Source organism: Polaromonas sp. P4_H1, from assembly GCF_056400945.1.
Genome location: NZ_JBFUKG010000003.1, coordinates 56,155 through 110,513, shown reverse-complemented (window position 1 = coordinate 110,513; position 54,359 = coordinate 56,155). Strand labels below are relative to the sequence as shown.

At 62.9% G+C, this 54,359-nt stretch carries 55 protein-coding genes and 2 pseudogenes (2 of these 57 only partly in view); 29 read left to right on the top strand and 28 right to left on the bottom strand.

Features of this window, described 5'->3' with window-relative positions; genetic code table 11:
- Window positions 1–616, bottom strand: the 5' portion of a protein-coding gene (locus tag AC1DS5_RS05935; RefSeq protein ID WP_477717332.1) for a MotA/TolQ/ExbB proton channel family protein. Its footprint begins 23 nt before the window's first position; 616 of the gene's 639 nt are visible here — the first part of the coding sequence; its start codon is at window positions 614–616; the stop codon falls past the left edge of the window.
- A 339-nt stretch (window positions 617–955) separates the two neighbouring features.
- Between AC1DS5_RS05935 and xseA the strand changes: the two genes are divergently transcribed.
- The gene (gene xseA / locus AC1DS5_RS05930) at window positions 956–2,266 is read left to right on the top strand and encodes an exodeoxyribonuclease VII large subunit (protein WP_477717331.1); all 1,311 of its coding nucleotides are present in this window, start codon (window positions 956–958) and stop codon (window positions 2,264–2,266) included.
- A 46-nt stretch (window positions 2,267–2,312) separates the two neighbouring features.
- Window positions 2,313–2,894, top strand: coding sequence for a superoxide dismutase (locus AC1DS5_RS05925; protein ID WP_477717330.1), 582 nt, complete (start codon window positions 2,313–2,315; stop codon window positions 2,892–2,894).
- Between the two features lie 116 nt (window positions 2,895–3,010).
- On the opposite strand, the gene AC1DS5_RS05920 is transcribed toward AC1DS5_RS05925, so the two are convergent.
- Together AC1DS5_RS05920 and AC1DS5_RS05915 are read right to left on the bottom strand one after the other, a co-directional pair.
- On the bottom strand, window positions 3,011–3,568 hold the full coding sequence (locus AC1DS5_RS05920; protein WP_477717329.1) for a DUF192 domain-containing protein: 558 nt from the start codon (window positions 3,566–3,568) through the stop codon (window positions 3,011–3,013).
- Window positions 3,569–3,588: 20 nt separating this feature from the next.
- Complete coding sequence (locus AC1DS5_RS05915) at window positions 3,589–3,924, bottom strand: cell envelope biogenesis protein TolA (RefSeq protein ID WP_477717328.1); 336 nt, start codon at window positions 3,922–3,924, stop codon at window positions 3,589–3,591.
- A gap of 211 nt (window positions 3,925–4,135) precedes the next feature.
- On the opposite strand from AC1DS5_RS05915, the gene icd reads away from it, so the two are divergent.
- The 4 genes from icd to sbcB all read left to right on the top strand — a co-directional run bounded on the left by icd (window position 4,136) and on the right by sbcB (window position 9,947).
- On the top strand, window positions 4,136–5,389 hold the full coding sequence (gene icd, locus AC1DS5_RS05910) for an NADP-dependent isocitrate dehydrogenase (protein ID WP_477717327.1): 1,254 nt from the start codon (window positions 4,136–4,138) through the stop codon (window positions 5,387–5,389).
- Window positions 5,390–5,549: 160 nt separating this feature from the next.
- Window positions 5,550–5,918, top strand: a complete 369-nt coding sequence (gene clpS, locus AC1DS5_RS05905) for an ATP-dependent Clp protease adapter ClpS (protein WP_477717326.1) — start codon at window positions 5,550–5,552, stop codon at window positions 5,916–5,918.
- Window positions 5,919–5,988: 70 nt separating this feature from the next.
- Window positions 5,989–8,325, top strand: a complete 2,337-nt coding sequence (clpA, locus tag AC1DS5_RS05900; RefSeq protein ID WP_477717325.1) for an ATP-dependent Clp protease ATP-binding subunit ClpA — start codon at window positions 5,989–5,991, stop codon at window positions 8,323–8,325.
- 179 nt (window positions 8,326–8,504) lie between these two features.
- Window positions 8,505–9,947 (top strand): exodeoxyribonuclease I, encoded by a 1,443-nt coding sequence (gene sbcB / locus AC1DS5_RS05895; protein ID WP_477717324.1) that lies wholly within the window; start codon window positions 8,505–8,507, stop codon window positions 9,945–9,947.
- 316 nt (window positions 9,948–10,263) lie between these two features.
- On the opposite strand, the gene AC1DS5_RS05890 is transcribed toward sbcB, so the two are convergent.
- The 8 genes from AC1DS5_RS05890 to AC1DS5_RS05855 all read right to left on the bottom strand — a co-directional run bounded on the left by AC1DS5_RS05890 (window position 10,264) and on the right by AC1DS5_RS05855 (window position 16,537).
- A complete protein-coding gene (locus tag AC1DS5_RS05890; protein ID WP_477717523.1) occupies window positions 10,264–10,887 on the bottom strand; it encodes a glutathione S-transferase in 624 nt (207 codons plus the stop codon).
- 83 nt (window positions 10,888–10,970) lie between these two features.
- Window positions 10,971–11,921, bottom strand: coding sequence for an oxygen-dependent tRNA uridine(34) hydroxylase TrhO (gene trhO / locus AC1DS5_RS05885; protein ID WP_477717323.1), 951 nt, complete (start codon window positions 11,919–11,921; stop codon window positions 10,971–10,973).
- 113 nt (window positions 11,922–12,034) lie between these two features.
- A complete protein-coding gene (locus AC1DS5_RS05880; RefSeq protein ID WP_477717322.1) occupies window positions 12,035–12,787 on the bottom strand; it encodes an ABC transporter ATP-binding protein in 753 nt (250 codons plus the stop codon).
- Window positions 12,777–13,535 carry an ABC transporter permease gene (locus AC1DS5_RS05875; protein ID WP_477717321.1) on the bottom strand — a complete coding sequence of 253 codons (759 nt, stop codon included), beginning with the start codon at window positions 13,533–13,535 and terminating at the stop codon, window positions 12,777–12,779. The genes AC1DS5_RS05880 and AC1DS5_RS05875 overlap by 11 nt, the downstream gene beginning before the upstream one ends.
- A 13-nt stretch (window positions 13,536–13,548) precedes the next feature.
- Window positions 13,549–14,007, bottom strand: a complete 459-nt coding sequence (locus AC1DS5_RS05870; RefSeq protein ID WP_477717320.1) for a cupredoxin domain-containing protein — start codon at window positions 14,005–14,007, stop codon at window positions 13,549–13,551.
- Window positions 14,008–14,009: 2 nt separating this feature from the next.
- Window positions 14,010–14,597: an SCO family protein gene (locus AC1DS5_RS05865; RefSeq protein WP_477717319.1), complete on the bottom strand. Its 588-nt coding sequence runs from the start codon at window positions 14,595–14,597 to the stop codon at window positions 14,010–14,012.
- A 14-nt stretch (window positions 14,598–14,611) separates the two neighbouring features.
- Window positions 14,612–15,619 (bottom strand): ABC transporter substrate-binding protein, encoded by a 1,008-nt coding sequence (locus tag AC1DS5_RS05860; protein ID WP_477717318.1) that lies wholly within the window; start codon window positions 15,617–15,619, stop codon window positions 14,612–14,614.
- Window positions 15,620–15,907: 288 nt separating this feature from the next.
- Complete coding sequence (locus AC1DS5_RS05855; protein WP_477717317.1) at window positions 15,908–16,537, bottom strand: NADPH-dependent F420 reductase; 630 nt, start codon at window positions 16,535–16,537, stop codon at window positions 15,908–15,910.
- A gap of 106 nt (window positions 16,538–16,643) precedes the next feature.
- Between AC1DS5_RS05855 and AC1DS5_RS05850 the strand changes: the two genes are divergently transcribed.
- The gene (locus tag AC1DS5_RS05850) at window positions 16,644–17,573 is read left to right on the top strand and encodes a LysR substrate-binding domain-containing protein (RefSeq protein WP_477717316.1); all 930 of its coding nucleotides are present in this window, start codon (window positions 16,644–16,646) and stop codon (window positions 17,571–17,573) included.
- Window positions 17,574–17,647: 74 nt separating this feature from the next.
- Window positions 17,648–18,568: a ketopantoate reductase family protein gene (locus AC1DS5_RS05845; protein ID WP_477717315.1), complete on the top strand. Its 921-nt coding sequence runs from the start codon at window positions 17,648–17,650 to the stop codon at window positions 18,566–18,568.
- Between the two features lie 123 nt (window positions 18,569–18,691).
- Here AC1DS5_RS05845 and AC1DS5_RS05840 read toward each other — a convergent pair whose 3' ends face one another.
- A complete protein-coding gene (locus tag AC1DS5_RS05840) occupies window positions 18,692–19,564 on the bottom strand; it encodes a LysR substrate-binding domain-containing protein (protein WP_477717522.1) in 873 nt (290 codons plus the stop codon).
- A gap of 131 nt (window positions 19,565–19,695) precedes the next feature.
- Between AC1DS5_RS05840 and AC1DS5_RS05835 the strand changes: the two genes are divergently transcribed.
- Genes AC1DS5_RS05835 through AC1DS5_RS05825 form a run of 3 tightly spaced genes read left to right on the top strand, consistent with a single transcriptional unit; the run spans window position 19,696 to window position 22,862 of the window.
- On the top strand, window positions 19,696–20,676 hold the full coding sequence (locus AC1DS5_RS05835; RefSeq protein ID WP_477717314.1) for a Bug family tripartite tricarboxylate transporter substrate binding protein: 981 nt from the start codon (window positions 19,696–19,698) through the stop codon (window positions 20,674–20,676).
- A gap of 6 nt (window positions 20,677–20,682) precedes the next feature.
- Entirely contained in the window at window positions 20,683–22,122 is a 1,440-nt protein-coding gene (locus AC1DS5_RS05830) for an N-acyl-D-amino-acid deacylase family protein (RefSeq protein WP_477717313.1), read from the top strand.
- Window positions 22,119–22,862 (top strand): aspartate/glutamate racemase family protein, encoded by a 744-nt coding sequence (locus tag AC1DS5_RS05825; RefSeq protein ID WP_477717312.1) that lies wholly within the window; start codon window positions 22,119–22,121, stop codon window positions 22,860–22,862. Before AC1DS5_RS05830 ends, AC1DS5_RS05825 begins: the two co-directional genes overlap by 4 nt.
- Before the next feature lie 37 nt (window positions 22,863–22,899).
- Here AC1DS5_RS05825 and AC1DS5_RS05820 read toward each other — a convergent pair whose 3' ends face one another.
- Window positions 22,900–23,373, bottom strand: a complete 474-nt coding sequence (locus tag AC1DS5_RS05820) for an EVE domain-containing protein (RefSeq protein WP_477717311.1) — start codon at window positions 23,371–23,373, stop codon at window positions 22,900–22,902.
- Between the two features lie 88 nt (window positions 23,374–23,461).
- Here AC1DS5_RS05820 and AC1DS5_RS05815 point away from each other — a divergent pair.
- Window positions 23,462–23,611: pseudogene (locus AC1DS5_RS05815) on the top strand (ketopantoate reductase family protein); the annotation flags it as partial.
- A 141-nt stretch (window positions 23,612–23,752) separates the two neighbouring features.
- On the opposite strand, the gene AC1DS5_RS05810 reads toward AC1DS5_RS05815, so the two are convergent.
- From AC1DS5_RS05810 to AC1DS5_RS05795, 4 genes are all read right to left on the bottom strand, one after another.
- Window positions 23,753–24,466, bottom strand: a complete 714-nt coding sequence (locus tag AC1DS5_RS05810) for a YebC/PmpR family DNA-binding transcriptional regulator (protein ID WP_011483840.1) — start codon at window positions 24,464–24,466, stop codon at window positions 23,753–23,755.
- Between the two features lie 147 nt (window positions 24,467–24,613).
- On the bottom strand, window positions 24,614–25,078 hold the full coding sequence (locus AC1DS5_RS05805; RefSeq protein WP_477717310.1) for an EVE domain-containing protein: 465 nt from the start codon (window positions 25,076–25,078) through the stop codon (window positions 24,614–24,616).
- Between the two features lie 115 nt (window positions 25,079–25,193).
- On the bottom strand, window positions 25,194–25,469 hold the full coding sequence (locus AC1DS5_RS05800) for a YkvA family protein (RefSeq protein WP_477717309.1): 276 nt from the start codon (window positions 25,467–25,469) through the stop codon (window positions 25,194–25,196).
- Window positions 25,470–25,632: 163 nt separating this feature from the next.
- Complete coding sequence (locus AC1DS5_RS05795) at window positions 25,633–27,099, bottom strand: RNB domain-containing ribonuclease (protein ID WP_477717308.1); 1,467 nt, start codon at window positions 27,097–27,099, stop codon at window positions 25,633–25,635.
- A gap of 254 nt (window positions 27,100–27,353) precedes the next feature.
- On the opposite strand from AC1DS5_RS05795, the gene AC1DS5_RS05790 reads away from it, so the two are divergent.
- Together AC1DS5_RS05790 and AC1DS5_RS05785 are read left to right on the top strand one after the other, a co-directional pair.
- Entirely contained in the window at window positions 27,354–27,812 is a 459-nt protein-coding gene (locus tag AC1DS5_RS05790) for a carboxymuconolactone decarboxylase family protein (RefSeq protein WP_477717307.1), read from the top strand.
- A 108-nt stretch (window positions 27,813–27,920) separates the two neighbouring features.
- Complete coding sequence (locus AC1DS5_RS05785) at window positions 27,921–28,325, top strand: cupin domain-containing protein (RefSeq protein WP_477717306.1); 405 nt, start codon at window positions 27,921–27,923, stop codon at window positions 28,323–28,325.
- 97 nt (window positions 28,326–28,422) lie between these two features.
- On the opposite strand, the gene AC1DS5_RS05780 is transcribed toward AC1DS5_RS05785, so the two are convergent.
- From AC1DS5_RS05780 to AC1DS5_RS05770, 3 genes are all read right to left on the bottom strand, one after another.
- On the bottom strand, window positions 28,423–29,403 hold the full coding sequence (locus AC1DS5_RS05780) for an NADPH:quinone reductase (RefSeq protein WP_477717305.1): 981 nt from the start codon (window positions 29,401–29,403) through the stop codon (window positions 28,423–28,425).
- 107 nt (window positions 29,404–29,510) lie between these two features.
- Entirely contained in the window at window positions 29,511–29,921 is a 411-nt protein-coding gene (locus AC1DS5_RS05775; RefSeq protein ID WP_477717304.1) for a ribonuclease catalytic domain-containing protein, read from the bottom strand.
- Window positions 29,922–30,072: 151 nt separating this feature from the next.
- A complete protein-coding gene (locus AC1DS5_RS05770; RefSeq protein ID WP_477717303.1) occupies window positions 30,073–31,245 on the bottom strand; it encodes a citrate synthase in 1,173 nt (390 codons plus the stop codon).
- Window positions 31,246–31,386: 141 nt separating this feature from the next.
- Here AC1DS5_RS05770 and AC1DS5_RS05765 point away from each other — a divergent pair, with 141 nt between their 5' ends.
- From AC1DS5_RS05765 to AC1DS5_RS05745, 5 genes are all read left to right on the top strand, one after another.
- A complete protein-coding gene (locus AC1DS5_RS05765; protein WP_477717302.1) occupies window positions 31,387–32,340 on the top strand; it encodes a 2-hydroxyacid dehydrogenase in 954 nt (317 codons plus the stop codon).
- Window positions 32,341–32,386: 46 nt separating this feature from the next.
- A complete protein-coding gene (locus AC1DS5_RS05760; protein ID WP_477717301.1) occupies window positions 32,387–33,373 on the top strand; it encodes a Bug family tripartite tricarboxylate transporter substrate binding protein in 987 nt (328 codons plus the stop codon).
- Window positions 33,374–33,378: 5 nt separating this feature from the next.
- Window positions 33,379–34,107 (top strand): fumarylacetoacetate hydrolase family protein, encoded by a 729-nt coding sequence (locus tag AC1DS5_RS05755; protein WP_477717300.1) that lies wholly within the window; start codon window positions 33,379–33,381, stop codon window positions 34,105–34,107.
- Window positions 34,104–34,868: an SDR family oxidoreductase gene (locus AC1DS5_RS05750; protein WP_477717299.1), complete on the top strand. Its 765-nt coding sequence runs from the start codon at window positions 34,104–34,106 to the stop codon at window positions 34,866–34,868. The genes AC1DS5_RS05755 and AC1DS5_RS05750 overlap by 4 nt, the downstream gene beginning before the upstream one ends.
- A 90-nt stretch (window positions 34,869–34,958) precedes the next feature.
- Window positions 34,959–35,933 (top strand): Bug family tripartite tricarboxylate transporter substrate binding protein, encoded by a 975-nt coding sequence (locus AC1DS5_RS05745; RefSeq protein WP_477717298.1) that lies wholly within the window; start codon window positions 34,959–34,961, stop codon window positions 35,931–35,933.
- Window positions 35,934–36,420: 487 nt separating this feature from the next.
- Here AC1DS5_RS05745 and AC1DS5_RS05740 read toward each other — a convergent pair.
- Window positions 36,421–36,834, bottom strand: a pseudogene (locus AC1DS5_RS05740) (amidohydrolase family protein); the annotation flags it as partial.
- 85 nt (window positions 36,835–36,919) lie between these two features.
- Between AC1DS5_RS05740 and AC1DS5_RS05735 the strand changes: the two are divergent.
- The 7 genes from AC1DS5_RS05735 to AC1DS5_RS05705 all read left to right on the top strand — a co-directional run bounded on the left by AC1DS5_RS05735 (window position 36,920) and on the right by AC1DS5_RS05705 (window position 42,825).
- The gene (locus tag AC1DS5_RS05735; RefSeq protein WP_477717297.1) at window positions 36,920–37,540 is read left to right on the top strand and encodes a glycine zipper 2TM domain-containing protein; all 621 of its coding nucleotides are present in this window, start codon (window positions 36,920–36,922) and stop codon (window positions 37,538–37,540) included.
- A 7-nt stretch (window positions 37,541–37,547) separates the two neighbouring features.
- On the top strand, window positions 37,548–37,784 hold the full coding sequence (locus AC1DS5_RS05730) for a PepSY domain-containing protein (protein WP_477717296.1): 237 nt from the start codon (window positions 37,548–37,550) through the stop codon (window positions 37,782–37,784).
- A gap of 186 nt (window positions 37,785–37,970) precedes the next feature.
- Window positions 37,971–38,642, top strand: a complete 672-nt coding sequence (locus AC1DS5_RS05725; RefSeq protein WP_477717295.1) for a response regulator transcription factor — start codon at window positions 37,971–37,973, stop codon at window positions 38,640–38,642.
- A complete protein-coding gene (locus AC1DS5_RS05720; RefSeq protein WP_477717294.1) occupies window positions 38,639–39,970 on the top strand; it encodes an ATP-binding protein in 1,332 nt (443 codons plus the stop codon). Before AC1DS5_RS05725 ends, AC1DS5_RS05720 begins: the two co-directional genes overlap by 4 nt.
- Window positions 39,971–40,236: 266 nt before the next feature.
- On the top strand, window positions 40,237–40,620 hold the full coding sequence (locus AC1DS5_RS05715; RefSeq protein WP_477717293.1) for a MerR family transcriptional regulator: 384 nt from the start codon (window positions 40,237–40,239) through the stop codon (window positions 40,618–40,620).
- 60 nt (window positions 40,621–40,680) lie between these two features.
- Window positions 40,681–41,676, top strand: a complete 996-nt coding sequence (locus tag AC1DS5_RS05710; RefSeq protein WP_477717292.1) for an aldo/keto reductase — start codon at window positions 40,681–40,683, stop codon at window positions 41,674–41,676.
- Between the two features lie 147 nt (window positions 41,677–41,823).
- Window positions 41,824–42,825 (top strand): nucleotidyltransferase family protein, encoded by a 1,002-nt coding sequence (locus AC1DS5_RS05705; RefSeq protein ID WP_477717291.1) that lies wholly within the window; start codon window positions 41,824–41,826, stop codon window positions 42,823–42,825.
- Here the strand turns inward: AC1DS5_RS05705 and AC1DS5_RS05700 are convergent.
- From AC1DS5_RS05700 to AC1DS5_RS05670, 7 genes are all read right to left on the bottom strand, one after another.
- Window positions 42,809–44,086 carry an amidohydrolase family protein gene (locus tag AC1DS5_RS05700; protein ID WP_477717290.1) on the bottom strand — a complete coding sequence of 426 codons (1,278 nt, stop codon included), beginning with the start codon at window positions 44,084–44,086 and terminating at the stop codon, window positions 42,809–42,811. The two genes, AC1DS5_RS05705 and AC1DS5_RS05700, sit on opposite strands and share 17 nt — an antisense overlap.
- A gap of 174 nt (window positions 44,087–44,260) precedes the next feature.
- The gene (locus AC1DS5_RS05695; protein WP_477717289.1) at window positions 44,261–45,409 is read right to left on the bottom strand and encodes a HupE/UreJ family protein; all 1,149 of its coding nucleotides are present in this window, start codon (window positions 45,407–45,409) and stop codon (window positions 44,261–44,263) included.
- Complete coding sequence (locus AC1DS5_RS05690) at window positions 45,406–46,614, bottom strand: hypothetical protein (RefSeq protein WP_477717288.1); 1,209 nt, start codon at window positions 46,612–46,614, stop codon at window positions 45,406–45,408. The genes AC1DS5_RS05695 and AC1DS5_RS05690 overlap by 4 nt, the downstream gene beginning before the upstream one ends.
- Window positions 46,615–46,673: 59 nt before the next feature.
- The gene (gene upp / locus AC1DS5_RS05685) at window positions 46,674–47,315 is read right to left on the bottom strand and encodes a uracil phosphoribosyltransferase (protein WP_477717287.1); all 642 of its coding nucleotides are present in this window, start codon (window positions 47,313–47,315) and stop codon (window positions 46,674–46,676) included.
- Between the two features lie 37 nt (window positions 47,316–47,352).
- Entirely contained in the window at window positions 47,353–48,720 is a 1,368-nt protein-coding gene (locus AC1DS5_RS05680; protein WP_477717286.1) for a URC4/urg3 family protein, read from the bottom strand.
- Window positions 48,721–48,747: 27 nt separating this feature from the next.
- Window positions 48,748–50,112 carry a GTP cyclohydrolase II gene (locus AC1DS5_RS05675; RefSeq protein ID WP_477717285.1) on the bottom strand — a complete coding sequence of 455 codons (1,365 nt, stop codon included), beginning with the start codon at window positions 50,110–50,112 and terminating at the stop codon, window positions 48,748–48,750.
- A 379-nt stretch (window positions 50,113–50,491) separates the two neighbouring features.
- The gene (locus AC1DS5_RS05670; RefSeq protein WP_477717284.1) at window positions 50,492–52,009 is read right to left on the bottom strand and encodes a helicase HerA-like domain-containing protein; all 1,518 of its coding nucleotides are present in this window, start codon (window positions 52,007–52,009) and stop codon (window positions 50,492–50,494) included.
- Between the two features lie 131 nt (window positions 52,010–52,140).
- Here AC1DS5_RS05670 and AC1DS5_RS05665 point away from each other — a divergent pair, with 131 nt between their 5' ends.
- The 3 genes in view from AC1DS5_RS05665 to purD are tightly spaced (at most 2 nt apart) and all read left to right on the top strand, a layout consistent with a single transcriptional unit that may run on beyond the window.
- A complete protein-coding gene (locus AC1DS5_RS05665; RefSeq protein ID WP_477717283.1) occupies window positions 52,141–52,872 on the top strand; it encodes a YebC/PmpR family DNA-binding transcriptional regulator in 732 nt (243 codons plus the stop codon).
- A 2-nt stretch (window positions 52,873–52,874) separates the two neighbouring features.
- On the top strand, window positions 52,875–53,165 hold the full coding sequence (locus AC1DS5_RS05660; RefSeq protein WP_477717282.1) for a hypothetical protein: 291 nt from the start codon (window positions 52,875–52,877) through the stop codon (window positions 53,163–53,165).
- Window positions 53,162–54,359, top strand: partial view of a phosphoribosylamine--glycine ligase gene (purD, locus tag AC1DS5_RS05655; protein WP_477717281.1) — the 5' portion only. The gene runs 95 nt beyond the window's last position; the window shows 1,198 of its 1,293 coding nt (coding positions 1–1,198); its start codon is at window positions 53,162–53,164; its stop codon lies off the right edge, out of view. The genes AC1DS5_RS05660 and purD overlap by 4 nt, the downstream gene beginning before the upstream one ends.

The window sequence follows — 54,359 nt, the reverse complement described above, 5'->3', positions numbered from 1 at the left end:
GGCGTACGAAGCGCTCTGCAGCCAGTTCCATGGTGAGCAGGTAGCCGTCAACCTGGGCCCGGAAATAGCGCCAGAAAATCAGGGACGGTATGGCCACCATCAACCCAAATGCGGTGTTGTAAAGGGCGATGGAGATGCCTTGCGCCATCTGTACCGGGTTGGCCCCGCCAGAACTGCTGACGCTGCCGGCGCTGGCCTGGGCGCCGAAAATCTCGATCATGCCGATGACGGTGCCCAGCAGCCCCAGCAAGGGCGCCGCAGAGGCAATGGTGGCCAGGGCGGCCAGGTACCGCTCCAGCTTGTGGGCTGCCTGGCGACCGGCTCCCTCCAGGATGGAGCGCAAATCGTCCTCGCTGATCCGTGGATTGGCATTCAAGGCACGAAACCCGCTGGCCAACACTTCGCCAAGAACCGAGTTTTGTTCCAGCTGCGACACCACATCGGGTGCGGGAATGGCGGAACGGGAGACTGTGATGGCTTCGTCAAGCAGTCTGGGCGGTGCCACTTTGGGGGTTTTAAGGCTGGTAAAACGCTCAATGACCAGCGCAAGTGCCAAGACGGAGCAGGCAACCAAGGGCCAGATCGGCCAGCCTGCGGCTTGTATGATCGAAAACAATGCACATCTCCAAGCAAGTAATTTGTCTGGATTATGGCCTACCAAAATCAGGCCGCAGGTTTTACGTGCGGTCTGCGGGCCTGTTTCAAAAATGGTGTTCCTGTAAGACTTAACTCACAGAACATGTGGATAACTTTGTGAGCAAGTGGGCGCCATGGGGTTCGCGAGCCGCGCCAAATCGTGCTTGTGACAAAACGATGAAAATTTGAGCAGAATTAAGTTATTCAAAATCAATGAGTTACACGAATTCATCGCGATGTCCGAGTGCAGTTGCCGCTTTTCTCCGCGCCAGGCCGTGCGCTGTGGAGTATTGCCCCCGCATTTTCAAGGGGTTTGGCCATGTTTGAGGTGTCGCCCCGTCCTGAAAAACCGCCCGTCACCGGGCGCGAGCCCGGCATGCGGGTGTGGCCGGTGGGCTCGTTGTTGCGGGCCATTGCGGACAGTCTGGAGGCCCGCTTCAATCCGGTGGCCGTGCAAGGCGAAATCAGCGGCTTTTCGCGCGCGGCCAGCGGGCACTGCTATTTTTCCCTGAAGGACGAACAGGGGCAGGTTCGCTGCGCCATGTTTCGCCGCGCCGCCAGCTTGCTGGACTTTTCGCCGCGCGACGGCCAACTGGTCGAGCTACGGGGCCGACTCGGTGTATATGAGCCGCGGGGCGAGTTGCAACTGGTCGTCGAATCCATGCGGCAGGCGGGGCAGGGCAACCTGTTTGAGCAGTTCCTGGCGCTCAAGGAAAAACTCGAAACAGAGGGCCTTTTTGACGCGGGCCGCAAGCGGGCGTTGCCGCTGCTGCCCCGCGCCATTGGGGTAGTCACCTCTCTGGGCGCCGCGGCCCTGCATGATGTGGTGAGCGCTTTGCAGCGCCGCGCCCCCCACATACCGGTGGTGATCTATCCGGCCAGTGTGCAGGGCGGGCAGGCCGCAGGGGAGTTGCGCGAAGCGCTGCTCAAGGCCTACCGGCGTGACGAGGTGGATGTGCTGCTGCTGGTTCGCGGAGGCGGGGCCATGGAAGATTTGTGGGCCTTTAACGACGAACAACTCGCACGCACGATAGTGAGCTCGCCGGTGCCGGTGATCAGCGGTGTGGGGCACGAGACGGACTTCACCATCGCCGATTTTTGTGCCGATGTCAGGGCTCCCACCCCGACTGCGGCTGCGGAGTTGTGCGCGCAGCCGCAAACTGTCTGGCTCGACACCCTGGGCCTTGTACTGAAGCGTTTGCAACGCGGGGTGGATCGGCACATGCAGTCGCATGCCCAGCGTCTGGACTGGGCTGCGGCCCGTGTCAGCCGGCCCTCTCATCTGGTGACCCGCCAGCAGGCTCTTCTGGCCGGGCTCGCGCAAAACCTGCGGCACGCCATGCGGTCCGCCCTGATGCGCGAAACGCTACAGGTCCAGGCGTTGGACACGGAGCTACCCAGGGAAATCGGGGCAAGTTTGCAACGCAGCCGGGAACGGATTGAGCGTGCACAATTGCGACTCGAATTGCTGGATCCGAAACTGGTGCTGCAGCGCGGCTATGCCTGGCTGGCGGACATGCAGGGTCACCCTGTCACTCGCGCAAAGGCAACGTATGCGGGGCAGCCTCTTCGCGCTACCCTTGCGGATGGCGAGGTCGATTTGACCGTATCTGCACCTCGACTTATTTAGTTTTTACAATGACCCGGACAAGTTTTTAACCACCACGAGGAAAATCATGGAACATAAGCTCCCCCCGCTCCCCTACGCGCTTGACGCACTTGCCCCGTATTACAGCCAGGAGGCTTTTGAGTATCACCACGGCAAGCACCACAACGCTTATGTGGTGAACCTCAACAACCTGCAAAAAGGCACTGAGTTTGAATCGATGACGCTGGAAGAGATCATCAAAAAATCCAGCGGCGGCGTGTACAACAACGCGGCTCAAATCTGGAACCACACCTTTTTCTGGAACTGCATGAAGCCCGCGGGCGGCGGCGAGCCCAGTGGCGCACTGGCAGCAGCCATCAATGCCAAGTTCGGCTCTTATGCTGCGTTCAAGGAAGCATTCGTCAAATCGGCCGTCGGCAATTTTGGTTCCGGCTGGACCTGGCTGGTGAAGAAAGCCGATGGTTCGGTAGACATCGTCAATACCGGCCCGGCAGGCACGCCGCTGACAACCGCTGACAAGGCGCTGCTGACGGTGGACGTCTGGGAACATGCCTATTACATCGACTACCGTAACCTGCGTCCCAAGTTCGTGGAAACCTTCCTGTCCAACATGGTGAACTGGGGCTTTGCGGAAGCCAACTTCGCCTGACGCGGAGAAGGAGGAAAAGGACTTCGGTCCTTGCATGAAAAAAGCCGACCTCGCGTCGGCTTTTTTGTTTTTTTAAATGAGGCGGCCTCAGCCTGCCGTTCTCAGCCTGCGGTTGTTCAGCGCCTGGCCTCAAAAAGTGTGCCATTCAGGCGGGCGCCGGCCTTGATGCCCTTTTTGGCGAACCAGCCCTTGTTCATCTCAAGCACATAGCGCACCGGCTGTACCGAGCAATGCGATTCAGTCGTCTGGGGCTTCATGTCTGCAAGGTTCACGATGGTGCCATCGTCGGCCACAAACGCGGCGGTCAGTGGCAGCAGTGTGTTTTTCATCCAGAAACACTGCTGGGAGGGCTGTTCAAAGATAAAGAGCATGCCTTCGTGCTGGGGCATCGCCGTACGGAACATGAGTCCGATTTGTCGTTGTTGTGGAGTCGACGCAACCTGGGCGTCTATCTGGTGCATGCCGGCTCCCAGCGTTACCCGTGGGAGGTCGGTTTGGGGGGCATCCTGGGCGAACACACCGCCTGAGGTCACGAGGGCGCAGCTTATCAGTGCCTGGGTCACACTTCGGGCGACCTTGCGCGCGGCAAGTTTTATAAACATGGGTTCATGATAAGTTGAGTTGGCTGGCAGCATAAACGACGCCCATGAAAAATGCCCGCACAGGGCGGGCATTTTGACCGAAGTCCCAGGAATTACTTCTTGGCTTCAGAAGCTTTGGCAGCAGGCTTTTCTGCTTTCTTGGCGGCAGCGGCTGCAGCTTTTTCTTCTTTAGCTTTCTTGGCTGCAGCAGCTTTTTCGGCTTTGGCAGCTTTAGCGGCAGCGGCTTTTTCGGCTTTGGCAGCTTTAGCGGCAGCGGCTTTGTCTTCCTTGGCAGCTGGGGTTGCAGGGGTGGCTGCGGTTGCAGGCGTAGCTGGCGATGCGGCGGTAGCTGGCTTGGAGGCGGCAGCCATAGGAGCGCCGGCGTGGCTGGCGGCGAAAGCGCCAGTAGCGAACAGGGCGGAAATCAGTACAGCGAGGAGTTTGTTCATTTGGAGTTTCCTGAAATAACGTTATTGGAAGAATGCCCCCGAAAAAACTCGTGGACTGTACCGTAACGAAAACGCTTTCCCGCCGGTTGACACGCAGCCCGCATAAATTTCGGAATATTGTTTTGCGGCTAGAATTTAGGGGTTTTTACCTAACTGCTGAAAGCGGCGTTTCTTGTTGACGCCATCAGCGCTCACCGGAGACTTCTTAAACATGTACCAGCACATCAAGGTGCCCGCCCAAGGCCAGAAAATCACCGTCAATGCCGACAATTCACTGAATGTGCCTGACGAGCCGGTCATTCCGTTCATCGAGGGCGACGGCACCGGCGCAGACATTACGCCGGTCATGCTGAAAGTGGTCGACGCAGCCGTGGCCAAAGCCTACGGCGGCAAGAAGAAAATCCACTGGATGGAAGTGTTTGCGGGCGAAAAGTCCACCAAGGTGTATGGCCCCGACGTCTGGTTGCCGGAAGAAACGCTGCACGCCGTGCGCGACTACGTGGTGTCCATCAAGGGCCCGCTGACGACCCCCGTGGGTGGCGGTATCCGCAGCCTGAACGTAGCGTTGCGCCAGGAACTGGACCTGTATGTCTGTCTGCGCCCCATCCAGTATTTTGCCGGTGTGCCTTCCCCCGTGAAAGAGCCACAAAAGACCAACATGGTCATCTTCCGTGAAAACTCGGAAGACATCTACGCCGGTATCGAATTCGAATCGGGCAGCGACAAGGCCAAAAAACTCATCAAATTCCTGCAGGATGAACTGGGCGTCAAGAAGATCCGCTTCCCCAACACCTCCGGCATCGGCATCAAGCCGGTCTCCAGCGAAGGTACCGAGCGCCTGGTGCGCAAGGCCATCCAGTACGCGATTGACAATGACAAACCCAGCGTGACCATCGTTCACAAGGGCAACATCATGAAATTCACTGAAGGCGGTTTCCGCGACTGGGCCTACGCCCTGGCGCAAAAGGAATTCGGTGCCGAACTGATCGACGGCGGCCCATGGTGCAAGTTCAAGAACCCGAAAACGGGCAAGGACATCGTCGTCAAGGACAGCATTGCCGACGCCTTCCTGCAGCAGATCCTGTTGCGTCCGGCCGAGTACAGCGTGATTGCCACGCTGAACCTGAACGGCGACTATGTGTCCGACGCACTGGCCGCCCAGGTCGGCGGCATCGGCATTGCCCCGGGCGCCAACCTGAGCGACACCGTTGCCATGTTCGAAGCCACCCACGGTACCGCGCCGAAATATGCCGGCAAGGACTATGTGAACCCCGGCTCCGAGATCCTGTCCGCAGAGATGATGCTGCGCCACATGGGCTGGACCGAGGCCGCTGACCTGATCATCAGCTCGATGGAAAAGTCGATTGAATCCAAGAAAGTCACCTACGACTTTGCCCGCCTGATGGAGGGCGCGACCCAGGTCAGCTGCTCCGGTTTCGGCCAGGTGATGATCGACCACATGTAAAGCCAGCCAGGCTTGCCCCTGCAAACCGCCCGGGAGCGATTCCGAGGCGGTTTTTTCATGGGCGCAGAATAGTCAAATATGTCACGCTTGAATGTCGCGTTCCCGCCACCAATTTCCCCATTGGGCGCACTGGACTATATCGGTCGCTAGAATGAATTCCATGGCCAGCAAATCTCCCAAATCCCCGGCGCAGCCGCCGGCACCTGTCGTCAGACCCGATGATGTCAATGGCGGGGATTCGGTCGTTCTGGAGCGCCGCCCCCAAAAGACCAAACCGCCCCAGATGTACCAGGTGGTTCTTCTCAATGACGATTACACCCCGATGGAGTTTGTCGTGGTGATCATCCAGGAGTTTTTCAACAAGGACCGTGAAACTGCCACGCAGATCATGTTGAAGATCCATCTGGACGGCAAAGGCGTGTGCGGCGTGTTTTCCAAAGACGTGGCCGCCACCAAAGTCGACCAGGTGACCGAAGCAGCCCGAAAAAACGGGCACCCGCTGCAATGTATTAGCGAGCCCATTGAATAATGACAAATCCGGCCAATATTCCATTCAGAAGTCAGTGAAGTAAAACGTCAGCAAGCCGAAAGGAAAATCAATGATTGCCCAGGAACTAGAAGTCAGCTTGCACATGGCCTTTGTCGAAGCGCGGCAGCAACGTCACGAGTTCATCACGGTTGAACACCTGCTGCTTGCCTTGCTGGACAACCCCAGTGCCGCTGAAGTGCTGCGCGCCTGTTCAGCCAATGTGGATGATCTGCGCAAGTCGCTTGCCAATTTCATCAAGGACAACACGCCGCAGGTGGCAGGCACCGACGACGTGGACACGCAACCCACGCTGGGTTTCCAGCGTGTGATCCAGCGCGCCATCATGCATGTGCAGTCCACCGGCAACGGTAAAAAGGAAGTCACCGGTGCCAATGTGCTGGTCGCCATTTTTGGCGAAAAGGATTCCCACGCGGTGTACTACCTGCACCAGCAGGGCGTGACGCGCCTGGACGTGGTGAATTTCATCGCCCATGGCATCAAGAAGAGCGATCCGCCCGAACCCGCCAAGAGCGGCGAAAGCGCTGCCGAGAATGAGGAAGGCAGCGAAAAGAACGAGAAGGCTTCTCCGCTGGAGCAGTTCACGCAGAACCTGAACCAGCTCGCCAAGGATGGCAAGATCGATCCCCTGATCGGTCGCCAGTACGAGGTCGAGCGGGTGATCCAGATTCTCTGCCGCCGCCGCAAAAACAACCCGCTGCTGGTCGGTGAGGCCGGCGTAGGCAAGACTGCCATTGCCGAGGGTCTCGCCTGGCGCATCACGCAAAAAGACGTGCCGGAAATCCTGGCCGAGGCGAACGTGTACTCGCTCGACATGGGTGCCTTGCTGGCCGGCACCAAATACCGCGGTGACTTTGAACAGCGCCTCAAAGGCGTGCTGAAAGCGCTGAAGGACAAGCCCAACGGCATCCTGTTCATTGACGAAATCCACACCCTGATCGGTGCCGGTGCGGCCTCGGGCGGTACGCTGGACGCGTCCAACCTGCTCAAGCCTGCGCTGAGTTCCGGCCAGCTCAAGTGCATTGGCGCGACCACCTTCACGGAATACCGCGGTATTTTCGAGAAGGATGCGGCCCTGTCACGGCGCTTCCAGAAAGTGGATATCGTCGAGCCCACGGTGCAGGAAACGGTCGAGATTCTCAAGGGTCTCAAATCGCGCTTTGAAGAGCACCACAGCGTCAAATACGCCGTGGCCGCACTGCAGGCCGCGGCCGAGCTGAGCGCCAAGTACATCAATGACCGCCATCTGCCCGACAAGGCGATTGACGTCATTGACGAGGCGGGCGCCGCCCAGCGCATCCTGCCGGCCAACAAGCGCAAGAAAACCATCACCAAGACCGAGGTCGAGGAAATCGTGGCGAAGATTGCCCGCATTCCGCCCGCCAACGTCTCCAATGATGACCGCGGCAAGCTCAAGACCCTGGAACGCGACCTCAAAAGCGTGGTGTTCGGCCAGGACAAGGCGCTGGACGTGCTCGCGTCGTCTGTCAAGATGGCGCGTTCCGGCCTGGGCAAGGACGACAAGCCGATTGGCTGCTTCCTGTTCTCCGGCCCCACGGGTGTCGGCAAGACGGAGGCCGCCAAGCAGCTGGCCTACATCATGGGCATTGAGCTGATCCGCTTCGACATGTCGGAGTATATGGAGCGCCATGCCGTGAGCCGCCTGATCGGCGCGCCTCCGGGCTATGTCGGTTTTGACCAGGGCGGTTTGCTGACCGAGGCCATCACCAAGAAGCCGCATGCGGTGCTGCTGCTCGACGAAATCGAGAAGGCGCACCCCGACATCTTCAATGTGCTGCTGCAGGTGATGGACCACGGCACGCTGACGGACAACAACGGGCGCAAGGCCGATTTCCGCAATGTGATCATTGTCATGACCACCAACGCCGGTGCCGAGACGATGAACAAGGCGACCATCGGCTTCACCAACCCGCGTGAGGCGGGCGACGAGATGGCGGACATCAAACGCCTGTTCACGCCCGAGTTCCGCAACCGCCTCGATGCGGTGGTGAGCTTCAAGGCGCTGGACGAAGTCGTCATCCTGCGCGTGGTCGACAAGTTCCTGCTCCAGCTGGAGACCCAACTGGCCGAGAAGAAAGTCGAAGTCACCTTCACCGACGGGCTGCGCAAGTACCTGGCCAAGAAGGGCTTTGATCCGCTCATGGGCGCTCGCCCGATGCAGCGCCTGATCCAGGACACGATTCGTCGTGCGCTGGCCGATGAGCTGCTGTTCGGGCGCCTGATTGACGGCGGCCGCCTCACCGTCGACATGCAGGTCACCACGGACGAGAAGGGCGTCGAGACCGGCGAGGTCCAGCTCGACATCCAGCCGCTGCTGAAGAAAGAGGGCAAAGCCAGGCCCGAGGCAGAGGCCGCAGAGACCAACTGACGACGCGACGACGCGGATTTTCAGCGTACCCCCAAAAGGCCGGTAGCATCATGCTATCGGCCTTTTTCATGGGCCTTTTTATGATCCTTTTCATGGCGCTATCAAAATAATAGCTACCCGCGACCAAGCTATCTGGGTCAGGGCTCAATTTCTCCTATAAATATTCCAAGCATCAATCCATGGCGCCGCACACCTTCCTCTGGCACGACTACGAAACCTTTGGTCTGAATACCCGGCGCGACCGGCCTTCGCAATTTGCCGGCATCCGGACGGACGCCGAACTGAACGAGGTGGGCGAGCCGCTCATGCTCTATTGCCAGCCCGCCAACGACTACCTGCCCGACCCGGCCTCCTGCCTGATCACCGGGATCACGCCTCAGCTGTGCCTGGAGCGCGGGATCCCAGAGCACGCGTTTGCCGCGCAGATCGAACAGGTGCTGGCCGAGCCCGGCACCATCGGCGTCGGCTACAACACCATTCGTTTTGACGACGAGGTGACGCGCTACCTGTTCTGGCGCAACCTGATTGATCCCTACGCGCGCGAGTGGCAAAACGACTGCGGCCGCTGGGATTTGCTGGACGTGGTGCGCATGGCCTATGCGCTTCGCCCCGAGGGCATTGTCTGGCCCGTCAAAGAGGACGGCAAACCCAGCTTCAAGCTGGAAGACCTGGCGCGCGCCAACGGCCTGCTGCACGAAGCCGCGCACGACGCGCTGTCGGACGTGCGCGCCACCATTGCCCTGGCCCGGCTGATTCGCACGGCCCAGCCCAAGCTGTTTGATTTTTGCCTGGGACTGCACAAAAAGGACCGGGTGGCCGCTGAACTGGGCCTGCCCGCCAGTCGGCAAAGCGCCATGCCGTTTCTGCATGTGTCGGGCATGTTCCCCCCGGAGCGCGGTTGCCTGGCCGTGATGTGGCCGCTGGCGACGCACCCAACCAATAAAAACGAGTTGCTCGCCTGGGATCTCGCGCATGACCCGAGCGAACTGCCGATGCTCGACGTGGCCACGCTGCGCCAGCGCCTGTTTACCCGGGCCGCTGACTTGCCTGAAGGCGTGCTGCGCCTGCCGCTGAAGTCGGTGCACCTCAACAAGTCGCCCATGGTGGTGCGCAAGCTGCAAACCCTGACACCCGAGATGGCGGCGAAGTGGGGTGTGGACATGGACGCGGCGCTGCGCAATGCCGAAAAAGCGGCCGGCCTGCCCGACATGAGCGCCATCTGGCCCGAGGTGTTTCAGCGCCCGAAAGAAGCCGCGCCCGACGTGGACGAAGACCTCTATGGCGGTTTTGTCGGCAATGCCGACCGGCGGCGGCTGAACCAGCTGCGCGCGCTGTCTCCTGCCGAGCTGGCCCACAGCCGCACCGGCTTTGACGACGACCGCCTGCAAGAGCTGCTGTTTCGCTACCGGGCCCGCAATTTTGCGGACACCCTGGCGCCGGAAGAAGCCGAGCGCTGGGAAGCGCATCGGGTGGCGCGCCTGCTGGAAGGCGAGGGCGGCGCGCGCAATGTGGATGCGCTGTTTGCCGAAATCGACACGCTGTCAGAAACGGCCGACGAGCGCGGCCAGGCGATTCTGGGTGCGCTGTATGACTACGCCGAGGCTATTGCGCCGGAGTTGTAGCCCAGGTTCGTTTGTCGCAATCGATGGCTGGATTCGGGTTCAGCCCTCACCCCAGCCCTCTCCCAGGGGGAGAGGGAGTAATTCGCACAACACCATACAACCAAGCCCTATAACCAACTTTTTGCAAGAGCTGCAAGGCTGCAAGAGTTGAAAGAGTGCCCCTTCTTGCTCCTTCTCCCTCTGGGAGAAGGTTGGGATGAGGGCCGTTCCCGCTTCGGTATTTGTCTTTTTCCCCAACCGGTGCCTTGTTTCTCTGGAGTCAAATAGACATATAGCCCAATGAATACCAAGGAATGAGGCTATTAAATTAATAGCATCACTCGGTCGCAGCCCGCCAGGGCGCATGTTTCTCCATCACGCCTTGATAGAGCGCACTCGCTTCAAACCCCGCTAGCCAGACCTGCAACCGCGGCCAGGGCTGCGCTGCAAACCATGCGGCATCGGTGTGCGCAAACTGCCGCACGAAAGGCAGCAGGGCCATGTCGGCCAGCCTGGCGGTGGGGCCAAACAACCAGCCTTTCCCGGGCATACCGGGCACACCGTGCAGCATTGTTTCCAGCTCACCCAGCCAGCGCCCAGCCGCGGCACGGTGAGCCTGTGCAAACCCTTGGGCGTCACCGGCTGACTCCTGCGGGTACCGGTTGGGGTATTTGTAGCGGTCCAGGTGCTGCTTGAATTCATCATCGTTCTGGCTGATCAGTGCCTGCATGTCCGCCATCGAACCGTGTTGCGGTACGAGCCAACCCTCCGGGTCGTTTTGCCCCAGCGCCCACAGCATGATGTCCAGGCTTTGCTCGATCACCTGACCATCCGGCAGAACCAGCACCGGCACGGTGCCCTTGGGCGATGCGGCCAGCATTTCGGGCGGCTTGCTGCGCAGCACCACCTCGCGCAACTCGCAGCGCTGGCCACTCACGGCCAGCGCCAGCCGTGCGCGCATGGCGTAGGGGCAGCGGCGAAAGGAATACAAAACCGGCAGGGGGCGGTCTGCCGGGGCGGTTGAGGCGGGCGTCACGGCCGGGTTCAGGACTTGTCCTGCTGCCGCACGCCAATATGCGGCTGCTGGCGCGCCTCGGCCAGCTCGACCTGGCGCTGGCGCTCGCGGTAGCCCTGCTTTTGTTGCTCGGTTGTGGTCGCGTGGCAGCGCGCGCAGCTCACCCCCAGCTCGAACAGCGGGGAGGCCCGGTCTTCCTCGCTCAGCGGATCGCGGCAGGAGCGGCACAGCGTGTAGTGGCCCGCGTGAAGGCCGTGGCCTACCGAGACGCGTTCATCGAACACAAAACACTCGCCCTGCCAGTAGCTTTGGGCTTCAGGCACGGTCTCCAGGTATTTGAGGATGCCGCCTTCCAGGTGGTAAACCTCGTCAAATCCCCTGGAGCGCAGGAAGGCCGTGGATTTCTCGCAGCGGATGCCGCCGGTGCAGAACATGGCCACCTTGGGCTTTTTGCCGTCCACCGGGGCCAGGCGGCCGCCTTCGGCCATCTCGCGCTCCACCCAGCCCGGCAGTTCCGAAAAGCTGAGGGTGGCCGGGTTGATGGCGCCCTGGAAGGTGCCAATGGACACCTCGTAGTCGTTGCGCGTGTCAACCAGCACCACCTCGGGGTCGTCGAGCAGGTGGTTCCAGTCCGCGGGCTTGACGTACTGGCCGGCCATCAGGGCGGGGTGCACCTCCGGCACGCCCAGTGTGACGATCTCCCGCTTGAGCCGCACCTTCATCCGGTAAAACGGCATGTGGGCTGCCCAGGCTTCCTTGTGCTCCAGCGTGGCCAGGCGCGCATCCTGCCGCAAAAAAGCCAGCACGGCATGTACCCCCTTGGCCGGGCCGGCAATCGTGCCGTTGATGCCTTCTGCGGCCAGCAGCAGGGTGCCTTTGACACCATGGGACTCGCAGCAGGCGAGCAGGGGCGCCTGGAGCTCGGCAAAGTCGGGGAGCTCGACGAATTTGTAGAGGGCGGCAGTCAGGAATTCAGGCATGGGAGGTGAAATAAAGCTGCGCCTCACAGCGCTGCAGCTTCAATCGTAACGGGTTCGTGCCCTCCATTGGGGCGGTGGTGTTGTTGGCGAAGTGACTGCGAGCGCTTGAGCGTTCAGCTCACCCCAAGTTCACCCAAAATCTGCTCTTTCATCTGCTGCATTGCCGGACTGGACAGTTTGCGCGGGTGCGCAAACGGCACCTCGAAAGTCGCCTGGATGGTCGCCGGGCGCGGCGACAGCACCAGGATGCGGTCGGCCATGAACAAGGCCTCTTCCACGTCATGCGTGATGAGCAGCACGGTATGTCGCTCTTCCGACAGGATTCGCATCAGCTCGGTGCGCATGCGCAGGTTCATCAGCGCATCCAGCGCGGAGAAGGGCTCGTCCATGTACAAAATCTCGGGCTTGACCACCAGCGCACGCGCCAGCTCCACCCGCTTGAGCATGCCGCCCGAGAGTTCGTGCGGGTAGCTCTTTTCAAAGCCCTTGAGGCCCACCATGTCGGTGTAGTGGTCGGCCAGCGCGGCCTTGTCGCCATGGCCGTTGCCGTTGAGCCCGAACATCAGGTTTTGCTGCACCGTCAGCCACGGAAACACCGAGCCGTGCTGCGAGATCACAATGCCCTTGGGGCTGGGCCCGTTGCGCTGCGCGCCGTCGATGCTGATGCTGCCCGAATCCGCGTGCTCAAAGCCCGCGATGATTTTTATCAGGGTTGATTTGCCGCAGCCCGACGGCCCGACGATGGCCACAAACTCACCGTCGGCAACCGACAGGCTGACGCCATCGACGACGGGCAGCGCCGCCTTGCCCGGGGCAAAGCTCTTGCGGATGTCCCTGACTGAAATCTTGGCGTCTTTAACGTCCATAGCGCCACCTGATCGATTTGAGGCCTTCCAGGCGGCGCATCGTGCCGTCCAGCAAAAGTCCGATGACGCCAATGATGACCATGCTGGCGATCACCAGGTCGTAGCGGTTGCCTGCGTTGCGTGAGTCCATGATGAGGTAGCCCAGGCCGGAGCGCAGGGCGATCATTTCTGCCGCCACCACGACCAGCCACGCCACGCCCAGGCCAATGCGCATGCCAACGATGATTTCGGGCAACACGGCGGGAATGATGACCTGGCGGAACAGGGTGTAACGCGACACGCCAAAATTGTCGGCCGCCCGCAGATAGCGCTTTTCGATGGTGTGCACGCCGGCAGCGGTTTGCACAATCATCGGGAAGACCGACGCGATAAAAATCAGGAAAATCGGCGAGACATTACCCACGCCAAACCACAGGATGGCCAGCGGAATCCAGGCGATGGGTGATATGGGCCGCAGGATCTGGAAGATCGGGTTGAGCGTGCGGTAGGCGCCCTCCACACGGCCCATCCACAGCCCCATGGGCACGGCGACCAGGGTGGCGCTCAAAAAGCCGATGCCCACCCGAAACAGCGACGCGCTTATGTGCTCCCACAGCGTGCCGTCTGCGACCAGCTCCATGGTGCCGGTCACTACCTGCAGCGGCGTGGGGAAAATCACGCTCTCGGTCTGCAGCACGATCACCCACCAGCAGGCGATCAGCGCCACCAGCACGGCCAGCGGCGCGAGGATATTTTTTAGTTTTTCCACCCAAACCCTTCGCTTACAACAATTGGTTTCTTAGCGCCGCATACGCTGCGGCCGCACGCCACTGCAGGCGCTCCCAGGCGGTTTCCGGCTTGGGCACAACCACCACGCTCATCTGCCCGCTGGCATGCGCGGAGCAGGCAAACTGATAGTTTGACGCCACCTCAAACGGCAGGCGGAAACTCTGGCCGGGCATGATCAGCACCGGCCCGAATGCCTGCGGTACATCGTCCAAATTTTTCAGGAGCAGCACGTCGTTCAGGCCCAGCGTGAGGCGGACTTCGGACGGAAGAATCGCGAGCTTGTCGCCGGCCATCCGGCGCGCCCAGGTGCCCTTGGGGATTTCGAACAATTCGACCCTGGACATGGCGGAGACGGGGGCAAGCGCGGCCCATCCGAATGCGCCCAGCGTGCAGGCGGCAAGCATCAACAGCAGCAGCCAGACGCGGCGCAGGGACTTCACTTGTCTCGGCACGCTTATTTCTTGAGCAAAATTCTGGCGTCATGCACGATGTCGTCGGCACTGCGCCCGAAAGGCATTAGCCCGCGCAGGCTACCCTGGCGGTCTACAAAGTAGAGGTAAGACGAGTGGTGCACCGCGTAGTTGGTCTTGCTGCCCTCGACCATTTCTTTTTTTGCGGTGATGCCGTAGTCCTGGCGCACCTTCTCCATCTGGGCCGGCGTGCCGGTGACGCCGACAAACGTGGGGTCAAAAGCCGCCAGGTACTTGCGCAGGAGGTCCGCCGTGTCCCGCTCGGGATCGACCGTAACGAAAACCACCTGCACTTGATCGGCAAGCGTGCCCAGCTTCTGGCGTGCCTGCGCCAGCATCGCCAGCGACTCCGGGCAAACGTTGGGGCAGGAGGTGTAGCCGAATTCAAGAATGACCAGCTTGCCGCGGTAGCGGCTCAGTTGCAGGTCGGTGCCGGCTGTGCTGCGCAAGCTGAAGTCCGGCGCCATGCGCGGCGGCTCGAACACGCCGGACTTCAGGCCCGAACTGGCAGCCGCGCCAGCTGTGGCGGCGAAAAGAAGCAGCGAAAAAAAGACGGGTAGTGCGCGATTCAAGGGGTGTCCTGAAGTCAGAGTGTGATGGTGACGGGCTTGATGTTTTTGACAAAACTCTCGTCCACATAGGATTCGTAAGCGACCGGGCGCTTGATGGTGCCGGCTTCGAGCGACAGCTTCATCAAATCGTCAAACTCCGCCTTGATCATGCGCAGGTCGCCATAGGTCACACGGTCCGCCGGGTTTTCCATGACAAAGCGGATGATGTTCGGGTCCTGGTTGAAAAATTTGCGGCCCGCAGCAATATCCACGGCCTTGTTGCGGCTGGCCGGCCCCAGGTCAAGCCAGGTGCCGGCCGCCTGCACGTAGTTCACCAGCTCCTGGACCAGCGGGCGGTTGTCCTTGATCAGTTCTTCGCGCACCGTGAGCACGCAGCAGATGTAGTTGCGCCATTCGTCGCGTGTCATGGACAGCGGACGGGCATAGCCCGCGCGCTGCGCCGCCGCCCCGAAGGGCTCGCCGGTGCAATAGGCATCCACCGCTTTGGCGTACAGGGCGGCAGGCATGTCGGGCGGAGCCATCTCGATGATCTCGATGTCCTTGGGCGTCATGCCCTCTTTGGCCAGCATCTTGCGCAGGAACAAAAAATCGACAGCAAAGCGGCTCGGGATGGCGATTCTTTTGCCTTTCAGGTCGGTAAATCGCTTGTGCGCGGAATCGGTGCGCACCATGATGACCGCGCCCGAGCGGTGCCCCAGCGAGACGATCTTGAGGGGAATTTTCTTGTCGGTCAGGTCCATCACCAGCGGCGCCAGCATGTAGGCCGCCTGGATGCGGCCCGTCATCAGGGACTCCTTGATCTCCGGCCAGCCGCTGTACTTGCTGTATTCAAACTCAAACGCCGGGCCGCCGCCCTTGGCATTGCTGGCGGCCTTGGCCATGCAGGCGACTGGCAGGGTGAGGTTGCAGGTAACAGGCAGGCCGCCGACCAGAATCGACTTTGCCGCTGCAGCCGAGGAAACGGCGGGCAGGCAGGGCAGCGCTGCCGCCATGGCCCCGGCCAGCACCTGTCTGCGTTGCATGCCCTGTGGGCTTGCCTTATGGATTGGGTTCATCGCCGGTACCTTGCTGTCATTGAATGGTCAGTGCGCAAGGGATGGAAGGCCAGTGGCCGATGCGAACATTCATTTATTCATTGTAGGTTGGCAGCCCTTGACGAGGTCCATAGCAAGCCCCTGGCAAGTTTGTTCAGTAGTTCTTCATGGTAAACGAGGCACGGCCTCCAGTCAGCCGCCGGCCAGCCGGGATTGTGAGCAGAAGAAGCTGCGGACCCGGCCGTGTATCTTGTGCCGGGCGCCAGCGCATTGACTTCAGCTGAAATGCACAAGGTTGAGAATTGGCAGCGGGCCGCCGGGAAACTGCGCCAGGCGCCCACCCACAGCCAAAGAGCCGAGGTCGATTCCCGAGAATCCGAGCTGGCTGATCAGTGCAGCCACGGTCGCCTTTGCCTTGACGTCGTCGCCCGAGAAAAACAGCACGCGTTTGCCGCCCTGGTCGGCGGGGTCTGTGGCCAGCAGTTGCGCGACAAGGTGGTTAAAGGCCTTCACCACGCGCGCGCCGGGCACCAGCTCGGCAAACACTTCGCTGGAAACGCGGCCGTTCAGGTCTACGGGCGTGAGCGAAGGTATTTCGACCGCGTTGTTGGCATCAATGACGACACGGCCGCCAAAGTTGGGCAAACCGGCCAGCGCGGCAGGCAGGCGGCCCCAGTTGACGGCTACCAGCACGATGTCTTTTGAGGCCGCCTCCTTGACGGTGCCGGCGTGGATGGTGGGGCCAAGTTCGCGCACGATGTCCTTGAGCGAGTCCGGGCCGCGGCTGTTGGACAGCGTGGCATGGATGCCCTGGCGGGCCAGGGCTTTGGCAAATGCCGAGCCGATGGCTCCGGCGCCGATGATCCCGATGGTGGGGGTGTTGCTTGTGGTTGAGGGGGTAGACATAAATTCACTCCTTGGTTGTTGATGGGTGAATGATGGGTTTTTGATTGCCTTTTGATAAGCCGGTAATTGGTTGAATTATTTTCAAGCATTGCTTTAAGATGGCGAAATGGAAACCCTGGCCAACCTCGAATCGTTTGTTCGCAGCGCCGAAGGCCGCAGCTTTTCCGTGGCGGCGCGGCGCCTGGAGCTGACGCCTGCCGCCGTGAGCCGCAATGTGGCCATGCTGGAGCGAAACCTGGGCGTACGGCTGTTTCAGCGCTCAACCCGCAAACTCACGCTGACCGAAGCCGGTGAACGCTTCCTGGCGTCGATTGGCGGCAACCTCATCGCACTGCAGTCCGCCATCGCGGCCGTCTCCAGCGACAGCGGCGACCCCGTCGGCTCGCTCAAGGTCAGCATGTCGCCTACCTTTGGCATCGACTACATCGTGCCGTTGCTGCCGGCTTTTCTGGACCGTTATCCGCTGATTCGCCCTGACTGGCACTTTGAAAATCGCCCGGTCGACCTGATCGCCGAGGGGTATGACGCAGCTATCGGCGGCGGCTTCGAGCTGTCGCCGGGCGTCGTGTCGCGCGCCTTGGCCCCGATCCACCTGGTCGCCGTGGCGTCGCCCGCCTATATGGCAGGCCAGCAGGCCCCAGCCGACCCTGCGGGCCTGGCCGGGTTCAAAGGTATCGCTCTGCGTTCCAGCGGAACGAGCCGGGTTCGCCAGTGGGTCATGCGCGATGCGGCCGGTGCTGAGGTTCCAGCAATTTTTATGGAGTCAATGGTCATGAACGACCCGACCGCCATGCGCGCCGCGGCGCTACTGGGCCTGGGCGTGACGCTGCTTGCCGTGCCCGACGTGCTGCCGTGGCTTGAACGCGGCGAACTCGTCAGGCTGCTGCCGCGCTGGTATGTGGATGCCGGCGCGATCTCGATCTATTACGCCACGCGCAGCCTGATGCCTGCCAAAACCCGCGTGTTCATCGATTTTGTGGTCGCGGCTTTCGAGCGCGATCACCTGGGCCGGCGTTTTGCCGGAAGCCTCGGCTAAGCGGCCTGACGGCCTGCAAACACGGCGGACTTGACCCACAATCCTTGTCTTCGCATCTCTCTGAAAGCCACCTCATGACCCAATCCCTCAAAGTCGCCGTGATGGGCGCCGGCGCCGTCGGTTGCTACTTCGGCGGCATGCTCGCTCGCGCCGGGCACGAGGTGGTGCTGATCGCCCGGCCCCAGCATGTGGAAGCCATCGCCCGCGACGGCCTGCGCATGGAAACCAAAACCTTCGACGAGCATGTGCGCCTGGCCGCCAGCGCAGACCCGGGCGCGGTGCAGGGCGCCAACCTGGTGCTGTTCAGCGTCAAGTCCACCGACACCGAATCGGCCGGCGCGCTGATTCGGCCGCACCTGCCGGCCGATGCCCTGGTGCTGTGCCTGCAAAACGGTGTGGACAACGCCGACCGCCTGCGTACCGTGCTGCCGCAGCACGCCGTGGCCGCCGCGGTGGTGTACGTCGCCACCGAAATGGCCGGCCCCGGCCACGTCAAGCACCACGGCCGCGGCGAGCTGGTGATCGAGCCGGCTGTTTCCAGGTCCTTTTCCAGCGAAGGTGTGGCCCAGGCCCTCATTGCCGCCGGTGTGCCGACCGAGATTTCTGACAACGTGCGCGGCGCGCTGTGGGCCAAGCTGATCCTCAACTGCGCCTACAACGCCGTCTCGGCCATCGCCCAGCTGCCGTATGGCAAAACGGTGCAGGGCGAGGGCGTGAAAGACGTGATGAGCGACGTAGTGGCCGAATGCCTGGCCGTGGCCAAGGCCGAGAGCGTGCAGGTGCCCGGCGACGTAGACGCCGCCATCCGCAAGATCGCCGAAACCATGCCCAGCCAATTTTCATCGACCGCGCAAGACCTGGCGCGCGGCAAGCGCAGCGAGATCGACTACCTCAATGGCCTGATCGTGAAGCGCGGCGAGGCGCTGGGGATCAACACGCCGGCGAATCGGGTGTTGTGGGCGTTGGTGAAGTTGATGGAGTCGAAGAGACCTTAGGACCCTTAGGGCCCGCGTTCTCGCGCGCCTTCGAAGGGAGGGGGCAATCTCTTCGCTTCAGCGCTCCGGGTTGCCGAGCAGTGTGGAGATCACCCGCCAGTGCCGCGCTTCCCGGCTGCCAATTCAGACCTGCTCTGCCGCCGCCTGCGCAAGCAGCCAGGTGCGAAATACCTTGAGCGCTTCGAGCCCGGACGATTCTTCCGGATAGACCAGGTAGTAACCGCGTGTAGACACCCATTGCTTCCTTGAAAGCCGGCGCAACCGGCCGGTCGCTACCGCATCGTTGGCCATGAAGTCAGGCAGCAGCACTGCGCCCAAACCTACCACCGCAGCATTCAGGGCCATCGACATCAACTCGTAGCGTGGCCCCTCTTGCCCGGTACCGATTTCGATGCCGGAGTGGTCGAACCATTTTTGCCACGCGTCCAATACCGTCGTGTGGTGCACCAATGCGGACAACGGTGTCCGGGACGTTAGCGATTTTCCGTTTTTGGCGATCCATGCCGGTGAGGCATACGGTGACATCGCCAGCGGCAAAACAAAATCGTTGTGCAGCCCGGCACGCTTCCCGTCGCCAAATTCGAGTGAAGCGTCCACCGGCGTGCTCTTGAAATCAACCGACCCTACTCGGGTGGCGAAATTCAGGGTGATCTCGCTGTACGCGCGCGTGAAGTCTGGCAGGCGCGGAATTAACCAATAGCTGCCCAGCGACGCGCCGACCGACAGCGTGAGCGAACCCCCGCGTCCCTTAAGGGCCATAACATTGGCCGTCGCGCGTTCGAGGCGCTGGAGAATGGTGCTCACTTCGTCCAGGTAATAACGGCCGGCTTCGGTGAGGATGACCGCATCCCGGCGCCGCACAAACAGCTTTACGTCAAGGCGGCTTTCAAGCGCCATGATCTGACGGCTGACTGCGCCCTGCGTCAAGTGCAGCTCTTGCGCGGCTGCAGTGAAGGACCGCAACCGTGCGCTAGCCTCAAGGCATACCAGGGACATAGTGGAAGGTGCGCGCAACATCATGGTGCATGAGAAAAAAACATGGAAGACGCACAAATTGTCGTTTGTAGCTAAAGATTTGTCCAAGCATCATTCAGTTTTCTCATTGCCCAACCTTAAAGGCAGCCCCCATGACCGAATTAAAAGCGAACCGGCGAACGCTCCTCAAACTAGGTGCCATCGCGATGGCCTCATCGCCCCTGCTGGCACGCGCTGCCTGGCCAGACCGGCCCATCCGGCTAATCGTGCCGTCTGCTGCAGGCGGCTCGCCCGACAACATTTGTCGCATCCTGACTAGCGAGTTGATGAAGACGCTGGGGCAGCCTTTTGTGATCGACAACAAGCCTGGCGCAAGCGGCAACATTGGCATGCAGGAGATTGCACGCGCCGCGCCGGATGGCTACACCCTGGGCTACGGCAATGTGGGCACGCTGGCGATCAACAGATCCCTTTTTGCGAAGCTGCCTTACGACCCCGACAAGCAACTGGTCCCGGTAGCGCTTATCGGCTATGTGCAAAACGCGCTCGTCGTCAGGAACGACCTTGGCGTGAAGAACGTGACCGAGTTGATCGCACTGGCCAAATCCAGGCCCGGCAAACTCAGCATGGCTTCTCCAGGCAACGGCACCACGGGCCATCTGGGTGGTGAGTTATTCAAGAGCATGACGGGCACCTTTATGACCCACGTGCCCTATCGTGGCAGTCCGCAGGCCATTCAGGACCTGATGGGCGGTCAGGTCGACCTGATGTTCGATAACCTGTCGTCCATCGCACCGCACATCAAGAACGGCCGTATCAAGGCACTCGGCGTTTCAGGCCGGGCGCGCAGCCCGCTGTTTCCCGACGTGCCGACCATTGGCGAGTTCATCAAGGGCTATGAAACTACTGCTTGGGGCGGTATCGTGGCGCCCGCCGGCACACCGCGCGACATCGTGATGCGGCTCAACGGCGAAATCAACAAGGTACTGGGTAACGCCGCGATCAATGAGCGCTATGCTGCCATTTCCTTCGAGACAACCATCGGGCCGCCCGACCGCCTGTTTGATCGCGCCCTGCGGGAGACACGGATGTGGGCGGAGGTCGTCAAGCGCGCCGGCGTTCAGGTGGATTGAAAGCGTATGTTCGATTTCATCATTGAAGGCGGCGAGGTCATTGACGGGACTGGGGCGGCCCGGGTGCGTGCCGACCTGGGTGTGTCCCAGGGAAAAATCGTCTCCATCGGCGACCTGTCGTCTGTGCCGGCGAGCGAACGGGTAAGCGCACACGGGCGGATTGTCGCGCCGGGCTTTATCGATGCGCATACCCATGATGACCGCTTGCTGCTCATGCCCACGGTGGGCCCCCACCCCAAGCTGTCACAGGGCGTGACGACGGTTGTGTCCGGTAATTGTGGGGTCAGCCTTGCCCCGCTGGAGACTGAAAATCCGCCACCGCCGCTGGACATCCTGGGAACGGACGGCTGGGTATACCGGAGTTTTTCGGCATATCTGGATGCGCTGGCCCAGTCCAGTCTGGCCGTCAACGTCGCCTGCCTCGTCGGCCATTCCACGCTACGGGTCAAGTATGTGGCGGACCTTGAAAGGGCAGCGACGCCTGCGGAATCGGCGGGCATGGCGGCCGAGCTCACTGCCGCACTGGCTGCAGGGGCTATCGGGCTGTCGACGGGTTTGTACTACCCACCGGCAAAAGCCGCGACGGCCGAAGAAGTGATGGCCGTAGGCGCGCAGCTCAAGGCAGCCGGGGGCATCGTGACCATGCACATCCGCGACGAAGGCGATGCCATCGACGAGGCGCTGCGCGAGGCACTGCACATAGGCCGGGAACTGGGTGTGGGCACCGTGATTTCCCATCACAAACTGGTCGGCACAGCCAACCACGGCCGGTCCGTGCAGACATTGGCCATGCTGGAGCAAGCGGCGCAAGGGCAGTCGGTGTGCTTTGACTGCTACCCCTACAACGCTTCGTCCACCATGCTGCTGTCGTCCCGTGTGAAACAGTCGAGCGATGTGCTTGTGACGTGGTCCCAGCCTGAGCCTGGCGTTGCAGGACGCTCCCTGAAAGATCTTGCGCGCGAGAGAAATCAATCCGCAGAAGAGGTGGCGCAAGCATTGCAGCCGGCCGGAGCCATCTACTTCGCAATGAGTGAGGAAGACGTCAGCCGTATCCTGAGCCACCCGATGGCGATGATCGGCTCGGACGGCCTGGCACATGACGTGCGGCCGCATCCGCGCTTGTGGGGGACCTTTCCCCGGGTGCTGGGACACTACGTGCGCGAGAGAAAGCTGTTCCCGCTTGAGGCCGCCATCTACAAAATGACGGGACTCACCGCACGGCGTTTCGGCCTCGCCGGCCGGGGAACCCTGGCAGTGGGAAATCACGCGGACATCGTTATCTTCGATGAGCACCGTGTGAGCGCCAACGCCAGTTACGAGCATCCCACCGAAGTAAGTTCGGGGATCGATGCAGTTTTTGTCAATGGCCGCCTCGCCTGTCGCGATGGCCTCACCGTCTGCGTGGATGCAGGCACGGTGCTCCGCAAGCAGGGTGCTTTGCCATGACCGCGCCGCATGTTGTTGGCATTCTGGGGGGCATGGGTCCGGCGGCCGGCAGTGACTTTTCAAGACTCTTCGTCAATGCCTGTGAAGTTGTTCTGGTCGCGCGGGGCGAGCCCGTCACCGACCAGGCGTTCCCCGAACACTGGCTGGCCCAAGTCCCCCTGCCAGACCGCACTGAAGCCCTCTTGGGAGAAAAAGAAACGCCGCTGCCAGGAATGCTCAAGGCCCTGCGGCAACTATCGGCGTTAGGGGCCAGGTCCGTCGCGGTGGCCTGCAACACCGCACATGCCTGGCATGAGGAACTGCAGGCTCGCTGTCCCGACATTGAACTGTTGCACATCGTCAGGGAAACGACCCGGCAACTGGCTATCGAGGGGGTAACCGCTGTCGGGCTGATGGCCACGGTGGGAACGCACCGCCTCGGCTTGTACGAGGCCTCTCTTGGTCGCGCGGGAATTCGCCATTACGTACCGACCGCTGAAGAGCAGGCGCTGGTCATGCGAGGAATCGTTCAAGGCGTCAAGGGAGGTGACCTTCCCTTGGCGCGGGCCTGTTTCGAAGAGGTCGCCGGGCACCTGGCGCTTCGGCATGGTGTCAAGACCCTTGTCCTCGCCTGCACGGAAATCCCCCTGGCGTTGCAATCCGTCCCAGGCTACCCGGAGGTGCGCCTGGTGAATCCGGCTGATATGCTGGCGAAGGCGTTGGCAGAACGTGCGTATTCGCAAGCAGGCTTCTTTGGCTGACCAAGCAGGCTGATTGGAGAAGTCTCCGTTAGTCGCTTCAACGTGCTGAGCCGTCCAACAGTTCTGAAATAACCCGCCAGTGCTGCGGCTCGACTGGCGTGATCGACAAGCGGTTGCCCTTGCGCAGCACCACCAGATCCTCAAGGGCGTCATTCGCGCGCAGCTCGGGCAGGGTGAGTTTGCGGGTCTTGTGCAGCATCTGCACATCCACCAACAGCCAGCGTGGTTCGTCTGGCTTTGATTTAGCGTCGTAATAAGGCGACTTCGGGTCGAACTGGGTCGGGTCAGGGTAGGGCGTGGACGCTACCTGTGCAATGCCGACGATGCCGGGCTCGGCACAACTGGAGTGGTAGAACAGCACGCCATCGCCCACGCGCATCCCGTCACGCATGAAGTTGCGCGCCTGGTAGTTGCGTACGCCGACCCAGGGCACTGTGGCCTTGGGGGCAGCCAGCGCATCGTCCACCGAGCATTCCTCGGGTTCGGATTTCATGAGCCAATAGCTTGTCATGGGGTTTGCCTTGGTGGGTCATTTTGGGAAGGAGTTGAGCTTAGCGGACGAACGAGGCAAAGAAAAGCTACCTTCCGGACGGTGACCGGGGGGGCGTGGCGAGATCGACTACCTCAATGGCCTGATCGTGCAGCGCGGCGAGGCGCTGGGCGTTGCCACGCCGGCGAACCGGGTGTTGTGGGCCTTGGTGAAGCTGCTGGAAGGCAAGCAATCCGCCGCGGGGTCACCCGCTCGTTAGTGCAGTGCCGATCATCTCCTTCCCCCGCTGGGAGAAGGCCGGGATGGGGGCTCACGGCGTAGGCGTCGGGCAACCATGCTGACTCGGTCGCCGCTGGCCCCCACCCCAACCCTCCCCCGGAAGGGGAGCGAGCTTCAGAGCTTAGCCCGCCAGGCCCACAAACACGTTCTGCACATCGTCGTTCGCGTCGATGGCGGCCAGGAAGGCTTCGACTTCTTCCAGGTGTGCGGGGTCAAGGCTCGCGGGGTCAATCGGGTTCTTGGGTTTGTAGCCCAGCTTGGCGGAAATGACCGTGAAGCCCTGGGCGGGCAGGGCGCGGCTCACCAGATCGAGATCGGTGGGGGCGGTCAGGAACAGCGTGGTGCCCTCCTCGTGGCCCGGCTCAAAGTCCTCGGCGCCCGCTTCAATGGCCGCCACTTCGGGGTCGCTGCCCGCAACCACGGGCTCGGCCTCGATCATGCCCACATGGTCAAAATCCCAGGCCACCGAGCCGGAAGCGCCCAGGTGACCCTTGCGAAACAGTACACGCATTTCAGGCGCGGTGCGCTTGACGTTGTCGGTCAGGCATTCCACCATCACCGGCACCTGATGCGGCGCAAAGCCTTCGTACATCACGTGCTCGAAATGCACCGCCTCGCCCGTGAGCCCCGCGCCTTTCTTGATGGCCCGCTCCAGCGTGTCCTTGGGCATGGACACCTTGCGTGCCTGCTCCACGACCAGGCGCAGACGCGAATTGGAGGCCGGGTCGGCCCCGCCGCGCGCGGCGACCATGATGTCCTTGGCCAATCGTCCGAACAGCTTGCCCCGGGCATCGGCGGCCTGCGCCTTGCCTTTTGCTTTCCACTGTGCACCCATGATTCATGTTCCTTAAAGTTGTAGCGTCTTCGACGTGTATTTAGTATTTATATAGATATAGGGGCTGGCCAGGAATGCATCATTCATCTGCGTCTTCGCGTCCCCGCACCCACCGAAGCAAAGGTCATCCGCAGCTTGCTTTTAGCGCTACGGGATGCCCAGCAGTTTACAGATGACCCGCCAGTGCTTCGGCTCAACCGGCGTGATCGACAGGCGGTTCCCCCTGCGCAGCACCACCAGGTCTGCAAGGGCGTCATTGGCGCGCAGCTCGGGCAGGGTGAGGTTGCGCGTCTTGTGCAGCACCTGCACATCCACCAGCAGCCAGCGCGGCTCCTCTGGCTTTGACTTGGCGTCGTAGTAAGGCGACTTCGGGTCAAACTGCGTCGGGTCAGGGTAGGGCGTGGACGCCACCTGCGCAATGCCGACGATGCCGGGTTCGGCACAACTCGAGTGGTAGAACAGCACGCCGTCGCCGACGCGCATCCCGTCGCGCATGAAGTTGCGCGTCTGGTAGTTGCGCACGCCGACCCAGGGGATCGTGGCCTTGGGGGCCACCAGCGCATCGTCCACCGAGCATTCCTCGGGTTCGGATTTCATTAGCCAGTAGTTCATGGTTTGATGAGGTGTCAAGGCTTCACGATCTGCACGGATAAGGGCGCCACCCCTACGCATCAGTGGCGCGGCGGGGGCGTTTCAGCCCCCAGCTTAGCCGAACACCGGCCCGGTGTCAGCCGGTGCGGCGCCTTGCCGCTGCCTGGGCAATATCCGGCGGCAGGCGCCTGAGCATCCAGCGGATCGCCAGCGGCACCAGCACCAGGTCATCAACCGCGCCAATCACGGGCAGCACATCCGGGATGAGATCAATGGGCGAGAAGAGGTACAGCACTATCAGCGCGGTGCCCAGCTTCAGCCAGCCCGGTGCGTCGGGGTGGCGCAGCGCAAACCACAGCTGCCGCGCGTCGCCGCGCAGCACGGCCCACAGCAGGGTCAGGCGTTTCAACATGACAACTCCTCGATGACCGGCCCCGGCGGGCCGTGTTCAGCCTGGTTGGTGTTGCATGCTTGACGGATAGCGTGCAACACCACACTAGATGGCGCCGGCCGTGCCCGCTGCAAGGGCTTGTTCACCGGGCGTTACATTCCGCTCATCGAGCCGTGTGCGGAGCTCAAGCGTGTTCGAAATCGATATAGCTTTTTTCTGCATCCACCGCCACCAGCCTGACGCGCACCGTGTCGCCCACGTCCAGCCCTTCAAAACCGCGCACCACCCGGCCTTCCAGCATGGGGCTGCTAATGCGCACGTAGGTACCTTTGGCCGCGGCGCCGGTGACGATGGCGTCGAAGACCTCGCCAATGCGCCGCTGCAGCAGCCAGGCCCCTGCGGCCTTCAGCACCTGGCGCTCGACCTTGCTGGCGTTGTCTTCCTGCAGCGTGCAATGCCGGGCGATCCCGGTGAGCTGTTCGGCCGAATAGGGCGGCGCCTCGCCCGCGAGGGAGGCCTTCAACAGGCGCTGCGTCACCAGGTCGGGAAAGCGCCGGTTGGGCGCGGTGGAATGTGCGTAGTCGTTCACCGCGAGCCCGAAGTGCCCCAATCCGTTGGCCTCCGCTGTACCGGTGGTAGCGGGTGCGGCCGCGTACTCGCCCGAGCCCAGCATCTTCACCACCGCCAGCGACAGATCGGCGAAACCGGCTGGGTCGGCCAGGCGTCGCGTGCACAGGAAGCGGTCGAGCGCCAGAGCATCGGGCGCCGCGGGCAGCTGCACCCCATGGCTAGAGGCCAGCGCGACGATGCGGTCCCAACGGCGCGGCGCCTGCAGCAAGCGGCGCAGCGAGGGGAAGCCCTTGTCGACCAGAAAGCGGGCCGTCGCGCCGTTGGCCGCAATCATGAGGTCGGCGATCAGGTCCTTGGCGCGGTTTTTCTCGTCGGGGCGCAGGTCCGTCAGTTGCCCGTTCTTGAACACCGGGCGGGCGGACACCGTGTTGACATTCAGCGCGCCGCGCGTCTGGCGCCATTGCCGCAGCTGGCCGGCCAGTGCGTCGTGCAAACGCACCTGGTCCTCCAGTCCCGGGACGCTGGCGATCTGCGGCGGTGGCGGCCCCACATCGTCGAGCCACGCCGAGACGGCGTCGTAGGTGAGCTTGGCGCGATTGAGCACCGCCGCCCGGTAGATGTTTGATTCGGACACCGTGCCGTCTGCCGCTACCTGCATGTCGACCACCACCGCCAGGCGCTCCTGGCCTTCGTGCAGCGAGGTGAGGTCGGTAGACAGGACCTCCGGCAGCATCGGGAACACGCCCGCCGCCGTGTACACCGAGGTGGTGTTGACGGCCGCATGGCCATCCACCGCGCCGCCGGGCCGCACCATGGCATCGACATCGGCCACGGCCACCCGCAGGCGCGTGCTGCCAGCGGCCAGCGGCTCGGCCACGCTCAGCTGGTCGAGGTCGCGCGTGTCGTCGTTGTCAATCGAGAACCAGGTCAGATGGCGCAGGTCGTGGATGGTGCCATTGCGTTCAGGGCCCGTCCGGCGCGCGGCTTCGGCCTCTTGCAAGGCCTGCGGCGCAAAGGCGGGCAGCAAACCTCGGGAGCGCATCGCCTCGACGGCGATTCGGTGCAGATTGATGGTGTCCATAAGGTGCCAGTGGGTGATTTGTAGCAATGTACCCGCTGGTGATGACCGGGACGGCGTTGTCGGGGCCAGCGCACCTCGACAAGCTCGCGCAATCAGTTGCCACCCCTGAACTCACCCCTGAACCGCTGAAAAAGTTTTAAAAAAGCTGCTGAAATTGCAATAAGCAGGGCAGCTTCTGTCACAAAACGGCACCGCCAGCCGTCTTGTAGGTATGTGCATCTCAATTCCGAGTCACTTAAACCCGAAGGAAACACATGACCGAAGCTCGACTCCCCTGGACCCAACTCGCACCCAAGGCCTACCAGGCCATGGCCAGCGTGGGAGCCGCAACCGCCACCTCAACCATGGGCATGCCCCTCATCGAACTGGTGAAGACCCGTGTGTCGCAAATCAACGGCTGCGCCTTTTGCGTCGATATGCATGTGCGCGATCTGCGCAAGCACGGGGAAACCTGGCTACGCATCAACAGCCTCTCGACCTGGCGCGAAGTCGGCTTTTACAGCGAGCGCGAGCGCGCCGCATTGGCCTGGGCCGAAACCATGACCCGGCTCGCCGACGAGCATGGCGACCACGACACCGCCTTCGCGGCGCTGCAGGGCCAGTTCAGTGAACAGGAAATTGTCGATCTCACCTGGGTTGTCGCGCAGATCAACGCCTGGAACCGCATGGCGGTGGGCATGCGGCAACCGCCGTCCGGCAAGCCGCTGGAGTGACCGGAATCCCTTGAGCCGCAACCGGCATCTGCAATTCACCCCCGTCGGGAGCGGGCTCGCGTGCATGCGCGTGGGCCCGGTCTCGCCAACAAACTTGAAGAGTCATCCATGAAAAAAATCTGCATCCCCCTGTTTCTGGCAACAAGCGCGCTGTTCGCCCAGCCAGCCTTGGCCAGCGGCATCGAGGGCGTCAGCGTCACGCCGCTCATGTCCAAAGACCTTTCCGACCTGCCCGGCAAGGAAGGCCTGGTCATCACCGTGGACTACGCACCCGGCGCTGCCGACCCTGTGCACCGCCACCGCGCACACGGTTTTATCTACGTGCTCGAAGGCTCCATCGTGATGCAGGTCAAGGGCGGGAAAGAAGTCACGTTGACACCTGGGCAGACTTTTTATGAAGGCCCCAACGACATTCACACCGTTGGCCGCAACGCCAGCACCACCCAGCCCGCAAAGTTCCTGGTGATGCTGATCAAAAAGAAGAAGGCCGAGGTCCTGGAACTCGTGAAGTGAAGTGACGTGAAGTGAGTTGAGCAGGGCCGGAAAATCGGGCTCAAAAAAGCGGTACGGGGTCCGGATTTTTGGTCACCAAACCTGAACCGCCTGGCGGTCAAGGCAAGTCCAGGACAACGTTGCCCACCACCTTCCCGCCTTCAACGGCCTCGTGCGCGCCAGCAATATCGTCCAATGCAAAGCGGGCGCCTACCGTGTGCAATAGCCGCCCCTTGGCCAGCAAGTCGGTCAGGTTTTTGATCGCCATCTGCCGGTCGACCGGGGTGAGGTCATAGACCAGAAAGAATCGCAAGCTGATCGAGCTGAACAGCAAAGTGCGAAACGGAACCGGCGCGTCGCCATACGCATTCGAGCCATAGCAAACGAGCGTGCCATGAGGCGCGAGCGCGCCGTCGGGCAGTAACTGTAGGGTGGACGAGAAATCCATGTCGACGATGGCGTCCACGCCGCGGCCGGCAGTGAGCTCCTTCACCCGCTGCGCGACAGGCTCGGTCTTGTAGTTGATCGTCGCTTTGACGCCGGCATCCAGCGCGTGCTTTGCTTTCTCTACCGACCCGACGGTGCCTATCACCTCCGCACCGCCAATGACTGCCAGCTGCGCAGCATAGTGACCAACCGCAGACGACGCGCCGATCACCAATACGGTTTTTCCGGAGATGTCGCCCAGCAGGTGGATCGCCTGACAGGCGGTCATCGCCGGGATGCCGAGGCAGGCGGCAGCCGCAAAATCCGTCGTGACCGGCAGCCTCACGGCCTGCGCCTCGGGCAGCGCAATGTATTCAGCGGCGGTGCCCATCGGTCGCTGCCATTGCCCATTCCAGATCCAGACGCGTTCGCCAACTCGGCTGGACGACACACCGTCGCCCACCATGTCAATCACGCCGGCGCCGTCGCTGTGCGGCACGATGCGCTCGGTGCCCAGCGGCCGGCCAAGCCTTGACTTGACATCCGAGGGGTTGACGCCCGACGTCGCAAGTTTGACGCGAACTTCTCCCGGTGCGGGCATCGGCGTTGGCAGTTCGCCAACCACCAGGACCTCACGGGCCACACCGTTTTTTGAATACCAGGCAGAACGCATGATGACTTTGTCCTAATTTGTTGTCTTCATAAGCACAGATTGATTGAAGAGAAAGCCGCTAAAAGCCAAATTGAGGATACAAGAAAATATGGGAACTGGGTATCGCCTCATTGGGGGTTGGTTGCGACTGTCAGGGTAGGGCGTGGACGCCACCTGCGCAATGCCACCATCGCCAGGCGTTCCTGCCCTTCGTGCAGCGAGGTGAGGTCGGTGGACAGGACCTCCGGCAGCATCGGGAACACGCCGGCCACCGTGTACACCGACGTGGTGTTGACGGCCGCATGGCCATCCACCGCGCCGCCGGGCCTCACCATGGCATCGACATCGGCCACGGCCACCCGCAGGCGCGTGCAGCCAGCAGCCAGCGGCTCGGCCACGCTTAGCTGGTCGAGGTCGCGCATGTCGTCGTTGTCAATCGAGAACCAGGTCAGATGGCGCAGGTCGTGGATGGTGCCATTGCGTTCAGGGCCCGTTCGGCGCGATTTGTTTCTTGCCCAGTGCGACACCGAAAGTCCCAACGTATCATCTCCGGCACCCAGAACCTGAACGATGCCGCAATCCGACTGATCGCCATGATCGCCATGATCGCCATGATCGCGAAGGTGCTGACCGTGGGTTCTCGCTTTTTGGTCGTAACCATCCGCCAGAAGCTCGAACCACGCAGAACCCCTAGTTGCGGGCGCTCTGCGCCATGTCAGGCATCTGGCCCACATAGCGGCCCCGTGGGCGGATCACTTGCGCCACGCCCAATTGTTCCAGGCTGTGCGCCAACAGTCCCACGCTACGCGCCGTTGCGAACAGGCCAAAGGCCGCATCGGCGGGCAGTCGATGATGCGCAACCAGGGCCGCCAAGGCTACGTCTATGTTGGGCTGCAAACCGGTCAGCATGGTCACCTTTTCTATGAAGCGCGCGATCACGTCCGGGGGCTCGAACAACGCCAGCAAGGTGGCTGCGCGCGGATCACCGTCGGGATAGAGGTGGTGGCCAAAACCTGCCAGAGGCAGGCCGGTCGACAGGTAGTGGGCGAGCACCTGGTCCTCCCCTAGCCGTTCCACTTCGCTGAACAGCGCCTGAACTCGGCCTGAGGCATCGCCATGCAAGGGCCCCGAGAGGGTGGTCAATCCAGCCAGGAGGCAAGCCGGCAACGAGGCACCTGTCGAGGCCGCAATGCGTGCGACAAACGCTGAACTTGTCAACTCGTGGTCGACCAGCAAGACCATGGCCGTTCGCAACAAATCGGCCACCTGCGTCGATTGCTTCCACGCTTGCGCAAAGCGCAGATGCAGCGGTTGGCTCCCGTGCCGGGCACCGAACGCATTGGCCAGCTGACCCACCAGACTCTGGCCCTCGCTGTGCAGCACCCGGGTCAAACGTCCACGGGTCGAATGCCCGGTGGCGGCCAAACTGGCCAAGGCCGTGAAAGCAGCGACTCGCCCAGGCGGGCCCGAGTGCATCTGCGCAGATGCCGCAGAGGACGAAAAGTCGAGGGGTAGCTCGGCGGCCCACAACAGTTGAGCCACGTCTTCCAGGTTGGCCGACCGGGCCAGGTTCACCGCATCCTGGCCCCGGTAATACGGGCGCCCGCGAAAGAACGCGCACAGGGCCGTAGGGATGCTGGGCTCCGAGCCGAAGAGCGTGTTGGCGGCCAGGGTTTCATGTTTGCGGCCGGCCTGTTTGCGTTTGGCCAGGCCGGCAACATCCTCGGCGCGGTAAAGGCTACGGCGCGTATCGGCCGGATCGGGCATGACCTCCAGCTTGCCGCGGCTCACGTAGGCGTAAACCGTTTGAGGTCGCACACCAAGTAGGTGGCACGCCTCATTCATCGAAATCCAGGAAGCCATGGTCGAGCTTAAGAAATTTATATATATTGATTTTATACATCAATATTGACCAATTTATCAATCATTTACTAACATGCCCACATCTTTGAAAAAGCACCTTGAACACATGGGCCTCGTCTGCCCCCACTTGAATGAATTGACATGAAACCTCAGCTCCTCCAGCTCAATCCCATCCTGATCCCTGCGATCAACGACAAGCTCGCATCGCTCTACACCGTCCACAAATTCTTCGAGGTGACGGACCAGCAGGCCTGGCTGCGTGAACATGGCGCATCCATCGCCGCCGTGATCACCGGCGGGCACACCGGCATTTCGCAAGCGATGCTGGAGCAGTTGCCTGGCCTCAAGGTGGTGGCCGTCAATGGCGTCGGCACCGATGCGGTGGATCTGGCCTACTGCCGAGGCCGTGGCCTGCCCGTCACCGCAACCCTGGGTGCGCTGACCGAAGACGTCGCCGATCTGGCCATTGGCTTGCTGATCGCTGCCTGCCGAAACCTGTGTGCCGGCGACCGCTTCGTGCGCGACGGCCAGTGGGAACTTCGCCCCCAGCCCAGCGCCATCCCTCTTGCTCGCCGGTTCAGCGGTATGCGCGTTGGTATCGTCGGTATGGGTCGGGTTGGCCGCGCCGTCGCGGTTCGGGCGGCGGCCTTTGGCTGCCCGATCAGCTATACCGACCTGCGCCCCATGGACGACATAGCGCACCGGTTTGTGACTAACCTGGTGGACCTCGCGTATGACTCCGACGCGTTGGTGCTGTGCGCGGCGGCAGACACCGCCGAAGGCATCGTCGACGCGGCCGTGCTCGAAGCGCTCGGCCCACGCGGCTTCCTGGTCAACGTCGCCCGCGGCCGCCTGGTCAATGAGGCCGACCTGACAGAGGCGCTGGCGGCCGGCCGCATCGCCGGTGCGGGCCTGGACGTGTTCGTTGACGAACCCCGCGTTCCCCTGGCGCTGCGCCAGTCCGACAGCGTGACCCTGCAGGCGCACCGCGCCAGTGCCACCTGGGAGACCCGGACCGCCATGGGCGAGATGGTGCTGGCCAGCATCGCGCAGGCCCTGGCCGGCGAGCGCCCGGCGATGAGCCTGACCACCTGAGCTGGCAAAAAAAAAGAACACCACAGAACACCCAGGAGACAAATCCATGCATTTCCCCCGGTTCAGCCGATACTTCCCGCTCAGCCTGGCCATCGCCCTCGGCCTGATGGTGGCCGCGCCCGCCTTCGCGCAGGCCTACCCTTCCCGGCTGGTGACGCTGGTGGTGCCTTTCCCGCCCGGCGGCGGCACCGACACGGGCGCGCGCATCATCGCCGAGCAACTGGGCAGGCGCTGGGGGCAAACCGTCGTCATCGAGAACAAGGGCGGCGCAGCGGGGCAGATCGGCGCAGACCTGGTCGCCAAGGCCAAGCCGGACGGCTACACCCTGCTGCTGGGCAACATTGGCACGCAGGCGATCAATCCATCGCTGTATCCCAAGATGCCCTACAACCCGGACACGGCGTTTGCGCCCATCTCGCTGCTGGCCGAGCTGCCGCTGGCCATGATGGTCAACCCGGCCGTCCCGGCGAACACGGCCGCCGAATTCATCACCCTGGCCAAGTCCCGGCCGGGGCAGCTCAGCTACAGCAGCGCGGGGGCCGGCGGGGCACCGCACCTGGTGGCCGAGATGTTCAAGGAGCAGACCGGCTGCTTCATCCTGCATGTGCCTTACCGGGGCGGCGGTCCGGCCATCGCCGATCTGCTCGCCGGCCATGTGCAGTTGTCCTTCATGACGGTGCTGGAAGCGTCCGCGCATATCAAGGCCGGCAAGCTGCGCGCCCTGGCCGTGACCGCTGACAAGCGCGTGTCGGCGCTGTCCGACGTGCCCACGCTGTCGGAAACCGTGCTCCCCGGCTTCAATGCCATCTCGTGGCTGGGCTTGCTGGCCCCCGCCGGCACGCCACCGGCCATCGTGGACAAGATCGCGGCCGACGTTCGCAGCATCCTGGCGGACGAAGCGGTCAAGGCGCGCTTCGTGTCGCTGGGCGGCGTGCCGCGCGCGACCACCCCGCAGGAATTCACCCAGCTGATCGCAGAAGACAGGCGGCGCTACGCCCAGATCATTCGCAGCCGAAAAATCTCCACGGAATGAGCGCCATGACGGAGCTTGTTTTCCCCGCGCCTGCGCCGACGACCCTGGCCGTGACTGGCAGCACGGCGGTTTTTCCGGTGGGCCGCGTGTTTTGCATCGGCCGCAACTACCGCTGGCGTCAGGACGAGGCCACGCCCCTGGAGATGCCCGCCTGGTTCATGAAGCCCGCCAACGCGGTGGTGCCTGCGCACGGCGTCCTGCCTTACCCACCGGAGACAGACGACTTTTGCCATGAGATCGAGCTGGTCGTGGCCATCGGCCGTGGCGGCCGGAACATCGCCCCGGCCGATGTGGAGCCGCATCACATCTGGGGCTATGCCGCCGGGCTCGATCTCACGCGGCGCGACCTGCAGCAGCAAGCCAAGCGTGCCGGTGGCCCTTGGGAGGCCGCCAAAGCCTTCGACCACTCGGCCCCCTGCACACCCCTGGTACCGGCTGCGGCTTGCGGCCATCCGAGGCAGGGGAGCGTGTGGCTAACGGTCAACGGCATCGAACGGCAGCGCGCCGACCTGTCCGGCCTCTTGTGGCCGGTGCCCGAACTGGTGGCGATGCTGTCGCGGTCGGTGACGCTCGCGCCCGGCGACCTGATCTACACCGGCACACCCGCGGGCGTGGGCCCACTGCAACCTGGCGATGTTGTCCAGGGCGACGTGGCGGGCATCGGCCAGTTTTCCATGACCGTGGGCAGCACCAGCCCCGGAGATTCAACACCCATGACAGGAGACTCCCTTTGAACACCACCACCCCCAAGAAGATCGCGCTGGTCACAGGTGCAGGCAGCGGTATCGGCCGCGCCGCGGCCCTTGGCCTGCTTAACGACGGCTGGAGCGTCGTCCTGGCCGGCCGCCGTGCCGAGCCCTTGCAGGCGTTGGTGGCCGAGGCCCAAACGCGTGGCCAGACGGCGATGGCCGTGCCCACTGATGTGAGCGACCCGGTCAGCGTGGAGGCGCTGTTCGCCGCCATCGAGCACCGCTTCGGCCGACTCGATCTGCTGTTCAACAATGCCGGCGTGAACGCCCCGGCGGTGCCGATGGACGAGTTGCCGCTGGACAAATGGTTCAGCGTGATCAACACCAACGTGACCGGCGTGTTCCTGTGCGCGCGCGCCGCTTTCGGGCTGATGCGCCGCCAGTCGCCGCAGGGCGGACGAATCATCAACAATGGCTCGATCTCGGCGCACACGCCGCGCCCCTTCACCGCGCCCTACACCGTCAGCAAGCACGCGGTGACGGGCCTGACCAAGGCCGTGGCACTGGACGGGCGAGCCTTCAACATCGTGGCCAGCCAGATCGACATCGGCAATGCGCTGACCGAACTGTCCGAGCGCATGACCCGCGGCGTTTTGCAGGCCAACGGCACGGTCGCGCCTGAACCCATGATGGACGCCAACCACGTGGCCAACGCAGTGCGTCACATCGCCGCGCTGCCGCTGGACGCCAACGTGTTGAACATGACCATCATGGCCAGCGCCATGCCCTACGTCGGGCGCGGCTGAGAGCCAGGTGCAGAGCGTGTAGCGCGAAGGTATTTCATTGATTCCGCCGGCGCTTGATGACGATTGACCCAACCACAAAAGGAGACTTTCATGCAACTCACATCCCTGTTAAAAATCCTTGCCGTCTCGGCATCCCTGACCGTGGTTCCGACCCTGGCATCGGCCCAGGCCTATCCGACCCGCACCATCAAGATCATCGTGCCCGCCCCGCCGGGCGGCGCGATCGACACCATTGCCCGCGTCGTTGGAGACAAGATCGGGGCGGCTATGGGTCAGCCGGTGATCATCGAAAACAAGCCTGGCGCATCCAACAACCTCGGCACGGATGTCCTGGCCAAATCAGCACCCGATGGCTACACGATCGGCATCGTGGGCGGCAGCCACAACACCAACAAGTTCCTGTTCAAAAACCTGGGCTGGGACCCGGAAAAAAGCTTCGAGCCCATCATCTACACCCACGAGGTCCCTCTGGTGTTCGCCATCTACCCGCAGATTCCCGCCAAGACACTGCCCGAGTTCGTGGCCTGGATGAAAGCCAATCCAGACCAGGCTAAGGTAGCCACCTCTGGCCGCGGCAGTGCACAGGAAATGGCGGCCGAGATGTTTCGCATGGCGAGCGGTGCGCCCATGCTGCTGGTCCCCTACAAGGGCTCTTCCGCCGCCCACCCGGATCTGCTGGCCGGGCGCACCGCGCTCTACATCGACACGATCAGCGCCATCCAGTCGCAGGTAAAAGCCGGCAACGTACGAGCCGTTGCGGTGTCAACCCAGAAGCGAAGCATGTCTCTGCCGGACGTGCCGACCGCGAACGAACAGGGGCTCAAAGGCTATGATGCCAACACGAATGGAGGGTTCCTGGCGCCGGCCGGAACACCCAAGGCGATTGTCGCCAAGCTCAATGCCGAGATCAACGCAGCGCTGAAGCTGCCTGACGTGCGAGCCAAGCTGGAGGCTGCGGGTATCGAGATCCAGGGCGGAACGCCGCAGGAGTACGCCGCGGTGATCAAGTCCGACCTCGCCAAGTGGGGCAAGGTCGTCAAGGAGGCGGGCATCCAGCCGGAGTGAGTCAGGGGCTATGGCCGGATTCTGTCCAAGGCGACTCGACGCACCATGTGTTGGCGATGACCGTTTGGACGAGACGGCGCCATCGCAGATTGGCCAGGCTGGTCACCTCAAAGGAGTGAGCGTGTAACCGTCAGCTCAAAGACGCTCAACAGTGCCATGGCATGTATAGGCAAAATCGCGGAACAGAAGACGCCGTTCATGCCAGCCATTGTTGGTGCACCGGCCCGGACTTTTCGCGGGCTACGCAGAGCTGGTTAGAACTGGTGTTAGAGCTGAGTATCGGCTTTGGCCAACTCCCGGCTGCTTCCGTCGACGCAATCATCGCCACATTGCTGGCGGCCAGCCTGTAAATGCGACCGTCCAGTTTGGAGCGAGCAGTTCCGACAGGCAAAAGTCAGCAGTCAGTCCTGACCTTCCCCCTGGTGCAAACGCGCAAATGACTGGAGCCGCCCAAAGCAGCCGTTACGACTCATCCTGTTAGGCATTCTCATTGATGTGAGAAACCAACCTCGTTCGGACGTCCTGCCAACTGCAACCTAGCCACCACCTCCGCCGTCTCCGCCACCAGCTTCCCCTTCCTCCAGACATTCAACCGGATCGCTTCAACAGGGTCCCGCGCCTGCAAGAGCACAAAGCTCGCATCGCATCCCACTTCCAGCCCATAGCCCTGCAGGTGCATCACCTTCGCGGCATTGGTCGTCACAGCGTCGAAGCATTGGCGGATGCCTTTCTGGCTCGTCATCCGCGCCACATGCAGGCCCGTGTGCGCCACTTCCAGCATGTCGCCCGAGCCCATGCCGTACCGCGGGTCCATTACGCAGTCCTGGCCGAAGGCGACGTTGACGCCTGCGGCCATCAGCTCGGGCACGCAGGTCATGCCGCGGCGCTTGGGGTAGGCGTCGCGAAGAACCTTTATTGATTTCGTTCAGCTTGCGTTCACCTAGCCCTTTGTAAGCTGTGCTCCATATCAACCAAGGAGCCTCTTCATGAAACGTTCTGCCATTCTTTGCCTGACCACGCTGCTGGCAGCGGGCGCCCAAGCCCAGACCTTCAACGACACTGCCCGCGTGCGCAATGTCAACCCCCAATACGAGAACGTCTCCGTGCCGCGCAACGAGTGCACCAGCCAGTGGGTGACCGAGCAGCAACCCGTGGCCGCTTCGCGCAATTACGGCGGGCTGGCGGTTGGCGGTGTGGCCGGCGCCGTGCTGGGCAACCAGGTCGGCAAGGGCCACGGCCGCGAAGCCGCTACCGCGCTCGGTGCCGTGGTCGGCGCGCTGGCCGGCGAGCACTTTGCCAACCAGAACGGTTGGGGTGGTGGCTACCAGCAGGCATCCCAGCCGCAGCAGCGCCAGGTGCAAACCTGCAACACTGTCAACGACGTGCAGTCCCGCCTCACGGGCTACCAGGTCGAGTACGAGTACCACGGTCAGGTCTACAGCACGGTGACCCGCGAGAAGCCGGGCCGCACCTTGCCTGTGCGCGTTTCGGTGGCCCCGGTGGAGCCGGTGGCGTCGGTGGGGCGCGAGTCCCAGGGCGCAAGCGAATACCAGGGCAGGCGCGATGACCGTGGCGGTCGCGAGTACTATGGTGCTTACAACCGATGAACGCACGATGAACGCATTTGCCAAACTGCTCTGCGCCACCTTGCTGGTGGCATCCAGCCTGGCCTGGGCCGACCTGAGCCGTGACGACGCGGCCGCGGCGGCCCAGCGGGCCAGTGGCGGCCGCGTGCTGTCCGTCGAAAAGTCCGAGTCTTCGGGCCGGCCGGTATGGCGCGTCAAGGTGGTCACGCCGGCTGGTGAGGTCCGCGTGATCCAGGTGGACGTCGCCACCGGCCAGGTTCGATAGTGTGGTGTTGCACGCTATCTGGCACATAAAAATGCGTCTTTTCGGCCATGGCGGCGTTGCAAATCCGCGCGATACCTACGGGTATCGCTGTGGTTTGCGCCTTGCCCTGACCAAAAATCCATCATTTTTATTTGTGCCATCAAGCATGCAACACCACACTAGGGCCGCCTGCGGCAGCTTTAACCCATGCGCTTGTTACTGATCGAGGACGATGCCGCGCTGCGGCTCACCCTGGCCCGCCAGCTGGAGGCCGATGGCTACCGGGTCGACCAGGCCAAGGACGGCGAAGAGGGCCTGTTCCTGGCGCGCGAGTACCCGGTTGACCTGGTCATCGTCGACCTGGGGCTGCCCAAGCTGAGCGGGCTGACCATCGTGCAGCGCCTGCGCCAGGAGGGGCGTGCCATACCCATCCTGATCCTCACCGCACGCGGCAGCTGGCAAGACAAAGTGGTGGGGCTGGAGGCCGGGGCCGACGACTACCTGGTCAAGCCTTTCGAATACCCGGAGCTGGCGGCGCGGCTCAAGGCCTTGCTGCGGCGCTCGCTCAAGACGGCCTCTGACGTGCTGACGCTCGGCCCCCTCAGCATCGACCTGTCGGCGCAGGCGGTGCGGCTCAATGGCGCGGTGCTGGAGCTCACGGCGTTCGAGTACCGCCTGCTCGAGTATCTGGTGCGCCAGCGCCCGGGCATCGTCACCAAGCAGGCGCTGTCGGACTACCTGTACCCGCACGGGGAAGACCGCGACAGCAACGTGCTGGAGGTGTTGGTGGGTCGGCTGCGGCGCAAACTCGACCCGGACGGCAGCCTCGGCCCCATCGACACCGTGCGGGGGCGGGGCTACAGGTTCACCCTGGAATGAAGGCCGGCTACTCCATCCGCGCCCGCCTGCTTCTGGGGGCTGCGCTGGTGCTGCTGGCCTTCATGGCCGGTGCGGGGCTGGCGGTGCAGCGTGCCCATGAGGACAGTGTGCGCACCGTCCACTTTGGCCGGCTGCAGAGCACCGTCTACCTGCTGCTGGCAGCTGCCGAACTTGATGCCGGCGGTGCGCTGGTGATGCCGCCCGAGTTTGCGGAGCCGCGCCTCTCGCTGCCGGGGTCTGGCCTGTACGCCGGTATCTACAACGTGTTGCGGGGGGATCAGTGGCAGTCAGCCTCGACCCTGGGCTTTCCGCCGCCGTTCCGGCGCAGCCTGCAACCCGGTCAATGGCGCAACGAGACGGTGGATGGGGCCGGTGGGTCCTTCCTGTCGGTCAGCTATGCCGTCACCTGGAAGGCCTCCGCGCGTGAGGCACCGCTGGTGCTCACGGTGCTGGAAGACCGCGCGGCCTTCGACCGCGAGGTTGGCGCCTTTACCCGCACCCTGTGGCTCTGGCTGGGCGGCGCCGCCGTGCTGCTGTTGCTGGCCCAGCTGTGGCTGTTGCGGTGGGGCTTGGCACCGCTGCGGCGCGTGGCCAGCGAGATCCGGCGCATCGAAGAGGGTGAGCAATCGCGCATCGAGGGCCGCTACCCCACCGAAATCTCGGGCCTCACGGACAACCTGAACACCCTGATCCAGCAGGAGCGCGAGCGCCAGACCCGGCATCGCGACGCGCTGAGCTTTCTGGCCCACAGCTTGAAGACTCCGCTGGCCGTGCTGCGCAGCGCCCTGGCCGAGCCGGCGCAACTACCAGCAACGGTGGCCCAGCAGGTGAGCCGCATGGACGACATCGTGCAGCACCAGCTGGGGCGCGCCATTGCGGGGGGCGCCGCGCGCTTTGCGCCGCCGCTTCTGGTGGCGCCGATCCTGGAGCGCATTCGCGACGCGCTGGCCAAGGTCTATGCCGAAAGGGCGTTGGACTTCAGCGTCGAGTGCCCGCCCGACCTGGCCTGGCGCATCGACGAGGGCGACTTGTTCGAGATGCTGGGCAACCTGCTGGACAACGCGGCCAAGTGGGCGCGCAGCCGCATCATGGTGCGGGTGTGGCGCGAAGCAGGGCGCCTGTGCATCCGCATCGAGGACGATGGCCCCGGGTTCAGCGACACGGAGTCCGCCCTGCGGCTCCACGTGCGGGGAGACGAGCGCGTGCCCGGGCACGGCGTCGGGCTGGCCGTGGTGAGCGACCTGGTGGCCAGTCACCAGGGGGAACTCAAGCTCACACGCGGCTCGATGGGCGGCGGGCGGGTCGACATCGTGTTGCCGGTGGCTTGAGAACCTGAGAAGCATGCTCTTCAAGGTGAAAGCTGGAAGTTCTTAACTTACCTTGAAGAAGGCGGTCTTGGCGGGTCGGTTGGCGACGGTCAAGCTCGCCACCATCTCTGCCGTTTCGGCCACATGCAGGCCCATGTGTGCCACCTCCGGCATGTAGTCGCAGCACGCCGCATCACAGGTCCATCCAAACCGCCCCTCGCGCCATGTATCCAGGCAGAAAAATAATGGCTTGACTTCGAGTGCACTCGAAGTTTTACAGTAACGGCATGAGCACATCTCTGAGCATCGCCGAGGCCGCCAAGGCCACCGGCTTAACTGCCTACACCCTGCGCTACTACGAGCAGATCGGCCTGATTGCGCCCGTGGACCGCCGCGGCGGCGCGCGCCGCTACAGCGACACTGACATGCGCTGGCTGGAGTTCCTGGTGCGCCTGCGTGCCACCGGCATGTCCATGCGCGACATGCAGCGTTACGCGCAGCTGCTGCGCCAGGGGCAGGCGCCCCACAGCCTGGCCGAGCGGCAAACCCTGCTGGAAGAGCATGCCCGGCGGGTCGAGGAAGACATGCGCGCGCTCGGTGAAACGCTTCAATACATCCGCAAGAAGATTCGCATCTACCAGGAGCTGCGAACAATGCCCAAACGTGCCTGAAACGCTGGCCCTTCCCATTTTTTTGACATTCCCCAACTCAATATTTTCAGAAGGAACACCATGAAAACCCGCACCCTCGGCCGCAACGGCCCCGCCATTTCCGCCATCGGCCTCGGCTGCATGGGCATGAGCGACTTCTACAGCAACCGCGACGATGCGGAGTCCGTCGCCACCATTCACCACGCACTGGACCAGGGCCTCAATTTCCTCGACACCTCCGACGTCTATGGGCCGCACACCAACGAACTGCTCATCGGCAAGGCCATTGCCGGACGCCGCAAGGATGTGTTTCTGGCGACCAAGTTCGGCATGTCGCGCGACCCGGCCAACGAGGCGGCGCGGGGGGTCAATGGCCGCCCCGAATATGTCAAGGCCAGTTGCGACGCCAGCCTCAAGCGCCTGGGCATTGAGCAGATTGACCTCTATTACCAGCACCGCGTCGACAAGACCGTGCCGATCGAAGACACCGTGGGCGCGATGGCTGAACTGGTGCAGGCCGGAAAGGTGCGCTATCTTGGCCTTTCCGAGGCATCGGCTGCCACTATCGAGCGTGCCTGCAAGGTGCATGCCATCGCCGCCTTGCAAAGCGAGTATTCGCTGTGGACGCGCGACCCGGAAGTAACCGGCACATTGGCCGCTTGCCGCAAGCATGGGGTGAGCCTGGTAGCTTATTCGCCGCTCGGCCGTGGCTTCCTCACCGGCGCGTTCTCAAAGCCGGAGGATATTCCTGCCGACGACTACCGTCGCCGTTTTTCGCCGCGTTTCCAGAGTGAAAACTTCAACCGCAATCTCGAGCTGGTGGAAAAGGTGAAGCAACTGGCCGGGGCCAAGGGCACGACGGCGTCACAAGTGGCTTTGGCCTGGGTGCTGGCTCAAGGCGAGGACATCATTCCCATCCCCGGCACAAAGCGGCGCACGTATCTTGACCAGAATATCGCCGCTCTCGACCTTGAACTGAGCAAGGCAGAACTGGCCGAGCTGGACCAGGCATTTCCGCCCGATGCCGCTGCGGGCCTGCGTTACCCGGAATCGTTTATCGGCTCAGTCAACGCCTAGTTGTAGTGGCAGTGGCGTGGCCGAAGGCGAAGGTGACGCCCGTAGTCAGATTTCTTCAATGTAAAAGTGTAATTTAATGAATTTAGCTTGAAGTTTAAGACTCTTCAAGGTAAATTGGAAGAATCAATATTTACATTGAAGACGCCCTTGAATTCCTTTTATGAGCTGAACGAGCAGCAAAAACGGCAACTCATCGATGCCGAGATGCTTTTCTCCGCGCTGGAGCAGGCGGAGGCGGAGGCTATTCGCCACAGGGGCTCGATGTTCTGGCGGGAGCAGGATGGCGGCCGCTACCTTATTTCGCTCTCGGCTCACTCCAGGCAGCGGTCTCACGGACCCGCTTCACCCGAGAACGAGTTGAAGTATGAACGGTTCACCACAAGAAAAGCCGAGGTTGAGGCTCGGCTAAAGACTCTGCGGGAAAAGGCGGAGGAATACAGGCGCATGAACAAGGCGCTGCGTCTGGGGCGAACGCCGGACATCCTGATTGAGGTGCTCAACGCGATGATGCGCTACGGGGTGGCTGAGCATTTTCTGGTGGTGGGAACCCACGCGCTGTTTGCCTACGAGACCGCCGCGGGTGTGCGTTTCCCAAGCGATGTGATGGCCACCCAGGACGCTGACCTGCTCTTCGACACCGTCAGGAGAGCGGCCTTTATGGAAGTGATGAAGGACCGCAAGATGTCCTTCCTCGGCATCCTGAAGAAGGTCGACAAGACCTTTGAGCGTGATGAACTGGACAACTCCACCGCGCGCAACGCCTCAGGCTACGAGATTGACCTGATTCGCCGATTTCCGCCGGATCCGGAAGACATGACGGAACACCCGCTTCAGCTGACACCCGACGAAGGGGATCTGTGGCCTGTTCGCGCCTCCATGGGGCAAAAGCTGTTGTCTGTGCCCCGTTTCGATCAGGTTGTGGTCGGCGTGAATGGCGCCATGGCGCGCATGCGCACTGTGCATCCACTGGACTTTGCCCGGATCAAGCGCGAGCTTTCCAAAGATATCCATCGCGAGCCCCTCAAGAAGTCCAAGGACCTGGCGCAGGCGGACATGGTGGAGACGCTGGTTCGGGAGTACCTGCCGCACCTGGCCAAAGATCTGGCCAACAAAGCCCCGGGCAGCGAAGACACTACCGGGAAGGCATAAAGCTGGTTGCTGGTGATCGCAGTGTCATCCGCAACTGCGCCGTGGCCGCTGGCGTCTCGGCCAGCAGCGTTCCCTTCTTCCATACCTTCAATCGATTCGCCCGCAGCCGAATCGCCTCAATCGCGTCCCGCGCCTGCAGCAGCACAAAACTCGCATCGCAGCCCACCTCCAGCCCATAGCCTTGCAGGTGCATTACCTTGGCCGCATTGGTCGTCACCGCGTCGAAGCATTGGCGAATGCCTTTCTGGCTGGTCATCTGCGCCACATGCAGGCCCATGTGCGCCACCTCCAGCATGTCACCGCTGCCCATGCCGTACCACGGGTCCATCACGCAGTCGTGGCCGAAGGCAACGTTGACGCCTGCGGCCATCAGTTCGGGCACGCGGGTCATGCCTCGGCGCTTGGGGTAGGTGTCGTGGCGGCCTTGCAGGGTGATGTTGATGAGCGGGTTGGCGATGACGCTGACCTCAGACTCGGCTATCAACGGAATCAACTTGCTGACGTAGTAGTTGTCCATGCTGTGCATTGACGTGCAATGCGAGCCGTTGACGCGGCCTTGCAGGCCCAGGCGCTGGGTTTCAAAGGCCAGCGTTTCGATGTGGCGCGACAGCGGGTCGTCGGACTCGTCGCAATGCATGTCTGTCAGCAGGCCGCGCTCGGCGGCGATTTCGCAGAGCAGCTTCACGCTCGCCGCCCCGTCGGCCATGGTCCGTTCGAAGTGGGGGATGCCGCCGACCACGTCGACGCCCTTGTCCAGCGCGCGCTTGAGGTTTTCAACACCGCCTTGGGTGCGCAGCACGCCGTCTTGCGGGAAGGCGACCAGTTGCAGGTCGATGTAGGGCGCGACCTGTTTCTTGACTTCCAGCAGCGCGTCCACAGCCAGCAGGCTGGGGTCGCTGGTGTCCACATGGCTGCGAATGGCCAGCAGGCCCTTGGCGACGGCCCAGTCGCAGTAGGTGAGGGCGCGTTCAATGATGGCGTCGGCCGTCAGCGTGGGTTTCAGCTCGCCCCACACGGCGATGCCTTCGAGCAAGGTGCCGCTCTCGTTGACACGCGGCAGGCCGTAGCTGAGGGTGGCGTCCATGTGGAAGTGCGGGTCCACAAAATGCGGGCTGAGCAGGTAGCCGCCTGCGTCTACCGTTTCATGGGCGGGGGCGCTGAGGCCAGGCTCCACCGCGGTGATGCGGCCGCCCTGCACGGCAACAGACATGCTGGTTCGGCCGTCCGGCAGCGTCGCGTTGGTGATCAGTAAATCGAGCATGAAACCCCCGAGGATGGAATGCGTCAGTGGTCAGTGGTCAGTGGTCAGTGGAACGGGAGAGCTGCTGCCAGCCAGCGCGCCACACCGTGCTGGTTTTATCGTCACCCTCGGGGCAGGGTTTCCTCAGCGCCTGCGCCATCGCTGGCGGACCACAGAGCAATGCCAAAAACGATACTACAGATCAAACAGCCTTTGCACCAGCCACCAGCTTGCGAGCATGGCCACCAACAGTGAGCCGACCTTGAGCACGCCCACGCGGTAGAACTTTGTGGCGCGCAGCCAGAACGCCAGCGGCAAAAACACGGCGACGATGGCCAGCTGGCCCACTTCCACGCCGGCATTGAAGCCCACCAGCGCCAGCACCAGCGCATTTTGCGGCAGGCCCAGGTCGGCCAGCACCGAGGCAAAACCGAAGCCATGGAGCAGGCCAAACACGAAGGCCATCACCCAGCGCCGGCCCTCAATCGTGCCGCGCAGATTGTTCAGCGCCGCCACGACCACCGAGGCCGCGATGGCTGACTCGACCAGCCGCGAGGGCAGGCTGATGATCTGCAGCGCCGCCAGGCTGAGTGTGATGGAATGGGCCAGCGTGAAGGCCGTGACCACCTTGACCACCTCTTTGACAGCGCCGCCCAGCCGGGGGGCGGGTTCCCATTGGCCCTGGCGCCGCATCAGCACGGACGGCAGCAGCAGCGCCAGCAGAAACAGGATGTGGTCGTAGCCGATCCAGATATGCCAGACGCCATCGAGCAGGTACTGGCGCAGGGTTTGCCAGGCGCCGGCGGGTTGCAGCGCCAGTGACTGCTCGGCCGAGTCGGTGCCGAAGACCAGCGCCTGGGCGCTCTCGGTGCCGGGCGCTATCCATTGCACCAGGCCCCGGTGGGACGGGTCCACGTCGAACAGCAGGGAATAGCGCGCCTTGAGCACGCCGGATAGGTTGGCACACTGCGCGGTGAGGCTGAGCACGGCGTAGGTGCCGTCGCTGTGCCTGTCGAGCGCGAGCGGGCTGCTAGTGACCCAGGCGCAGGGCTTGTCAGCCACGGTGAGCTCCAGCCGGTTGATGGCCAGCCGCGTGATCTCGTCGCTGCGCTGCCGGACTTCGCCCCAGGTCAGTTCGCCATTGCCGTCGCGGTCGAGTTGCAGCACATAGTCGAGGTCGCGCAGGGCGATGTCCCAGCGCACGGCAATATCGCTGCTGCCGGAGGCGGCGCGCAGGGTCAGGTAGCTGTCGCTAGGCTTGTGGGCCCAGGCCGTGCCTTGCAAGACTTGCAAAAGCAGGGCGGCCAGCAGCACAAGGAAGCGCTTCACAAGGCCGCGCTTCATCGTGTGGCTCCCTGGGCGGCCAGCTGCGTGGCGAGTTTGTCAAATGCCGGATCTTCGTAGCGGCTGGTGCGCAGCCAGTCGAGGGCGGGCTGTGCGGCCTTGGCCTGGCCGGCGGCGAGCGCGGTACGCATCAGGATTTCGGCATCGCGCGGCTCTTTCTGGACCAGGTAGTTGCGGGCCGCCAGTGCCAGCGCCTTGGCGGCGTTGTGTTCGATGTCAAGCTCGAAGCGCGCCGCCTCCTGCTCGTGCAGCCGGTCGCCGCGCTGCGCAGCCGCTTGGAAGCGCTCGCGCAGCTGCCCGGCCCAGTCGCCAGCGCGCGTGTCGCCTGCGGCGGCGCCTGCCAGCGCCAGCCGCAGCAGCAGGACGTCGGAGCGTTCCCACCCGGCCAGCAGTTTCAGCACCTCTGCCGGTCGCTGGTGTGCCAGCAGGAAGTCTGCATAGGCTCCCAGCAGAAACTGGTCGGTGATGCCTTGCTTGAGTGCATCCCGGAAGTAGCCCTCCGCGGCGTCGTGGCGCTGCAGCCGCCACGCCATTTCTGCCAGCCGGGTGTCAAGCCACAGCAGCAACTCGGGTGAGGTCTGCGGTGCGGCCTTGCCAGCGGTGGCCAGTTGCCCGAAGGCGGCCTCGAGCTGGCCGGTGGTGGCACGTACATAGGCGATGCAACCCGCGCCCAGCAACGGCTCGGCCAGCGGCGTCAGCCGCTCGCAGTCGGCCAGGGCTTCAGCGTAGCGCGCCTGCACCATGAAGACGGCGGCCCGCCAGGACAGGGGCTCGGGCGAGGCGGGGTCCAGCTGGCTGGCTTTGGCCAGGCTGGCCAGAGCGCCTTCGAAGTTGTGGCTGTATTGCTGGATCAGCCCATGCAGCAGCCAGTAGCCGGACCCGGCCGCAGCCGGCGGAGCCAGCGGAGCGATCGTCGCAGAGGCGTAACCCACGTAGCGCGGGTCGCCCTGGGCCATGGCCATGTCGAAATAGCGCCGCGCGATTTCTACCCGCAGGATGGCGTCTTCCGGCCGCGCAGCGAGTTGCCGGCGCAGCGACTCGACACGCCTGAGCGCCGGATCGCTGGCCCGGCCGGGCAGGCGCTCGACGACTTCTGAATCACTGGCGGGGGTGTAGGGGGCGGCCTGAATAGCCGGGCAAAACAGGCTGGCAAGGCCCAGCAGCGCGGCGCCGGCGGCGCGCCGTGCAAACGTAGGTAAAAACATGCGGGGAGTGTAGCGGCTGCCTGACGGTTGCCTGGCGATTGCTAGCGGTTGCCTGACGGCTACTTGGTGCCGAAGATACGGTCGCCCGCATCACCCAGACCGGGCAGGATGTAGCCGTGGTCGTTGAGCTGGCGGTCGATGGCCGCGGTGTAGATGGCCACGTCTGGGTGGGCTTTTTGCAGGGCGGCGATGCCTTCCGGGCAGGTCAGCAGGCAGACGAACTTGATGGACTTCGGGTTGAGTTCCTTGAGCCGGTCGACGGCTGCAATGGCGGAATTGCCCGTGGCCAGCATGGGGTCGACGATAACGACGTCACGTTCCTGCATGTCGTGCGGCATCTTGAAGTAGTACTCGACCGCAGTCAGCGTTTTCGGGTCGCGGTACAGGCCCACATGGCCAACGCGCGCGCCGGGCACCACGCTGAGCATGCCCTCCAGGATGCCGTTGCCGGCACGCAGGATGGAAACGAAGACCAGTTTTTTGCCATCGATGACCCTGGACGTCATTGTTTCCAGCGGCGTTTCGATCTCGATCTCCTGCATGGGCATGTCGCGCGTGACCTCGTAGGCCATCAGCAAGCTCAGCTCGTTCAGCAGGGTGCGAAAGGTGTTGGTGGAGGCGTCCTTGCGCCGCATCAGCGTGAGCTTGTGCTGCACGAGCGGGTGGTCAATGACGTGGACTTTGTCGCTGCGAGTGGTCATGTTGTGATGCGCTTTATTCTTGATTCAAGCTATTGCTTCAAAAGACGGTGCCGTCGCTCTCGATGTTCAGGGGCGGCTGGCCGCCATGCAGTTGCTGTGCCAGTGCCCGCCCGGCGGCCCAGGTCCCCCCTTCAAGCACGCAGGCCAGCGGCATCTGCTCGGCAGTCAATCCTAACTGCTCGCGGACCAGCGGTGCAAGTTCGTCCAGCAGGGCCACCGTCAGTGCGCGCCATTCCACAATCAGCTCATCGCCGGCGCCATGCAGTTGCCCGGCCTGCGACTCATCCTTCAGGCGCAGCACGCCGGCGTCCAGGAAGAGGCCGCCGTTGCGGTATTCGGGCAGCCCGGTCAGCGCGTCCAGCCCTTGCACGCGAATGCCAGCCCATTCAAACGGCTCCAGCAGCGAGTAGGCGAGCCACTGCGACAGTTTGTGAAAAGGCATCCAGCCGTCGCTGAGGCTGGCCGGAGCGCTGCCGACCACACCACTGGCCACCCCGTTGGCCGCACTCTTGGTCGCACTACCGCCGCAAGCCGCGGCGTGCCGCCAGCAATCTCCCAGCGCAATGTTTTCAATGGCGTTCTGCGCGGGCCAGATGGGTGCCAGACCCGTCAGTAGCACCGACAGCAGCTCGTGTGCGTGAACGGCGGGCCGTTGTTCCTGATCTGTCTTTGTTTGTTCCGTCTCAACCTTGAACGATTGCTGTGGTTGTTGTTTAACCAGCAGGTCGAACAGGTGGCCGGGTCGCCCCGGCTGGCCAAACAGGGCCGGCTGATCCTGCAGTGCCTGGCCCAGGCGGCGCAGCAGCGCTGCACGCCCCTCCAGGCCCACCAGCGGATTGCTGGCTGTGACCTGAAAGGCCTGGCCCAGCCGTTCGGCCGTGACGGCTTTCAGTCCCTGGGTGTCGGCCTGCAATGGCAGTGATGGATCGCTGGAAAACAGGCCAGCCATGAAGGCATGAAAGCTGGCCACGCCCAGACCTTCCGACCGGCTGTATTCGTGCCCGGGGTGTTCCGCCTGCGCGGGCTCCCGGTAGGTCCAGTCGGGGCCGGCGCCGGCATCCAGCAGCACGCTGACCAGGGCCAGGTCGATTTGGGCGCGTGCCCGTTCAGCCGCCGAAACCTGTGCCAGCGCCGCGTTTAACTGGCCGGTCCGGTCCACGCCGCCGGCTTCAAAGTGCCGCCAGCGGCTGTGGTACGGAATCTTGAGATCCGGGTAGCGGGCGCGGGTCAGTTCGGCGACCAGTACGGCGGCGGTGTCCAGCGCCCCGTCGTTGACCGTGAACCAGGCCGACTCGCCGCGGCGTGCCCGTTCGAGCAGGGCGCGGGCCCGCGTCCGTATCGTTTCTGTAGAACGCAGTTCGGCCGCAGCCGACAGCAGTTGGGCGTCACCAGCTATTTTTTTCATGGCTGATGCGTCCGTAAAATTGGGGGCTCAGGTATCAAGTTCCCGTCCCTTGGCCTTTTTGAGCTCTTCGGCGTCGGGCACCGGCCCCGGCGTGAAATAGCCTGCGGCCATCTTGGCATCCATTTCCACGCGCGCATCTTCGGGAATCAGCGCGTCCGGAATATTCACGCGCTCGCCGATCTCGATGCCGGCCTTGATGATGGCATCGAACTTCATGTTGCTCATGGACACCAGGCGGTGAATCTTGCGCACGCCCAGCCAGCTCAGCACATCGGGCATGAGCTCCTGAAAACGCATGTCCTGCACGCCGGCCACGCATTCGGTGCGGGCGAAGTACTGGTCGGCGGTGTCGCCGCCCACCTGGCGTTTGCGCGCGTTGTAGACCAGGAACTTGGTGACCTCGCCGAGCGCCCGGCCTTCCTTGCGCGAATAGGCCACCAGGCCCACGCCGCCGCGCTGCGCACCCTGGATGCATTCCTCGATGGCGTGGGTGAGGTAAGGGCGGCAGGTGCAGATGTCCGAGCCAAATACGTCCGAGCCGTTGCATTCGTCATGCACCCGCGCTGTCAGTTCAATGGCGGGGTTGGCCAGGTCCTGCGGGTTGCCAAAGATGTAGACGGTCTGCCCGCCGATGGGGGGCAAAAACACCTCCAGGTCGCTGCGGGTGACGAGTTCGGGGTACATGCCGCCGGTTTCCTCGAACAGCACGCGGCGCAAGTCGGTTTCGCTGCAACCAAAGCGCCGGGCCACCTCGGGCAAATACCAGACGGGCTCGATGGCGGCCTTCGTGACCATGGCGGCGCCACCGTCAGTCAGGTACTTGCCGTCGGCCTTGAGGCGCCCCGACTGCAGCGCCTCAATGACTTCAGGCAGGATCACATGGGCCTTGGTGATGGCGATTGTCGGGCGGATGTCGTAGCCGGCGGCCAACTCGGCGGAAAACACGTCGGCCACCGCGGCGCCCCAGGGGTCCAGGGAAACGATGCGGCCGGGTTCGCTCCATTGGGGATAGGGGCCGATCAGGTCGGTGGGCGTGGTGTTGGTGAGGTCTGCCCTGTGCTGGCGCGACAGAGCGCCTGACGCGATGGCCAGCGCGCGGTAGACGCTGTAGGAGCCGCTGTGCGTGCCGATGACGTTGCGGTGGCTGCGCCGCGTGGTGGTGCCCACCACCGGCCCGCGTTCGGCCGCGCTGGCCGCACCCCAGTGAATGGTCAGGGCGCCCTGGCCGCCGGCGTGCGAGGTCAGGCGGATATGGCGGGGTGAGGTGGACGAATCGGAAGAAATGGATGAAGCGGACGAGGCGGACGAAATGGACGAAGTGGCGGATGGCGCAAGGGATGAGGCTGGCGCGGACGCGGCATCGACAGATTTCGCGGCAACTTCAGAGGGCATTGTGTGTCCTTCCAAAATCCCAATGTAGCGACGGCTGTTGAGCTTGACAAGCCCGGAACGCCTTGCCGGTCGCTAATTTGCGACAGGCGGCGCGGCGGCTACATGACGCAGGGGGAACAGGGCCAGAGCAGCGGGGCGGGCGGCATGCCCAGCAGGCGTCCGAGTACTGCCCGGCAGCATATCGCCGCCTGTGGCATTGCAACAGGGCCGTGATGAACGGCGATGTTGCTTTGGCGTCTTTTAGAGCCACTAACAAAACCCTCCTGGCGTCGTTGTGCCGCCTTGCCGTGCTACAGCACTGTCTGCGGCGGCACGCCTGGCCAGGACCACTGCGCTGGGTTTTGCTAGCGGCTCTTAGTCTTTTACTCTTTTATTTGGCTTAGCGCCGCTTGCCGCCAAAAATACCGCCCAGCACGCCCCGGATGATCTCTCGCCCGACGGCGGAACCCATGGTGCGGACGGCCGACTTGGCCATGCTTTGCGCCAGGCCTTCGTGCCGGCCGCCGCGTGGGCCGGTGCTGCCAAACAGCACATCGTTCAGGCCACCCAGGATGCCGCCGGAGGCAGACTCGCCCGCCGCGCCGCCAGCGGGGGCTTTGGCCGCCGCTTCGGCCGCGGCATCAGCGCGCCCCTTGATTTTTTCGTAGGCGGATTCACGGTCGACTTCCTTTTCGTAGACGCCCGCGACCAGCGAGTTTTGCAACAGCGACTGGCGTTGCTGGGGGGTGATTGGGCCGATCTGGCTACCGGGCGGCAGCACATAGACGCGCTCGGTGATGCTGGGGCGGCCCTTGCTGTCGAGAAAACTCACCAGCGCCTCGCCCACGGCCAGCTCGGTGATGGCCGTCTCGATGTCCAGCCCGGGTTTTTGTCGCATGGTCTGGGCGGTCGCCTTGACGGCTTTCTGGTCGCGCGGCGTGAAGGCGCGCAGGGCGTGCTGCACCCGGTTGCCCAGCTGGGCCAGGACGGAGTCGGGAATGTCCAGCGGGTTTTGCGTCACGAAATACACGCCCACGCCCTTGGAGCGCACCAGGCGCACCACCAGCTCGATGCGTTCAACCAGCACCTTGGGTGCTTCATTGAACAGCAAATGCGCTTCGTCAAAGAAGAACACCAGCTTGGGTTTTTCAGGATCGCCGATTTCGGGCAACTGCTCAAACAGCTCGGACAGCATCCACAGCAGGAAGGTGGCGTACAGGCGCGGCGAATTCATCAGCCGGTCGGCCGCCAGGATGTTGATCATCCCGTGCCCGGCGCCGTCGGTTTGCATGAAGTCGCTGATGTTGAGCATGGGCTCGCCAAAGAACTTGTCTGCGCCCTGGCTTTCGATCTGCATCAGGCCGCGCTGTATGGCGCCCACGCTGGCGGCGCTGACGTTGCCGTATTGCGTGGTGAACTGGCCGGCGTTGTCGCCCACGTACTGCAGCATGGCCCGCAGGTCCTTCAGGTCCAGCAGCAGCAGGCCGTTGTCGTCGGCAATCTTGAACACGAGGTTGAGCACGCCTGCCTGGGTCTCGTTGAGGTTGAGCATGCGGCCCAGCAGCAGCGGGCCCATGTCCGACACCGTGGCGCGAACGGGGTGCCCCTGCTCGCCGAACACGTCCCACAGCGTGGCCGGGCAGGCCAGGGGTTCGGGAGCCTCAATGCCGCGCTCCTTGAGGATGCCGGCCATTTTTTCACCGATGCTGCCAGCCTGGCTGATGCCGGTCAGGTCTCCCTTGACGTCCGCCATGAAGACGGGCACACCGATTTTCGAGAAATTTTCAGCCATCGTTTGCAGCGTGACGGTCTTGCCGGTGCCGGTGGCGCCGGTAATCAGGCCGTGGCGGTTGGCAAGCCCCGGAATAAGCTCACAATGGATAGACGCATTCTTGGCAATCAATAAGGGTTCGACCATGGCAGTGTCCTGGGGTGTAAGGAAGCTTGCAGCTCATCCCGATCCGGGCTACAGGGCCTCGCAGGGGGCTATGCAGGGCTTCCTAAAAGTAAAATGATGGACGTAGATTAAATCAATTACGAAGGATTTCCGTGGCTGGTCATAGCAAATGGGCGAATATTCAACACCGCAAGGGTCGCCAGGATGAAAAACGCCAGCGGGTCTGGACACGCGTGATGCGGGAGATCATGGTCGCGGCCCGTATGGGTGGGGGTGACCTGGGCACCAACCCGCGCCTGCGCCTGGCTGTTGACAAAGCCAAGGCTGCCAACATGCCGGCCGATAACGTGAAGTACGGCATCGCCAAAGCCACCGGCAGCCTTGAAGGCGTTCACTATGAAGAAGTCCGTTATGAAGGCTACGGCTTTGGCGGGGCGGCCATCATTGTCGATTGCATGACGGACAACCGGGTGCGCACCGTGGCGGAAGTTCGCCATGCGTTTGCCAAACACGGCGGCCACATGGGGACCGAAGGTTCGGTGGCTTTTCAGTTCAAACACTGTGGCCAGCTGATTTTTGCGCCCGGCACCAGCGAGGACAAGGTCATGGAAGTGGCGCTGGAAGCGGGTGCCGACGATGTGATCACGCATGACGACGGCGCCATCGAGGTGCTGACGCCCTACACCGATTTTGAAGCTGTCAAAAAAGCGCTGGAGGCTGCCGCGCTCAAGCCCGAGCTGGCCGAAGTCACCATGCGTTCCGATAACATGATCGAGCTGACCGGCGAAGATGCCCGGAAGATGCAAAAGCTGCTGGATGTGCTGGAAGACCTGGACGACACGCAGGAAGTCTTTCACAATGCCGCGCTGGACACATCTGAGTGACCATGGAGCAGAACACCGATACCGCGCAGCGGTTGGCTCGCATCGAAAACCTGCTGCAGGAAGGAAACCGCCTGCGCAGCCAGGCGATGGACCTGCAAAAGGAATCCCTTGCCATGCAGAAGTCGCTGGTCGATGAGACCCGCGCCAACATCGTGAAGGCCGGCACGGTCAATGACCAGGCGCTCGAATTGCAGCGCCGCGGCCGGGCCGTCGTCAAGATCGTTCTCGGTGTCGTCTTTTTTCTTATTTTGTACCTCAGCTATTTGCTGTTTTTTAGATTGAACCTCCCGTGAAAGTTCTTGTTATTGGCGGCGGCGGCCGTGAGCACGCGCTGGCCTGGAAACTGGCCCAATCGCCCAAGGTACAGGCGGTGTATGTGGCACCGGGCAATGGCGGCACGGCGCTGGATGCGCGGCTGGAGAACATCAGCATCACCGACGTCCAGGGGCTGCGCGCATGGGCCCTGGCCGAAAAAATAGCCCTTACCGTGGTGGGGCCGGAGCAACCGCTGGCCGCCGGCATTGTCGATGAATTCCGCGCCCATGGCCTCAGGGTGTTTGGCCCGACCAAAGCGGCCGCCCAGCTGGAAAGTTCCAAGGCTTTTTCCAAGGCCTTCATGAAGCGCCACGGCATTCCGACGGCTGAATACGAAACCTTTACCGATGCCGTAGCGGCGCACGCCTACGTCGACGAAAGGGGTGCGCCCATTGTGGTCAAGGCCGATGGCCTGGCGGCCGGCAAGGGCGTGGTGGTTGCCATGACGCTGCATGAGGCGCATGAGGCGATCGAGTTCATGTTGGCCACCAGCCCGGACCACAACGTGCTGGGCGTCACCCACAACGAGGGTGGTGCGCGGGTGGTGATTGAGGAGTTTCTCCAGGGCGAGGAGGCCAGTTTCATCGTCATGTGCGATGGCAAAAACGTGACCGCCATGGCCACCAGCCAGGACCACAAACGCCTGCTGGACGGCGACCAGGGCCCAAATACGGGTGGCATGGGGGCGTATTCACCGGCCCCCGTGGTGACGCCGGATGTGCATGCCCGCGCCATGCGGGAGATTATTCTGCCCACCATCAAGGGCATGGAAAAAGACGGCATTCCCTTCACCGGTTTCCTTTACGCCGGCCTCATGATTGATGGCCAGGGTCGGCCCAAGACGCTCGAATTCAACTGCCGCATGGGCGACCCGGAAACCCAGCCCATCATGATGCGGCTGAAAACCGATCTGTTTGACGTGATGATGGCGGCCACTTCCGGCACCCTTGATCAGGTCGAACTGGAGTGGGACCGTCGTCCGGCCCTTGGTGTGGTGATGGCGGCGCACGGTTACCCGCTCAACCCGCGCAAGGGCGATGTCATCCATGGCCTGCCTAAAGCCGCCGAAGACGCCATGGTGTTTCACGCCGGCACCCTCAAGCAGGACGGCGCCACCGTTACTGCGGGTGGTCGCGTGCTGTGCGTCACTGCGCTGGGCGGCACGGTCAAAT

What these genes read in the sequence shown, in the direction of transcription:
- xseA (WP_477717331.1), top strand. Translation starts at nt 956, where the DNA reads ATGTTTGAGGTGTCGCCCCGTCCTGAAAAACCGCCCGTCACCGGGCGC.
- AC1DS5_RS05925 (WP_477717330.1), top strand. Translation starts at nt 2,313, where the DNA reads ATGGAACATAAGCTCCCCCCGCTCCCCTACGCGCTTGACGCACTTGCC.
- AC1DS5_RS05920 (WP_477717329.1), bottom strand. Translation starts at nt 3,568, where the DNA reads ATGCCCGCCCTGTGCGGGCATTTTTCATGGGCGTCGTTTATGCTGCCA.
- AC1DS5_RS05915 (WP_477717328.1), bottom strand. Translation starts at nt 3,924, where the DNA reads ATGAACAAACTCCTCGCTGTACTGATTTCCGCCCTGTTCGCTACTGGC.
- icd (WP_477717327.1), top strand. Translation starts at nt 4,136, where the DNA reads ATGTACCAGCACATCAAGGTGCCCGCCCAAGGCCAGAAAATCACCGTC.
- clpS (WP_477717326.1), top strand. Translation starts at nt 5,550, where the DNA reads ATGGCCAGCAAATCTCCCAAATCCCCGGCGCAGCCGCCGGCACCTGTC.
- clpA (WP_477717325.1), top strand. Translation starts at nt 5,989, where the DNA reads ATGATTGCCCAGGAACTAGAAGTCAGCTTGCACATGGCCTTTGTCGAA.
- sbcB (WP_477717324.1), top strand. Translation starts at nt 8,505, where the DNA reads ATGGCGCCGCACACCTTCCTCTGGCACGACTACGAAACCTTTGGTCTG.
- AC1DS5_RS05890 (WP_477717523.1), bottom strand. Translation starts at nt 10,887, where the DNA reads ATGCGCGCACGGCTGGCGCTGGCCGTGAGTGGCCAGCGCTGCGAGTTG.
- trhO (WP_477717323.1), bottom strand. Translation starts at nt 11,921, where the DNA reads ATGCCTGAATTCCTGACTGCCGCCCTCTACAAATTCGTCGAGCTCCCC.
- AC1DS5_RS05880 (WP_477717322.1), bottom strand. Translation starts at nt 12,787, where the DNA reads ATGGACGTTAAAGACGCCAAGATTTCAGTCAGGGACATCCGCAAGAGC.
- AC1DS5_RS05860 (WP_477717318.1), bottom strand. Translation starts at nt 15,619, where the DNA reads ATGCAACGCAGACAGGTGCTGGCCGGGGCCATGGCGGCAGCGCTGCCC.
- AC1DS5_RS05855 (WP_477717317.1), bottom strand. Translation starts at nt 16,537, where the DNA reads ATGTCTACCCCCTCAACCACAAGCAACACCCCCACCATCGGGATCATC.
- AC1DS5_RS05850 (WP_477717316.1), top strand. Translation starts at nt 16,644, where the DNA reads ATGGAAACCCTGGCCAACCTCGAATCGTTTGTTCGCAGCGCCGAAGGC.
- AC1DS5_RS05845 (WP_477717315.1), top strand. Translation starts at nt 17,648, where the DNA reads ATGACCCAATCCCTCAAAGTCGCCGTGATGGGCGCCGGCGCCGTCGGT.
- AC1DS5_RS05840 (WP_477717522.1), bottom strand. Translation starts at nt 19,564, where the DNA reads ATGTCCCTGGTATGCCTTGAGGCTAGCGCACGGTTGCGGTCCTTCACT.
- AC1DS5_RS05835 (WP_477717314.1), top strand. Translation starts at nt 19,696, where the DNA reads ATGACCGAATTAAAAGCGAACCGGCGAACGCTCCTCAAACTAGGTGCC.
- AC1DS5_RS05830 (WP_477717313.1), top strand. Translation starts at nt 20,683, where the DNA reads ATGTTCGATTTCATCATTGAAGGCGGCGAGGTCATTGACGGGACTGGG.
- AC1DS5_RS05825 (WP_477717312.1), top strand. Translation starts at nt 22,119, where the DNA reads ATGACCGCGCCGCATGTTGTTGGCATTCTGGGGGGCATGGGTCCGGCG.
- AC1DS5_RS05820 (WP_477717311.1), bottom strand. Translation starts at nt 23,373, where the DNA reads ATGACAAGCTATTGGCTCATGAAATCCGAACCCGAGGAATGCTCGGTG.
- AC1DS5_RS05810 (WP_011483840.1), bottom strand. Translation starts at nt 24,466, where the DNA reads ATGGGTGCACAGTGGAAAGCAAAAGGCAAGGCGCAGGCCGCCGATGCC.
- AC1DS5_RS05805 (WP_477717310.1), bottom strand. Translation starts at nt 25,078, where the DNA reads ATGAACTACTGGCTAATGAAATCCGAACCCGAGGAATGCTCGGTGGAC.
- AC1DS5_RS05800 (WP_477717309.1), bottom strand. Translation starts at nt 25,469, where the DNA reads ATGTTGAAACGCCTGACCCTGCTGTGGGCCGTGCTGCGCGGCGACGCG.
- AC1DS5_RS05795 (WP_477717308.1), bottom strand. Translation starts at nt 27,099, where the DNA reads ATGGACACCATCAATCTGCACCGAATCGCCGTCGAGGCGATGCGCTCC.
- AC1DS5_RS05790 (WP_477717307.1), top strand. Translation starts at nt 27,354, where the DNA reads ATGACCGAAGCTCGACTCCCCTGGACCCAACTCGCACCCAAGGCCTAC.
- AC1DS5_RS05785 (WP_477717306.1), top strand. Translation starts at nt 27,921, where the DNA reads ATGAAAAAAATCTGCATCCCCCTGTTTCTGGCAACAAGCGCGCTGTTC.
- AC1DS5_RS05780 (WP_477717305.1), bottom strand. Translation starts at nt 29,403, where the DNA reads ATGCGTTCTGCCTGGTATTCAAAAAACGGTGTGGCCCGTGAGGTCCTG.
- AC1DS5_RS05770 (WP_477717303.1), bottom strand. Translation starts at nt 31,245, where the DNA reads ATGGCTTCCTGGATTTCGATGAATGAGGCGTGCCACCTACTTGGTGTG.
- AC1DS5_RS05765 (WP_477717302.1), top strand. Translation starts at nt 31,387, where the DNA reads ATGAAACCTCAGCTCCTCCAGCTCAATCCCATCCTGATCCCTGCGATC.
- AC1DS5_RS05760 (WP_477717301.1), top strand. Translation starts at nt 32,387, where the DNA reads ATGCATTTCCCCCGGTTCAGCCGATACTTCCCGCTCAGCCTGGCCATC.
- AC1DS5_RS05755 (WP_477717300.1), top strand. Translation starts at nt 33,379, where the DNA reads ATGACGGAGCTTGTTTTCCCCGCGCCTGCGCCGACGACCCTGGCCGTG.
- AC1DS5_RS05745 (WP_477717298.1), top strand. Translation starts at nt 34,959, where the DNA reads ATGCAACTCACATCCCTGTTAAAAATCCTTGCCGTCTCGGCATCCCTG.
- AC1DS5_RS05735 (WP_477717297.1), top strand. Translation starts at nt 36,920, where the DNA reads ATGAAACGTTCTGCCATTCTTTGCCTGACCACGCTGCTGGCAGCGGGC.
- AC1DS5_RS05730 (WP_477717296.1), top strand. Translation starts at nt 37,548, where the DNA reads ATGAACGCATTTGCCAAACTGCTCTGCGCCACCTTGCTGGTGGCATCC.
- AC1DS5_RS05725 (WP_477717295.1), top strand. Translation starts at nt 37,971, where the DNA reads ATGCGCTTGTTACTGATCGAGGACGATGCCGCGCTGCGGCTCACCCTG.
- AC1DS5_RS05720 (WP_477717294.1), top strand. Translation starts at nt 38,639, where the DNA reads ATGAAGGCCGGCTACTCCATCCGCGCCCGCCTGCTTCTGGGGGCTGCG.
- AC1DS5_RS05715 (WP_477717293.1), top strand. Translation starts at nt 40,237, where the DNA reads ATGAGCACATCTCTGAGCATCGCCGAGGCCGCCAAGGCCACCGGCTTA.
- AC1DS5_RS05710 (WP_477717292.1), top strand. Translation starts at nt 40,681, where the DNA reads ATGAAAACCCGCACCCTCGGCCGCAACGGCCCCGCCATTTCCGCCATC.
- AC1DS5_RS05700 (WP_477717290.1), bottom strand. Translation starts at nt 44,086, where the DNA reads ATGCTCGATTTACTGATCACCAACGCGACGCTGCCGGACGGCCGAACC.
- AC1DS5_RS05695 (WP_477717289.1), bottom strand. Translation starts at nt 45,409, where the DNA reads ATGAAGCGCGGCCTTGTGAAGCGCTTCCTTGTGCTGCTGGCCGCCCTG.
- AC1DS5_RS05690 (WP_477717288.1), bottom strand. Translation starts at nt 46,614, where the DNA reads ATGTTTTTACCTACGTTTGCACGGCGCGCCGCCGGCGCCGCGCTGCTG.
- upp (WP_477717287.1), bottom strand. Translation starts at nt 47,315, where the DNA reads ATGACCACTCGCAGCGACAAAGTCCACGTCATTGACCACCCGCTCGTG.
- AC1DS5_RS05680 (WP_477717286.1), bottom strand. Translation starts at nt 48,720, where the DNA reads ATGAAAAAAATAGCTGGTGACGCCCAACTGCTGTCGGCTGCGGCCGAA.
- AC1DS5_RS05675 (WP_477717285.1), bottom strand. Translation starts at nt 50,112, where the DNA reads ATGCCCTCTGAAGTTGCCGCGAAATCTGTCGATGCCGCGTCCGCGCCA.
- AC1DS5_RS05670 (WP_477717284.1), bottom strand. Translation starts at nt 52,009, where the DNA reads ATGGTCGAACCCTTATTGATTGCCAAGAATGCGTCTATCCATTGTGAG.
- AC1DS5_RS05660 (WP_477717282.1), top strand. Translation starts at nt 52,875, where the DNA reads ATGGAGCAGAACACCGATACCGCGCAGCGGTTGGCTCGCATCGAAAAC.